The sequence below is a fragment of the Duganella alba genome, from assembly GCF_009674495.1.
Taxonomy (GTDB): Bacteria; Pseudomonadota; Gammaproteobacteria; order Burkholderiales; family Burkholderiaceae_D; genus Rugamonas; species Rugamonas alba.
In genome coordinates this window covers 228,740-283,137 of record NZ_WKJN01000005.1, presented here as the reverse complement: position 1 = coordinate 283,137, position 54,398 = coordinate 228,740, and the positions used below count along the sequence as shown (strand labels likewise).

52 protein-coding genes and 1 tRNA gene (1 of these 53 cut by a window edge) are annotated in these 54,398 nt (G+C 63.6%); 12 read left to right on the top strand and 41 right to left on the bottom strand.

The features are described from left to right. The 3 genes from GJ695_RS07420 to GJ695_RS07410 form a co-directional block, all read left to right on the top strand. Positions 1-1,320 (top strand): S1 family peptidase (locus GJ695_RS07420; RefSeq protein WP_154363380.1); only part of this gene is annotated, 1,320 nt, incomplete at its 5' end. Next, positions 1,317-2,315: an FHA domain-containing protein gene (locus GJ695_RS07415; protein WP_154363379.1), complete on the top strand. Its 999-nt coding sequence runs from the start codon at positions 1,317-1,319 to the stop codon at positions 2,313-2,315. The genes GJ695_RS07420 and GJ695_RS07415, both read left to right, overlap by 4 nt. Continuing rightward, positions 2,315-5,278 carry a sensor histidine kinase gene (locus GJ695_RS07410; RefSeq protein ID WP_154363377.1) on the top strand — a complete coding sequence of 988 codons (2,964 nt, stop codon included), beginning with the start codon at positions 2,315-2,317 and terminating at the stop codon, positions 5,276-5,278. The genes GJ695_RS07415 and GJ695_RS07410 overlap by 1 nt, the downstream gene beginning before the upstream one ends. Before the next feature lie 17 nt (positions 5,279-5,295). Here GJ695_RS07410 and GJ695_RS07405 read toward each other — a convergent pair whose 3' ends face one another. Beyond that, the gene (locus GJ695_RS07405) at positions 5,296-5,901 is read right to left on the bottom strand and encodes a TetR/AcrR family transcriptional regulator (protein ID WP_154363375.1); all 606 of its coding nucleotides are present in this window, start codon (positions 5,899-5,901) and stop codon (positions 5,296-5,298) included. Positions 5,902-5,990: 89 nt separating this feature from the next. Here GJ695_RS07405 and GJ695_RS07400 point away from each other — a divergent pair, with 89 nt between their 5' ends. Continuing rightward, the gene (locus GJ695_RS07400; protein ID WP_154363373.1) at positions 5,991-7,223 is read left to right on the top strand and encodes an MFS transporter; all 1,233 of its coding nucleotides are present in this window, start codon (positions 5,991-5,993) and stop codon (positions 7,221-7,223) included. A gap of 10 nt (positions 7,224-7,233) precedes the next feature. Here the strand turns inward: GJ695_RS07400 and GJ695_RS07395 are convergent, their stop codons facing one another. Next, positions 7,234-8,136: a LysR family transcriptional regulator gene (locus GJ695_RS07395; protein ID WP_154363371.1), complete on the bottom strand. Its 903-nt coding sequence runs from the start codon at positions 8,134-8,136 to the stop codon at positions 7,234-7,236. A 145-nt stretch (positions 8,137-8,281) separates the two neighbouring features. On the opposite strand from GJ695_RS07395, the gene GJ695_RS07390 reads away from it, so the two are divergent. Continuing rightward, positions 8,282-9,115, top strand: coding sequence for an N-acyl homoserine lactonase family protein (locus GJ695_RS07390; RefSeq protein WP_154363367.1), 834 nt, complete (start codon positions 8,282-8,284; stop codon positions 9,113-9,115). Here the strand turns inward: GJ695_RS07390 and GJ695_RS07385 are convergent, their stop codons facing one another. After that, entirely contained in the window at positions 9,116-9,415 is a 300-nt protein-coding gene (locus GJ695_RS07385) for a hypothetical protein (RefSeq protein ID WP_154363365.1), read from the bottom strand. A gap of 19 nt (positions 9,416-9,434) precedes the next feature. Continuing rightward, positions 9,435-10,340: a LysR family transcriptional regulator gene (locus tag GJ695_RS07380; RefSeq protein WP_154363363.1), complete on the bottom strand. Its 906-nt coding sequence runs from the start codon at positions 10,338-10,340 to the stop codon at positions 9,435-9,437. 98 nt (positions 10,341-10,438) lie between these two features. On the opposite strand from GJ695_RS07380, the gene GJ695_RS07375 reads away from it, so the two are divergent. The 7 genes from GJ695_RS07375 to GJ695_RS29805 all read left to right on the top strand — a co-directional run bounded on the left by GJ695_RS07375 (position 10,439) and on the right by GJ695_RS29805 (position 16,144). Further along, positions 10,439-11,305: an NAD(P)H-binding protein gene (locus tag GJ695_RS07375; protein WP_154363361.1), complete on the top strand. Its 867-nt coding sequence runs from the start codon at positions 10,439-10,441 to the stop codon at positions 11,303-11,305. Further along, positions 11,302-12,027 (top strand): SDR family oxidoreductase, encoded by a 726-nt coding sequence (locus GJ695_RS07370; protein ID WP_154363359.1) that lies wholly within the window; start codon positions 11,302-11,304, stop codon positions 12,025-12,027. The genes GJ695_RS07375 and GJ695_RS07370 overlap by 4 nt, the downstream gene beginning before the upstream one ends. A gap of 98 nt (positions 12,028-12,125) precedes the next feature. Further along, complete coding sequence (locus GJ695_RS07365) at positions 12,126-14,039, top strand: M61 family metallopeptidase (RefSeq protein WP_154363357.1); 1,914 nt, start codon at positions 12,126-12,128, stop codon at positions 14,037-14,039. Between the two features lie 3 nt (positions 14,040-14,042). Then, on the top strand, positions 14,043-14,333 hold the full coding sequence (locus tag GJ695_RS07360) for a carboxypeptidase-like regulatory domain-containing protein (protein WP_154363355.1): 291 nt from the start codon (positions 14,043-14,045) through the stop codon (positions 14,331-14,333). A 98-nt stretch (positions 14,334-14,431) separates the two neighbouring features. After that, positions 14,432-15,331, top strand: coding sequence for an MBL fold metallo-hydrolase (locus tag GJ695_RS07355; protein WP_154363353.1), 900 nt, complete (start codon positions 14,432-14,434; stop codon positions 15,329-15,331). A gap of 125 nt (positions 15,332-15,456) precedes the next feature. Continuing rightward, entirely contained in the window at positions 15,457-15,735 is a 279-nt protein-coding gene (locus tag GJ695_RS07350; RefSeq protein ID WP_154360367.1) for a BrnT family toxin, read from the top strand. Next, positions 15,662-16,144, top strand: coding sequence for a DUF433 domain-containing protein (locus tag GJ695_RS29805; protein ID WP_229260144.1), 483 nt, complete (start codon positions 15,662-15,664; stop codon positions 16,142-16,144). The genes GJ695_RS07350 and GJ695_RS29805 overlap by 74 nt, the downstream gene beginning before the upstream one ends. Here GJ695_RS29805 and GJ695_RS07340 read toward each other — a convergent pair. The 37 genes from GJ695_RS07340 to GJ695_RS07160 form a co-directional block, all read right to left on the bottom strand. Further along, a complete protein-coding gene (locus tag GJ695_RS07340) occupies positions 16,130-16,996 on the bottom strand; it encodes an oxygenase MpaB family protein (protein WP_154363351.1) in 867 nt (288 codons plus the stop codon). The two genes, GJ695_RS29805 and GJ695_RS07340, sit on opposite strands and share 15 nt — an antisense overlap. A 2-nt stretch (positions 16,997-16,998) precedes the next feature. After that, complete coding sequence (gene ispF / locus GJ695_RS07335) at positions 16,999-17,493, bottom strand: 2-C-methyl-D-erythritol 2,4-cyclodiphosphate synthase (RefSeq protein ID WP_154363349.1); 495 nt, start codon at positions 17,491-17,493, stop codon at positions 16,999-17,001. A 1-nt stretch (position 17,494) separates the two neighbouring features. Beyond that, complete coding sequence (gene ispD, locus GJ695_RS07330; protein WP_154363347.1) at positions 17,495-18,220, bottom strand: 2-C-methyl-D-erythritol 4-phosphate cytidylyltransferase; 726 nt, start codon at positions 18,218-18,220, stop codon at positions 17,495-17,497. 8 nt (positions 18,221-18,228) lie between these two features. Beyond that, positions 18,229-18,915, bottom strand: a complete 687-nt coding sequence (locus GJ695_RS07325; RefSeq protein ID WP_154363345.1) for a hypothetical protein — start codon at positions 18,913-18,915, stop codon at positions 18,229-18,231. Further along, positions 18,912-19,463 carry an NUDIX domain-containing protein gene (locus GJ695_RS07320; protein WP_154363343.1) on the bottom strand — a complete coding sequence of 184 codons (552 nt, stop codon included), beginning with the start codon at positions 19,461-19,463 and terminating at the stop codon, positions 18,912-18,914. Before GJ695_RS07320 ends, GJ695_RS07325 begins: the two co-directional genes overlap by 4 nt. 34 nt (positions 19,464-19,497) lie before the next feature. Next, positions 19,498-19,803 (bottom strand): DUF2818 family protein, encoded by a 306-nt coding sequence (locus GJ695_RS07315; RefSeq protein WP_154363341.1) that lies wholly within the window; start codon positions 19,801-19,803, stop codon positions 19,498-19,500. Beyond that, the gene (gene nuoN / locus GJ695_RS07310) at positions 19,803-21,308 is read right to left on the bottom strand and encodes an NADH-quinone oxidoreductase subunit NuoN (protein ID WP_154363339.1); all 1,506 of its coding nucleotides are present in this window, start codon (positions 21,306-21,308) and stop codon (positions 19,803-19,805) included. Before nuoN ends, GJ695_RS07315 begins: the two co-directional genes overlap by 1 nt. Before the next feature lie 21 nt (positions 21,309-21,329). After that, the gene (locus GJ695_RS07305; protein ID WP_154363337.1) at positions 21,330-22,829 is read right to left on the bottom strand and encodes an NADH-quinone oxidoreductase subunit M; all 1,500 of its coding nucleotides are present in this window, start codon (positions 22,827-22,829) and stop codon (positions 21,330-21,332) included. 31 nt (positions 22,830-22,860) lie between these two features. Further along, entirely contained in the window at positions 22,861-24,960 is a 2,100-nt protein-coding gene (gene nuoL / locus GJ695_RS07300; RefSeq protein WP_154363335.1) for an NADH-quinone oxidoreductase subunit L, read from the bottom strand. Between the two features lie 36 nt (positions 24,961-24,996). Beyond that, positions 24,997-25,305 carry an NADH-quinone oxidoreductase subunit NuoK gene (gene nuoK / locus GJ695_RS07295; RefSeq protein WP_110848930.1) on the bottom strand — a complete coding sequence of 103 codons (309 nt, stop codon included), beginning with the start codon at positions 25,303-25,305 and terminating at the stop codon, positions 24,997-24,999. Then, positions 25,302-25,931, bottom strand: coding sequence for an NADH-quinone oxidoreductase subunit J (locus tag GJ695_RS07290; protein ID WP_154363333.1), 630 nt, complete (start codon positions 25,929-25,931; stop codon positions 25,302-25,304). Before GJ695_RS07290 ends, nuoK begins: the two co-directional genes overlap by 4 nt. A 74-nt stretch (positions 25,932-26,005) precedes the next feature. Then, on the bottom strand, positions 26,006-26,494 hold the full coding sequence (gene nuoI / locus GJ695_RS07285) for an NADH-quinone oxidoreductase subunit NuoI (RefSeq protein WP_154360378.1): 489 nt from the start codon (positions 26,492-26,494) through the stop codon (positions 26,006-26,008). A 23-nt stretch (positions 26,495-26,517) separates the two neighbouring features. Further along, positions 26,518-27,603 carry an NADH-quinone oxidoreductase subunit NuoH gene (nuoH, locus tag GJ695_RS07280; RefSeq protein WP_154363331.1) on the bottom strand — a complete coding sequence of 362 codons (1,086 nt, stop codon included), beginning with the start codon at positions 27,601-27,603 and terminating at the stop codon, positions 26,518-26,520. Continuing rightward, complete coding sequence (nuoG, locus tag GJ695_RS07275; RefSeq protein ID WP_154363329.1) at positions 27,603-29,921, bottom strand: NADH-quinone oxidoreductase subunit NuoG; 2,319 nt, start codon at positions 29,919-29,921, stop codon at positions 27,603-27,605. Before nuoG ends, nuoH begins: the two co-directional genes overlap by 1 nt. Positions 29,922-29,943: 22 nt before the next feature. Beyond that, positions 29,944-31,239, bottom strand: coding sequence for an NADH-quinone oxidoreductase subunit NuoF (gene nuoF, locus GJ695_RS07270; protein ID WP_154363327.1), 1,296 nt, complete (start codon positions 31,237-31,239; stop codon positions 29,944-29,946). Next, the gene (gene nuoE, locus GJ695_RS07265; RefSeq protein ID WP_154363325.1) at positions 31,236-31,715 is read right to left on the bottom strand and encodes an NADH-quinone oxidoreductase subunit NuoE; all 480 of its coding nucleotides are present in this window, start codon (positions 31,713-31,715) and stop codon (positions 31,236-31,238) included. The genes nuoF and nuoE overlap by 4 nt, the downstream gene beginning before the upstream one ends. Positions 31,716-31,732: 17 nt before the next feature. Then, on the bottom strand, positions 31,733-32,986 hold the full coding sequence (locus GJ695_RS07260) for an NADH-quinone oxidoreductase subunit D (protein WP_154360382.1): 1,254 nt from the start codon (positions 32,984-32,986) through the stop codon (positions 31,733-31,735). Then, positions 32,986-33,579: an NADH-quinone oxidoreductase subunit C gene (locus GJ695_RS07255; RefSeq protein ID WP_154363323.1), complete on the bottom strand. Its 594-nt coding sequence runs from the start codon at positions 33,577-33,579 to the stop codon at positions 32,986-32,988. Before GJ695_RS07255 ends, GJ695_RS07260 begins: the two co-directional genes overlap by 1 nt. A gap of 17 nt (positions 33,580-33,596) precedes the next feature. Beyond that, positions 33,597-34,073 (bottom strand): NuoB/complex I 20 kDa subunit family protein, encoded by a 477-nt coding sequence (locus tag GJ695_RS07250; protein ID WP_008450353.1) that lies wholly within the window; start codon positions 34,071-34,073, stop codon positions 33,597-33,599. 3 nt (positions 34,074-34,076) lie between these two features. Beyond that, positions 34,077-34,436, bottom strand: a complete 360-nt coding sequence (locus tag GJ695_RS07245) for an NADH-quinone oxidoreductase subunit A (protein ID WP_160991434.1) — start codon at positions 34,434-34,436, stop codon at positions 34,077-34,079. Between the two features lie 162 nt (positions 34,437-34,598). Continuing rightward, positions 34,599-34,683 (bottom strand) — tRNA-Leu (locus GJ695_RS07240). A 183-nt stretch (positions 34,684-34,866) separates the two neighbouring features. Then, positions 34,867-35,259, bottom strand: a complete 393-nt coding sequence (secG, locus tag GJ695_RS07235) for a preprotein translocase subunit SecG (RefSeq protein ID WP_154363321.1) — start codon at positions 35,257-35,259, stop codon at positions 34,867-34,869. A gap of 71 nt (positions 35,260-35,330) precedes the next feature. Further along, positions 35,331-36,077, bottom strand: coding sequence for a triose-phosphate isomerase (tpiA, locus tag GJ695_RS07230; RefSeq protein ID WP_154363319.1), 747 nt, complete (start codon positions 36,075-36,077; stop codon positions 35,331-35,333). A 125-nt stretch (positions 36,078-36,202) separates the two neighbouring features. Further along, positions 36,203-37,183: an NAD(P)H-quinone oxidoreductase gene (locus GJ695_RS07225; RefSeq protein WP_154363317.1), complete on the bottom strand. Its 981-nt coding sequence runs from the start codon at positions 37,181-37,183 to the stop codon at positions 36,203-36,205. A 185-nt stretch (positions 37,184-37,368) separates the two neighbouring features. Continuing rightward, positions 37,369-37,977: a tetratricopeptide repeat protein gene (locus GJ695_RS07220; protein ID WP_154363315.1), complete on the bottom strand. Its 609-nt coding sequence runs from the start codon at positions 37,975-37,977 to the stop codon at positions 37,369-37,371. Positions 37,978-38,011: 34 nt separating this feature from the next. Next, positions 38,012-38,779: a GIN domain-containing protein gene (locus GJ695_RS07215; protein ID WP_154363313.1), complete on the bottom strand. Its 768-nt coding sequence runs from the start codon at positions 38,777-38,779 to the stop codon at positions 38,012-38,014. Between the two features lie 385 nt (positions 38,780-39,164). Next, positions 39,165-40,274: an acyltransferase family protein gene (locus GJ695_RS07210; RefSeq protein WP_154363311.1), complete on the bottom strand. Its 1,110-nt coding sequence runs from the start codon at positions 40,272-40,274 to the stop codon at positions 39,165-39,167. Between the two features lie 205 nt (positions 40,275-40,479). Next, positions 40,480-41,949 (bottom strand): ATP-binding protein, encoded by a 1,470-nt coding sequence (locus GJ695_RS07205; RefSeq protein ID WP_208023373.1) that lies wholly within the window; start codon positions 41,947-41,949, stop codon positions 40,480-40,482. Then, positions 41,942-42,649 carry a response regulator gene (locus GJ695_RS07200; RefSeq protein ID WP_166455065.1) on the bottom strand — a complete coding sequence of 236 codons (708 nt, stop codon included), beginning with the start codon at positions 42,647-42,649 and terminating at the stop codon, positions 41,942-41,944. The genes GJ695_RS07205 and GJ695_RS07200 overlap by 8 nt, the downstream gene beginning before the upstream one ends. Beyond that, positions 42,621-44,045 carry an ABC transporter substrate-binding protein gene (locus GJ695_RS07195; protein WP_166455064.1) on the bottom strand — a complete coding sequence of 475 codons (1,425 nt, stop codon included), beginning with the start codon at positions 44,043-44,045 and terminating at the stop codon, positions 42,621-42,623. The genes GJ695_RS07200 and GJ695_RS07195 overlap by 29 nt, the downstream gene beginning before the upstream one ends. Before the next feature lie 54 nt (positions 44,046-44,099). Beyond that, entirely contained in the window at positions 44,100-46,679 is a 2,580-nt protein-coding gene (locus GJ695_RS07190) for a family 20 glycosylhydrolase (protein ID WP_154363305.1), read from the bottom strand. Between the two features lie 17 nt (positions 46,680-46,696). Next, complete coding sequence (locus GJ695_RS07185; RefSeq protein ID WP_229260363.1) at positions 46,697-49,336, bottom strand: TonB-dependent receptor; 2,640 nt, start codon at positions 49,334-49,336, stop codon at positions 46,697-46,699. A gap of 72 nt (positions 49,337-49,408) precedes the next feature. Next, positions 49,409-50,548 (bottom strand): ABC transporter ATP-binding protein, encoded by a 1,140-nt coding sequence (locus GJ695_RS07180; RefSeq protein ID WP_154363303.1) that lies wholly within the window; start codon positions 50,546-50,548, stop codon positions 49,409-49,411. A 13-nt stretch (positions 50,549-50,561) separates the two neighbouring features. Beyond that, on the bottom strand, positions 50,562-51,380 hold the full coding sequence (locus tag GJ695_RS07175) for a carbohydrate ABC transporter permease (RefSeq protein WP_154363301.1): 819 nt from the start codon (positions 51,378-51,380) through the stop codon (positions 50,562-50,564). Next, the gene (locus GJ695_RS07170) at positions 51,377-52,216 is read right to left on the bottom strand and encodes a carbohydrate ABC transporter permease (RefSeq protein WP_371866507.1); all 840 of its coding nucleotides are present in this window, start codon (positions 52,214-52,216) and stop codon (positions 51,377-51,379) included. Before GJ695_RS07170 ends, GJ695_RS07175 begins: the two co-directional genes overlap by 4 nt. Before the next feature lie 177 nt (positions 52,217-52,393). Beyond that, positions 52,394-53,635 carry an ABC transporter substrate-binding protein gene (locus GJ695_RS07165; RefSeq protein WP_154363297.1) on the bottom strand — a complete coding sequence of 414 codons (1,242 nt, stop codon included), beginning with the start codon at positions 53,633-53,635 and terminating at the stop codon, positions 52,394-52,396. 261 nt (positions 53,636-53,896) lie between these two features. Continuing rightward, on the bottom strand, positions 53,897-54,398 hold the 3' portion of the coding sequence (locus GJ695_RS07160; protein ID WP_154363295.1) for a LysR substrate-binding domain-containing protein. The gene runs 386 nt beyond the window's last position; 502 of the gene's 888 nt are visible here — the last part of the coding sequence; the start codon falls outside the window, past its right edge; it ends in the stop codon at positions 53,897-53,899.

The window sequence follows — 54,398 nt, the reverse complement described above, 5'->3', positions numbered from 1 at the left end:
GCCGCCGCACAGCCGGCCGCGACCGAACCGGACGCCGCCGGCGCCGATGCGGCGCCGCTGCCGCCGCCCTCCAGCGCCGCCCAACACCTGTACGCCGCCGCCAAGAACGACATCCTGCAAGTGCGCTCGCTGCTGAAAAGCGGCCGCACGCAATCCTCGGTCGGCTCCGGCTTTTTGATCGGCACCAGCAACCTGGTGGTGACCAACTACCACGTGGTGTCGCAGTTCGCGCTCGATCCCGACACCTACGTCGGCGAATGGGTCGACACCGGCGGCCAGCGCGGCAATGTGGAGCTGCTGGCGGTCGACGTGCTGCACGACCTGGCCGTGCTGCGCGTGAGCCGCAACGGCACCGGCTTCTTCAAGATGCCGGACCAGCTGGCGCGCCTGACCCAGGGCCAGTACCTGTACTCGATGGGCAATCCGCTCGACCTCGGCTTTGCGATTTCCGAAGGCGCCTACAACGGCGTCATCGCGCGCAGCTTCTACGACCAGCTGATGTTCACCGGCCCGATCAACTCCGGCATGAGCGGCGGCCCCAGCGTGACGGTGGACGGCTCGGTGGCCGGCGTCAACGTCTCCAAGCGTCTCGATGGCGAGCTGGTCAGTTTCCTGGTGCCGGCGCGCTACGCCCAGGACTTGCTCAAAAAAGTCGCGGCGCAGGCCAAGGCGCCGACCGACTTCACCGCCGTGGTGGCCGGCCAGCTGCTGGCGCACCAGAGCGCGATGGTCAACCAGTTGCTGTCCAGCCCGTTGAGCCTGAAGCCGATGGGCCCGTACCAGGTGCCGGTGCGCGAATCCGAGCAGATGCGCTGCTGGGGCCGCTCCAACGTCAAGGCCGACAAGCCGTTCACGGTGGACGACGCCAGCTGCGCGATGGAATCGGCGATCTTCGTCAGCGGCTCGCTGCAGACGGGACAGATCGCGATCCGCCACCAGTTCCTGCGCAGCGCCGGTCTCGACAAGCTGCGCTTCGCCCAGCTGGCCAGCGCCTCGTTCAAGAACGAGCACTTCGGCAGCAACAAGGATGCGCGCCTGACCGGCCCCAACTGCACCGAAGACTTCGTCAAGAACCAGGACCTGCCGCTGCGCGCCGTGCTGTGCGTGCGCGCCTACCGCAAGTTCGCCGGCCTGTACGACTTCGCGCTGCTGACCGCCAGCACCGACCAGGGCTTGATGAGCCTGCAAAGCCGCATCGACGCGCGCGGCGTGTCGTATGAAAACGGCCTGCGCCTGACGCGCGTGTTCCTCGATTCGCTGTCGCACGCACCGGCGCCGGCCGCCGCACCCGCCGTGGCGAAGAAAGGCGGTGCCAAATGAAGGCGCCCTACTTCGTCGAAATCCTCGCCCGCAACGGCGATGTACTGCACCGGCACAAGGTCAGCGAACTGCCGATCCGCATCGGCCGCAGCTACGACAACGAGATCATCCTCGACGACGCCCACAGCGCCGCCAGCCACGCCATCGTCGAGACCGACCAGCACAACCAGGTCGTGTTGCGCGACCTCGGCAGCAAGAACGGCACCGTGTTCAAGGGCCGGCGCCAGAGCAGCATCACGCTCGACGGCAACACCATCGTGCGCCTCGGCCATACGCGGCTGCGGGTGCGGCCGTCCGACTTCCCGGTGGCGCCGGAAATCGCCGACACCACCATGCACAGCTGGGAAGGCGCGACGCCGGCCACCATCGGCCTGGTGCTGATCGCCGTCTTCAGCCTGCTGGAAACCTGGCTGTCCGATGTCGAGCCGTTCGCGCTGATCCGCTACCTGCTGGTGCTGGCGTCCAGCCTGGCCGCCGGCCTGCTGTGGGCCGGCGTGTGGGCGTTGGCCAACCGCCTGTTCGGCAGCCATGCGCGCATGGGACGCCACCTGTTCATCCTTGGCGGCGCGCTGGCGGTGGTGGGCGTGTGGCGCGCCGGCAGCGCGGTGCTGGCCTATGCCTGGTCGGCCGAATCGCTGACGCGCTACGGCAACCTGGTGACGCTGGGCATCGCCTGCGCGATGATTTTCTTCCACCTGATTACCATCAAGCCGCACCACCCGCGCCGCTTCCTGATCGCCGCGACGGTGATGCTGCTGGCCGGCTCCGGCCTGGTGGTGTTGAGCAACCTGCAAGGCACGGGCCGCGCGGCCGACGAGCTGTACATGTCGGTGCTGCTGCCGCCGGACGTGCGCTACAGCGACAACCGCAGCGTCGACCAGTTCATGGCCAATGCCGCCAAGCTGAAAGCCGGCGCCGACGCCGCCCGCGCACACGCCGTCAAGGATGGCGCCGATGGCGATGACGGCGAGGAAGACGACAGCAGCGGAGACTGATGCGCACACGACTGCTTCTTCCGGCGCTGCTGTGGTGCGCGCTGGCCGCCCAGCGGCCGGCCTCCGCGCTGGACGCGCGCATCCCGTTCAAGGACTTGAACCATGTCTCCTGGACCGACAAGGACGGCGTGCCGCAGAACAGCCGCAGCATGGCGCAAACGCGCGACGGCTGGCTGTGGGTCGGCAGCAAGGACGGCCTGTACCGCTTTGACGGCGTGCGCTTCGAACGCTATCCGCTGGCCCGCAACCAGATCAATTTCCTGCGCGCGCTGCCCAACGGCGACCTGCTGATCGGCTATTACTTCGACGGCGTCAGCCTGCTCCATCCGAATGGCAAGGTCGAGGACCTGGGCCGACCCGACATGCACCGCGTCGGCTCGCCGTATGCGATGGACATCGACAGCGAAGGCGCGATCTGGGCCGTCAGCGATACCGGCCTGCACCGCTACCGCCGCGGGCGCTGGGAAACCATCCCGTCGGAGGCCGACTGGAGCACCGATGACCTCAGCATGCTGATCGACCAGTACGACCGCGTGTGGGTCAGCAATGCGCAACAGATCTATCTGCTCGACCGCGCGGCGGGCCGGCTCCATCGCCTGCCCGGCGGCGCGCTGCCCGGCAACCTGGTGCAGGCGCCGGACGGCCAGCTGTGGGCGCTGTCGCCGCGCGGCGCGCGCGCCGTGCCGATGCCGCCCACCGGCCAGCAGATGCCGCGCCGGCCCGAGTTCAACCAGGTGGAAGGCAGCCGCGCCGGCCAGTTCGACCGCGACGGCAACCTGTGGACGCTGCAATGCCCGATCGGCATCTGCCGCGTACCGAAGGAACAACTGCAGGGCGGCCAGCCGGTGCAGCTGCCGCGCGACGCGGCGGAGCGGCTGGACCAGTACTGGCAACTGAGCTCGGTGGCGGTCAACGCCATCCTGGAAGACCGCGAGGGCAATATCTGGGTCGCCACCCACGCCGGCATCGACCGCTTCCGCATGAACAAGCTGGCGCCGGCCAACATTCCCAGCCGCTCCGGCGTGTTCAGCATTGCCGCCGACACCGAGGGCCAGCTGTGGGCCGCCGAATATTCCGACGGCACGCTGTGGAAAGTCACGCCCGGCCTGCCGCCGCAGCCGCAGCCGGGGCGCTACGCCCAGGTGCTGGGCAAGGACCGCGACGGCGCCCTGCTGCTGGCCGGCAAGCGCGAGATCACCCGCATCTACCGCGGCGCCAGCAGCACCATCGCGCTGCCGATGCCCAAGGGCGAAGCCACCGACCTCAGCGTGCTCGGCGTGCTCGACGACGGCAAGGCGCTGTGGATGATGTCGATGCAGACCGGCCTGATGGCGCTGGTCGACGGCAAGTGGCTGCCGCGCAGCGCCTTCAACCTGCCGCCGGTGATTACCATGTCGGCGCCGGGCGATACCGGCCAGCTGTGGCTGAGCCACAATGACGGCGCCCTCAGCCTGTTCGACAACGGCAAGCTGTCGGCATTCGACATCCGCCTGGTGGGCGCCGAGTCGGGCATCTTCCCCGGACCGCAGCTGGTGGTCGCCGGCGAGCACGGCATCGCCGTGCGGCGCGGCCGCCAGTTCGAGCTGCTCGGGCCGCCCGACGTGGAAGCGCTGCGCAATGTCACCGGCATCACGCTGCTGCCCGACGGCGACCGCTGGCTCAACGGCGCCAAGGGCCTGGTCCACATCCGCCGCGAGGACTGGGATGCGGCGCTGCGCCAGCCGCAGCTGCCGCTCAAGTACGCGCTGATCGACGCCCAGGAAGGCTATCCGGGCCGGGCCGCCTTCGACAACCGGCTGGCCACCATGGTCAACGTCGGCAACGAGCGGCTGTGGGTGCGCGCGTCCGGCGGCCTGGTGCGGCTGGACCTGAACAATCTGCAGACCAACACGGTGCGCCCGACCGTCCAGCTGCTGCGGGTGGCCACGCCGGCCGGCAGCTACCCGGCCGACGCCGCCCTGCGCCTGCCGCCCGATTCGCGCAACATCACGTTCGAATACACCGCGCCGGGCCTGCGCAAGCCGGAAGGCATGCGCTTCCAGTACCAGCTCGACGGCGTCGACAAGGAGTGGCAGGACGCCGGCACGCGCCGCGCCGCCTACTACACCAACGTCGGGCCGGGCAGCTATACCTTCCGCGTGCGCGCCGTCAACGAAGACGGCATGGTCAGCGAATCGACCGCCAGCCTGGCGCTCGACATCGCGCCGTCGGTCACGCAGACCTGGTGGTTCCGCCTGCTGTGCGCGGCGGCGCTGGCCGGCCTGGTGTTCGCGCTGCACAAATACCGGCTGCGGATCGCCACCCGCCGCATCACGCGCCAGGTGCAGACGCGCATGCAGGCCGGACTGGCCGAACGCGAGCGCATCGCCCGCACGCTGCACGACACCTTCCTGCAAAGCGTGCAGGGCCTGGCGCTGCAGATCCACGCGGTGATCCTCGGCCTGCCCGAAGGCGGCGAGGCGCGCACCCTGCTGCAGAAGGTGCTGGGCAGCGCCAACCAGGCCATGAACGAAGGCCGCGACCAGGTGCAGCAACTGCGCCGCGGCAGCGACCCGGAACGCAAGATCAAGCATCTGGGCGAGTACCTGGCCGTGCTGCATCCGGCCACCGGCTTTGCCTTCAGCATCGATGGACAGCGCCGCGACCTCAGCGTCGTGGTGCAGGAAGAACTCAGCGAAATCGGCCAGGAAGCGCTGCGCAACGCCTTCCAGCACGCCGACGCCGCGCAGGTGTCGGCGGAGATCTGCTACGCCGCCGATGTGGTGACCTTGCGCATCGTCGACGACGGCAAGGGCTACGATGAGCAGCAGTTGCAAACAAGCGTGCAGCTGGGACGCTGGGGCGTGCTGGGCATGCGCGAGCGGGCCAGCAACCTGGGCGCGCGCCTGATCGTGGTGAGCAAACCCGGCCAGGGCACCTGGGTCGAGCTGAACGTGCCGGGACAGCTGGCCTATCCGGCCTGACACGGCGTGCGGCCGGGTCAGGCGCCCGGCCAGCCGCGCAGCACCTGGTCGACCACCTCCTGCAACTGCTGGCGGGTGGCGCCGGCGGCGGCCTGCACCGCCATGCCGTTCGACATGGTCATCACATAGCGCGCCATCTGGCTGGCGCAGAAGGTCGCCGGCAGGTCGCCGTCGTCCTTGGCGCGCAGGAAGCGGTCGCGCAACCGCGTTTCCGAGGCGGCCCGGCGCTCGATCAGCGAATTACGGATCGGCAGCGCATCGTCGCTGCAGGCCAGCGCGCCGTTGATGACCAGGCAGCCGTGCGGATTCTCGTCCTCGGTCTGGGCGTCGGCGTTGCCGCGCAAGAAATGTTCCACCACGCCGCGCGCGGTCGGCTCCTGCAGCGCGGCGTCGAACAGCGGATCGTGGGTGGCGCCGTAGCGCTCCAGCGCCAGCTTGAACAGGTTTTCCTTGTTGCCGAACACCGCGTACAGGCTGGGGCGGTTCATGCCCATGGCCTCGGTCAGTTCCGGCAGCGAGCTGCCTTCGTAGCCCTTCTCCCAGAACACCTTCATGGCCTTGTCCAGGGCCGTGTCTGCATCAAAGGTGCGCGGCCGGCCCGTCTTGCGTGCAGGTTGTTTCATACCGATCGGTTAAAAATTCATTGACAAAGTGCGTTGCTGCGCACATTATGAACCGACCAGTAAAAAACTCAAGCACTTTCAGGACTCCCATGCAAAATCAAACCAATACCCAGGCCGCCGTGCCAGACGCACCGCCCTCGCCGGCGCCCCACCACTCGCCGTGGCCGGGCGTGCTGTCGATCGCCATCGGCGCCTTTGCGCTGGTGACCACCGAATTCCTGCCGGTCGGCCTGCTGCCGGCGATTGCCGCCGAGCTGCGCGTGACCGAAGGCGTGGCCGGCATGATGGTCACCGTGCCCGGCCTGGTGGCGGCGTTTGCCGCCGTGCTGGTCACCATCGGCATCGGCAAGGCCGACCGCCGCTACGTGATCTGGGGCCTGACCGCCACCCTGCTGCTATCCAACCTGATCGTCGCCTTCTCGCATTCCTTCCCGCTGGTGCTGGCCGGCCGCGCGCTGCTGGGCGTGGGCGTCGGCGGCTTCTGGGCGCTGGGCCCTGCGCTGAGCGCACGGATGGCGCCGGGTTCGGAAGCGCGCGCGCTGTCGATGATCTTCGCCGGCGTCTCGATCGGCACCGTGGCCGGCGTGCCGGCCGGTGCGTTGATCGGCGACCTGTTCGGCTGGCGCACCGCCTTCCACGCCGGCAGCGCCGTCGCCGTACTGGTGCTGCTGACACAGATGCGCCTCCTGCCATCGCTGCCGGCCAGGCAAAGCATCACCTTCAGCCACCTGCCGGAACTGCTGCGCGTGCCGAAGGCGCGCCTGGGCATCTTCATCACGCTGCTGATCTTCATCGCCCAGTTCGCCGCCTACACCTACATCACGCCGTTCCTGGTGCAGGTGACGCAGCTCAACGCCAAGACCGTCAGCACCCTGCTGCTGGTATATGGCGCGGCCGGCCTGGCGGGTAACGTCATCGGCGGCAAAATCCTGGCGCGCAGCGTGCGTGCCGGCTTGATCACCACCGGCGTGGTGCTGGGCCTGTCGACGCTGGCGCTGCCGCTGCTGGGCCATGGCCTGATCGGCGCGGCGCTGCTGGTGGTGGTGTGGGGCATTGCGTTCGGCATGATGCCGATGTCGGTGCAGACCTGGATCTTCCAGGCGGCGCCGCATGCGATGGAAAGCGGCGGCGCGGTGTTCGTGGCCACCGCGCAGATCGCGCTGGCCAGCGGCGCGCTGGTCGGCGGCGTGGCGGTCGATCATCTCGGCGTGTCGAGCGCCATGGTGGTGGGCGGCGTGCTGGCGCTGGCCATGGCGGCGGTCACGCTGCGCTGGGCCCGCGACGGCGAGCAGCCGGCCACCAAGCTGCACGCGGTTCACTAAGCCGCGGACGCTAGCGCATCAGCGCCGAGTTTTCAAACAGCGCGGCGATCCAGTCGACGAAGGTCCGCACCGCCGGCGACAGATGCCGGTTGGGCGGATACAGCACGGAAACCGGACTCAGTGCCGGTTTCCACTGCGGCAGCACTTCGACCAGCGCGCCCGACGCCAGGTGCGGCCGCGCCAGGAACAGCGGCGCCTGCACGATACCGAGGCCGCGCAGCGCGCTGTCGACAAAGGTTTCAACATCATTGACGGCAAAGCGGCCGCGCATCCTGACCGGCACCGTCTGCCCGTCCACCACGAAGGTGTAATCCATCGGCCGCCCGGTGCGCCAGAAATAATGGATGGTGACATGCTGGTCCAGATCGGCCAGCGTATGCGGCGTGCCGTGGCGCGCCAGGTAGTCCGGACTGGCGACGGTGGCCGTGTGATGGTCGCCCAGCCGCCGCGCCACCAGCGTTGAATCGGCCAGCGCGCCGATGCGAATCACCACATCGACGCTGTCCTGGATCAGGTCGACCGGGCGGTCGCCCATGCCCACCATCAGGTCGATGTCCGGATAGCGCGCATGGAAGTCATACAGGGCCGGCATCACCACGCTGCGGCCCAGCGCCAGCGGCATATCGATCCGCAACCTGCCGCGCGGCCCCTGGTCGCCGACCACAAACGCCCCTTCCGCTTCCTCGATCTCGGCCAGGATGCGCGCGCAGCGCTCGTAGTAGGCGGCGCCGTCCGGCGTCAGGCTCAGGCGCCGGGTGGTCCGGTGCAGCAGCCGCACCTTCAGGTAGGCCTCCAGCTGCTGGATGATGATGGTGGCCGAGGCGCGCGGCATCGCCAGGCTATCGGCCGCGCGCGAGAAGCTGCCGCTCTCGGCAACGCGGGTGAACACTTTCATGGCTTGCAGGCGGTCCATTTCGGCTTTCCGGATTATTCTGGCACGCTCGATTATACCCAAGTCGATTGTTTAGAAATTCCAAATTATCATGTGGCCGCCGCGGCATTTATCTGGCGCCTGCGTTCTTCTAGACTGGCTTCATTACTTTCTGGAAGGAATCCACATGAAAACGCTCTACGCTCTGATCATCGCCGGCATGCTGGCCCTGTCCGGCGTCGCGCACGCCGCGCCTGCCCCGGCCGACGTGCGCCTGTACCGGCTCGACTGCGGCACCATGCATTTCGGCGACCTGTCGATGATGTCCGACAGCGGCGAATACCAAGGCCAGACCTACGACATCGTCATTTCCTGCTACGTGATCAAGCACGGCGACGACTGGATGCTGTGGGACACCGGCTTCGCCAAGAACTTCCAGCAAGGCGTCAAGAACGGCACGCTGGACATGAAGCTGTCCACCACCATCGTCGACCAGCTGCGCACCATTGGCCTGACCAGCGACGACATCCGCTACGTCGCCATCTCGCATTCGCACTTCGACCATACCGGCCAGACCAGAGACTTCCCGCATGCCACGCTGATCATGCAGCAGCGCGAGTACGCGGTCTTGTCGGACAAGCAGGCGGCGGAATCGCACTTCATCGATCCCGAACTGCTCGGCATCCGCCCCGACCATCTGAAACTGATCGACGGCGACTATGACTTCTTCGGCGACGGTACGGTGAAGGCGATCCTGCTGCCAGGCCACACGCCGGGCCATATGGCGCTGCAATTGACGCTGCCGCACGCCGGCCCGGTGATCCTGTCCGGCGACCAGTGGCACTTCACGGAGAACCGCGCCCGCAACCAGGTGCCGACCTTTAACTTCGATCACGACACCACGCTGAAATCGTCGGCACGGCTGGAACAAATCCTGCGCACCACCGGCGCGCGCCTGATCATCCAGCATGAGCCGGCCGACAACGCCAAACTGCCGAAACTGCCGGCCTGGCTGGATTGATCAGAGCCTGACGCGGCGATAGGCGCCGAGGAACACCTCCGCCTCGGCGTCCGACATGACCTTGACCTCGTCGCCGTGCCAGACGTACAGGTACTGCATGCCGTCGCGGTCGGTCAGCTTGGCGTTGACCAGGAAGCAGGTGCCGAGCGGGTAGACGCTGGTATCGCTCAGGCGGCGCGAGCATTGCACCGGCAGGTCGGTGGCATAGGCCTGGCCGGACGCGGGATGAATCTCCACCCTGCCGTTCCAGTCCACCGACTCGACGACCATCTGCCGGTATGCGTAGGTGTCACGCGCCATTGTCATTCCCCAAAAGGCGTCATGGTAGCAGAGACTGGAAGAATTCCAGGAAGGCCCGCGTCTTGGCCGGCGGGTGCTGGCGCGACGGGTACAGCGCATACAGCGGGAAGCGTTCGTCCGGCCACGCGCCAAGCACCGGCAGCAGCGCGCCGGAACGCAGCAGCGGTTCGACCGCGATATCGATCACCTGCGCCAGTCCGTAACCCGACAGCAGCACGCTTTCCATGGCGCCGGCGTCGTTCAGCGTAATCTGGCTGCGCGGATGGACGATGGTGACCTTGCCGCCGTGATGGAATTCCCAGTCGAACGGCCGCCCCGTGGCCGGATTGCGGAAGTGGATGCAGGTGTGTTCCGCGCTTTCCAGGTCAATCGGCTTCTTCGGCGTGCCGTGCTTGCGCAGGTAGGCCGGCGTGGCGACGGTCAGCACGCGCGTGTCCAGCAGCTTGCGGGCGATCAGCGACGAGTTTTGCGGCTGGCCGAGGCGGATCGCCAGGTCGATGCCGTCACCCACCATGTCGCCCAAGTGATCGCGCGCGAACAGGTCCAGCTCCAGTTCCGGATGATGCTTGAGGAAGGCGCCCAGCCTGGGGCCGAGCAGCAGCCTTGCCAGCAGCGGATCGATATTCACGCGCAGCTTGCCGCGCACGGCCACCGCGCCCTCGCCCGCCGACGCCACGGCGTCTTCCAGCCCCGCCAGCAGCGGATGTATCTGCGCATAGAAGCGGCGCCCTTCGTCGGTCAGCGAGACCTTGCGCGTGGTGCGGTCGAACAGCCGGATGTTGAGCCGCGCCTCCAGCCGGGCGACGGCGCGGCTGACGCCGGACTGCGACATCTCCAGCGCTTCGCCGGCGCGCACGAAACTGCCACTGTCCACGATGGCGGCCAGCACGCGCATGCCGTTCACGGTTTTTTCGTCGAATGCCATATATGCCAAACAGTCATGAATGATATGCATCCCATGCTATCGGAGTATGAGCCGATTTGCATCAAAATTCTCCCATCAACTCACCCAAGGAGAAAACCATGTACGCAATTACCGGTATTACAGGACAAGTCGGCTCGGAGCTGGGCAATCAATTACTGGCGTCTGCCCGGCCAGTGCGCGCCGTGGTGCGCGATGCAGCCAAGGGCCAGGCCTGGGCCGCGCGCGGCGCCGAAGTCGCGCTGGCGGACATGAACGACGCCGATGCGCTGGCCGCAGCCTTTGGCGGCGCCGAAGCGGTGTTCGTGCTGCTGCCGCCAACCTTCGATCCGACCGAAGGCTTCCCGGAAGCACGCCGCACCATCGCGGCATTGCGCGAGGCGCTGGCGGCGGCGCGGCCGTCACGCGTGGTCGTGCTGTCGACCATCGGCGCGCAGGCCACGCAGCCGAACCTGCTGAACCAGCTGGGCATCATGGAACGCGAACTGGGCACGCTTGGCCTGCCGGTGGCGTTCCTGCGCGCCGCATGGTTTATCGAGAACAGCCTGTGGGACGTGGCGTCGGCGCGCGCCGGCGGCATCGCCAGCTTCCTGCAGCCGCTGGGCCGTCCGGTGCCGATGGTGGCCTGCGCCGACATTTCCGTCGTTGCGGCGGAGCTGCTGCAACAGGCCTGGCAAGGCACGCGTATCGTCGAACTGGAAGGTCCGCAGCGCATCAGCCCTGCCGACATCGCGGCCAGCTTCAGCCGCCTGCTGGGCCGCGATGTCACCGCCCGCGCCGTGCCGCGCGACACCTGGGCCGAGCTGTTTGCCGCCCAGGGCATGAACAATCCAGCGCCGCGCATGCAGATGCTCGATGGCTTCAACGAAGGCTGGATCGAATTCGAGAGCGGCGCAAGCGGTTCGCGCAAGGGTGTCGTCACGCTGGACCAGGCTATCGCCGGACTGCTGGCGCGGGTGCCGCAATGAGCGGCCGCCTGCACGGCCAGCGCGTGATCGTGCTGGGCGCGTCGTCCGGCATCGGCCTGGCCGTGGCGCGCGAAGCCTTGCGCGAGGAGGCGGATGTCATGATCGTCTCCAGCCAGATGGCGCGCGTCGAAAAAGCACTGGCGGTGCTCGGCCCCAGGGCGCAAGGCTGCGCGCTGGACTTGCGCGACGAACAGGCGGTTGAGCACTTCTTCAACACCTGCGGCGCGTTCGATCATCTGGTGTACACGGCTGGCGATACCTTGCAGCTTGCGCCGCTGGCCGACGCCAGCCTGCCGAACGCGCGCTCCGCATTCGACCTGCGCTACTGGGGCGCGCTAACGGTGGCGAAGTACGGTGCGCGCTGCCTGCGGCCTGGCGGTTCGGTCACCTTCACCACCGGCATTGCGGCCCAACGTCCGCGCGCCGGCTGGACCTTGGTCGCCAGCGTCTGCGGCGCGGTGGAGGCGCTGACCCGGGCGCTGGCGGTGGAACTGGCGCCGCTGCGCGTCAACGCCGTGTCGCCGGGATTGGTGGCGACAAATCTGTGGGCCGGCATGACGGAAGCAGCGTGCCAGCGCATGTATGCCGACGCCGCCGACTCGCTGCCAGTGGGCCGCGTCGGCTCGGCGGAGGACATCGCTGCCGCCTATGTGTTCCTGATGACCAGCGGCTTCGCCACCGGTCAGGTGCACACGGTCGACGGCGGCGCGCTGCTGGTGTGAACGGACGTCCGCGCGGACAGCTTTACACCGCGCGGACGCCCATATACCCTTGCCATCCTGTGGATTTTATTTGGCATGCATATTGCAAGGTATATGGTATGAAAAAGCTTCTTGCCCCTCTTCTTATCCTGGCCTGCATCACCCCATCGCATGCCAGCGTCGGCCCGCAGCCGGCGCCGGCCGCTCCCGCCATCGCCGCACCGCGCGATGTGCCATTCAAAGGCCAGATCACGCTCAAGGTGGATGCCTCCGACAGCGTGCATAAAATCTTCCGCGTGCGCGAGACCATTCCAGTGCAGAAGGCCGGCGCCATGGTGCTGCTATATCCGCAGTGGGAAACCGGCAGCCACTCGGCCACGCAGGAAGCGGCGCCGTTGGCCGGCCTGATGATCAGGTCCGGCGCGCGCAGGCTGGAATGGCGGCGCGATGCCGTCAATCCGTTTGCGTTCCACGTCGATGTGCCGGCCGGCGTGCGCGAACTGGAGTTGGAGTTCCAATACCTGCCCGCCGCGAACGGCCCCAAACTTATCTCGCGCGATATGCTGATGCTGCCGTGGTCCAAGGTGGCGCTCTACCCTGCCGGCTGGTTCATTCGCAATATCGGCGTGCAGGCGGAGTTGACGATGCCCGCTGGCTTCCAGTTCGCCACCTCGCTGGAGACGGTGGAAGCAAACGCCAACCATGCGCGCTTCAAGGCCACCAGCTTCGAAGACCTGGCCGATGCGCCGGTCTACGCGGGCCGCTACGCCAGGCGCGTGGAGCTGACCTCCGCGCCGGCCATCCCGGTGCGTCTGAATATATTCGGCGACAACGAAGCCGCGCTGGACCTGCCACCAGCGCTGGTGGAGAAATTCCGCGCGATGGCAAAGGCTGTGCCGCAGCTATTCCGCTCGCAGCACTACCGGCACTTCGATTTGCTAATGTCCCTGTCCGACGTGATGTTGTCCGGCGGTGGCGTGGAGCACCAGGAATCGACCGAGATCAACGTCTCGGCCAACTATGCGCGCGATGCGGGCGAACAGGTGCTGATGGCCAACCTGGTCGCCCATGAATTCATCCACTCCTGGAACGGCCGCACGCGGCAGCCGGCCGATTTGTGGACGCCCAATCTGAACCTGCCGATGCGCGGCAGCCTGCTGTGGGTGTACGAAGGCCAGACCGAATTCTGGGCGCACGTGATGTCGCGCAAGCTAGGCCTGCGCACCAATCAGCAAAGCCTGGACGCGCTGGCGGTCGACGCCTCGCTGATGGCGAATCGTCCGGGCCGCGCGTGGAAGTCGCTACAGGACAGCAACCTCGATGCGCTGTACATGCCGGCCAGGCCGGTCAACTGGCGCGACTGGCAGCGGCGCGAGGACTACTATCCGGAAGGCGTGATGCTGTGGCTGGACGTGGACATGCTGCTGCGCGAACTGACCGGCGACCGGAGCAGCATGGTCGATTTCGCCGCCACCTTCTTTGGCGCCGGCCAGAATTCGCGCACCATCTCGACCTACTCCTTCGACGACGTGTGCAAGGCCTTGAACAAGATCGCGCCCTACGACTGGTCAAGCTACTTCACCACGCGCCTGAACGCGCATGACGACACGCATCTGCTGGATGGCCTGAAGCGCGGCGGCTATCAACTGGTGTATACCGATCAGCCGACCGATTACTTCATTTTGCACGAGGCGGATCTGGGCGGCATGGACCTGTCCACGTCGCTGGGCCTGGTCATCGGCAAAAAAGGCGCGGTGAAAAGCGTGGCGTGGGAAGGCCCGGCGTTCAAGGCCGGCATCAGTCTCGGCGCGCGCCTGACCTCTGTCGGCGGCCGGCCTTACACGGACGATCTGCTCAAGCAGGCCATCCGCGATGCGGCAGTCAGCAAACAACCGATCGCGCTGACGTTCGATGCCGATGGCGGCGCACACACGGTGAGCATCGCCTACTTTGATGCGCTGCGCTATCCACGGCTTGAACGGATTCCCGGCACGCCGGATCGCCTGCACCGTCTTTTAACTCCTGCTCTTTAAATCATGCGAAAACTCCTTACTGCCGTGCTGCTGGCACTGACCACTCCTTTGATGGCTGCCGAGGCCACCGGCGGCATTGCCGGCGCCGCCGATGCGGGGGCACAAATCGTCGTCACCAATCTGGGCAGCGGCGAGATTATCGGCATCATGGCCAAGGACGACGGCACCTATCGTGCGGAAGGCTTGAAGCCTGGCCGCTATCGTATCGTCGAAACCGGCCCGCATCATGCGCCGCGTGAAGTCGGTGTCAATGCCGGAAAGGAATCGCAGGTTGATTTGGCGGCCCGTAAGTGAGCATGCGGTCCACGGAAAACCGATAAGGATATGCGTAAATAGACTTGGCGTAAATATTTTCAGCGCGTGACAATCGGTTGTTCTTTGAAAGGATCAACATGAAGTTGCTGCGCTTGATGATTTTTCTGGCGGGCCTGTCCTGCCTTCTCCCTGCCCAGGCTGAAGAGCGTCCCGCGCGCGTCACGGTGATCTTTGATGCATTCGGCAAGCCGTCGGATCTGGAGCGCGGCTGGGGCTATTCGGCGCTGGTGGAGTACGGCGGCAAGCGGATTCTGTTTGACGCCGGCGGCCAGTATCAGGCGTTTGCCGATAATGTGCGCAAGCTGAAGATCGATCTGAAGACGCTCGATTTCGTCGTCATCTCGCACCGGCATGGCGATCACACGGGCGGTCTCGCCTACGTGCTGGAACAGAATCCGCACGTGAAGATTTATGCGCCGCTGGAGACCGGCTCGTTTGGCACGCCGCCCTCGCCGCCGGCGGCCAAGGCGCTGCTGCGCAACGCTGCCGGCATCACGCCGGATCTGCGCTACTTCAACGGCCAGCCGCCCGCCAACCTGACCATCGATTCGCCCTGGCCGGGCACGAAATTCACGCTGATCGACAAGTCGGTCGAAATCGCGCCGGGACTGTTTCTGGTGAAGACCGTCTCGGACAGCAAAGGCACGCTGGAACTGAACGAGTTGTCGCTGGCGATCAGGACGCCGCAAGGGCTGGCGGTGATCGTCGGCTGCTCGCATCCGGGCATCGAGCGGATTCTGGAGGCGGCGTCGCAGTACGACAGGCAGCTCTACACCGTTGTCGGCGGCCTGCATCTGGTCGACAAGAGCGACCAGCAGGTCAGTGAAGTGGTCAGCAACTTCAAGACACGCTGGCACATCGAGCGCATCGCGGCCGGGCACTGCACCGGCGAATTCGCGCAGGTCGAGCTGGAGCGCGTCTACGGCGACCACCACGACCATTCGGGCATCGGAGAAGTCATCGCCCTGCCCCGCTAACTCAGCAGGCACTATTGACGTGGCTTAAAGTCACGCCACAAAACAGGCTCAGGATATCGCCATGATGTCCTGAGCCTTTGTCTTTTCAGTCCGCTTGAAGGATATCTTTAAGCCACTACACTGAAATGACTATCTATACATGGGACGAGGCCAAGCGCAAAAGCAACCTGCGCAACCATGGCCTGGATTTCGCAGACGCCGCTGCGGTGATCGAAGACTTCAATTCGGTTACCGTGGAGGACAAACGTTATCACTACGATGAACGACGTTTTCTAACGCTAGGATTTTCGCTTGGTCAAGAAGTTGCTGTGATTTACACGGAGAGGAATAATGGAACACGAATCATCTCATTTAGAAAAGCCAGTCGACGAGAGCGACTTGCCATACTTAGGGCCAACAAGTGAATGGATGAATGTAATGCCCATACCAGAAGACGACATCCTGTTCGACGAGGATTGTCCGCCGCTGGAGTCGGGCGTCTACGCCAATCCTGTGCGCCGTTTTAACGGGCGCATTATTCCACCACGCGAATCGCCACTGGATCCGCTTGATCCGGAACTGCTGGCATTCATGAAGTCGCTCACGCCGCAAGTGCAGATGGAACCGGATATTCTGGGCGGCATGCCGGTATTTCGTAACACGCTCGTGCCCATCAAGCGGATGTTTGATTGCCTGTTGGCCGGCAATTCCCTTGATGACTTCCTTCGCGAGTTTCCGGCCGTGTCACGCGACAGCGCCCACGCGGTGTTGGAAAACGAGGCGACGGTATTTTACGAGGATATCAGCGTGGCGCTGGACTCACTGCGGGCTTGATAATGGTGGTGCGGCCACGCGCCGCGCCGCTTGGGCAGGCGGCGTATCGTTGAGGGGCAGTAGTCCGGCGAGGCGCGCCAGCATGCGTACCAGCGCTGCTTCGCCGACGCGCAGGCCACGGCTGCGCAGTTGCGGCAGTGAGCGGACTGGCTCCGGCGTGATTTGCACGGCGGCGCGCACCAGCAGGCGTTGCAGCCAGCGCATCGGTGCGGGCAGGATGGGAGCTTCGCCCATGACGCGCATGAAGTCAGCCAGGATGTCCGATTCCTCCAGCGTCGGCGCGGTGCGCGTGAGCAGCGACTCCCATTCGGCCCATGAACGCGGCGCGCCGGTGGCGCCGTACAACTTTGAAGACGCCTGCCCTTCGGCGAAGGCGGCGTCCTTTGCTGCGCCCGACAGCCGTTGCGCGTATTGGTGATAGGCCTCGACAAAGCCGAAGGTCGCGGTGGCGTGCACCCAGTCGAGCAGGCGCGGATCGTTGGCCTGGTAGGCGACGCCGCCGGGCGTGACGCCTTCCACATGGCCGTGCATCTTCACCACGCGCGCGATCAGCTTTTCCGCCGCGGAGCGCGGGCCGTAGACGGTCATCATGGCGGCAAAGCCGGTACGGCGCAGGCGCGTTGACGGGTCGCGCTGGAAGCTGCTGTGGTCCCACACGCCGGTGCGCACCGAAGGCTCGGCCAGTTCCAGCAGCACCGCCGTCACGCCGCCAATAAACAATGTCACCGGATTGGCAAACACGCGCCAAGAGACGCCATCCGCCGGCGCCAGCGCAGCCTCTCCGGCCGGCTGACTGAAATCGAATTCCATGCCGGCGGGAGGCCGCATCAGGTCTTCGATTAATTTGAACATCGTCAGCTGGCGGCGGCGATCAGCAGGGCGACGGATTCGGCGGCGATGCCCTCTTCGCGGCCAAGGTAGCCCAGCTTCTCGTTGGTCTTGGCCTTGACGTTGACCTGGCTGATGTCCACGCCCAGGTCTTCCGCGATATTGGCGCGCATCGACTGAATATGCGGCGCCATCTTCGGACGCTGGGCGATGATGGTGCAGTCGATATTGCCGATGCCGTAGCCGGTGGCCACCACGCGCCTGGCCGCTTCCTTCAGCAGCTTGCGCGAATCGGCGCCTTTGAATTCAGGGTCGGTGTCCGGGAAGTGCTTGCCGATGTCGCCCAGCGCGGCGGCGCCGAGGATGGAATCGGTGATCGCGTGCAGCAGCACGTCGGCATCCGAGTGGCCCAGCAGGCCGACGTGGTGCGGGATATCGACGCCGCCGATGATCAGCTTGCGGCCTTCCACCAGTGCGTGGCAATCGTAGCCCTGGCCGATGCGGAATGGGAGTTTGGTCATGTCAGTTTTCCTCGTTGGCCAGGTACATCTCGGCGATGCGGATGTCGGCTGGCAGCGTTACTTTCAAATTGCGTGGATGGCCTTCGACCAGGCGTGGCGACAGGCCGAGCATCTCGACCGCGCTGGCGTCGTCGGTGATGGCGTTGGCGTCCGGCGCGCTGCCCAGCGCGCGCAGCAGCAGCGCGTAGCTGAACATCTGCGGCGTCTGCGCCGACCACAGGCCGTTGCGCGGCACCGTCGCCGCGCTGACGCTGACGCCATCGGCGCCCGGCGCGGCGCGCTTCATGGTGTCCACCACCGGCAGCGCCAGCAGGCCGCCGGCCGGGTCGTCGCCGACGCCGTCGATCAGTTTCGCGATCAAGCTTGGCGTCAGGCCCGGACGCGCGGCATCGTGCACCATCACCAGATCGTGTTCCGCCAGTTGACCGGCCAGCGCGCGCAGGCCGTTCAGCACCGAGTCCATGCGGGTGGCGCCGCCGACGCGCAGCACGGTCACGCCATCAAGCTCAGGCGGCAGCACCGAGTCGATCACGCCGTCATCGGGACTGACGACGACATAGGTATGCGCCACCAGATCGCTGGCGCGGAAGGCGTCCACCGCGTGGCGCAGCATCGGCTTGCCGCCGACGGCCAGGTATTGTTTCGGTCCATTCGCCGCCATGCGCGCGCCGACGCCGGCGGCGGGCAGCAGCGCAAAGTAGCGAGCTTGTTGGTTCGTTGCTGTCATAAGTCTTTTCATTTACGGCGGCGATTCACGATCGCCGCAATCTCGCCATTGCACGCCTTGCCCAGGCGCGCGTATTCTTCCGGCGAATCGATCTTCGCCTGCTCTATCTTGCCCTTGTCGAATTCCGCCTGGATGAACGGGAACCAGGTGCCGTTCACTTCATGCTCCAGCGCCGACATGGCGGTGCCGGATGGCGCATACATCGGCTGCCCGGCAAAGCGTTTGTTCAGCGCCGCAGCCACCACCTTTTCCACGCGCGCCAGATTGTCCATATAGGCCTTCAGGTGGCGCTGTTCGTGCGTCAGGATCTCCTTGTAGCCACAGCTGCCCGGCACGAATTCGTTGCCGACGTAGATCAGCACCGGCGAATAATTCAGCTTGATCTCCAGCTTGGGCGCGACGCATTCGTAGCCGCTGGCGGCATCCTGCAGAATCGGCCCGCCCAGCGTGGCGCGATAGACGCCCTGGGTGACGGTCAGCCCCAGCGTCTGCATGTGGTTGTTCATGCTGCCGGTGCGCGCGGTCAGCGCGCGGTACGGCAGCTGATTATTGATCGTGAAGCCGTTCTGCTGCGACGACAGCACCGACACCGTTTTGCTGATCGTATCCTCACAGCGGATCTGGAATGGCGTGCGCTGCGCCGCCTGCGCGCCGGTGGCGGCAAGCAGCAGCGCGAACGCCATCCAGGGTTTCATAGCTTCCAGTCGCCCGCGCGCAGCTTGTCCAGCCAGAACACGCCGATGATGGTCTTGACGTCGGTGATCTTGCCTTCGCGGACCCACTGCAGCAGTTCGTCGATGGTGGCGGTGAAGGTTTCGAGGAATTCGCCTTCATCCAGTTTGGCCTTGCCGGCCTTCAGGCCGCGCGCCAGGTACAGGTCCAGGTGTTCGTCCGAATAGGCGATGGCGTTGTGGATTCTGGTGACGAACTGCCACTCGCCGCCGTTGTAGCCGGTTTCCTCTTCCAGCTCGCGCCGGGCGGCCAGCAGCGGATCTTCGCCCTTGTCGATTTTCCCGGCCGGGAATTCAATGAACACGTCGTGCAGCGGATAACGGTATTGGCGCTCCATCAGCACCGTGCCGTCGTCCAGCAGCGGCAGAATCACCACGGCACCGGGGTGCAGGATGTATTCGCGCCTGGTGCGCTTGCCGTCGGGGAGTTCGATGATGTCGCGCTGGACTTTGAGGAAGTGGCCTTCGTAGACCAGCTCTCCGTCGATGCGGGTTTCTTTGAGGTTGTCCATCCCTGCTCCACTAACGTTGAAGAACGATAGTGTATCAGCCGTGAGGCTTGCGCAGGTAACGGACGATGAATCCCGGGAATCCGAGAACGACAAACAGGCAGGCGGAGATCGCGTAGAACTCCCAGGTCTGCGGGAAGCGGGTGCCGATGTTGGCTTCGAGGGCGAAGCCCAGCGCGCCAACGACAAGGTACAGCGCGGTCATTTCCAGCAGCCGGATGAACAGCGGCTTGCGCTGCCATCTGGCGCCGACCACGGCGAACAGCTTGTCGTTGAAGAACGGCAGGTTGGCGGCCGCGAGTGCAACCGCGATCACCAACCAGCCGGCGATGGAGGTATCCATCAGGTCGCCAGGGTCGCTTTGATGGCGGCCAGGCAGATCGCCAGCAGCGAACCAGGCATCACGCCCAGCAGCACGATGGCGACGCCGTTCAGGCTCAGGACCGCCTTGGTGTCGAAGTTGGCGACGATCGGTGCGGTGTCCACCGGCTCATCGAACCACATGGTCTTGATGACGCGCAGGTAGTAGAACGCGCCGATCAGCGAGAACATGACAGCGAAGATGGTCAGCCACAGCTGGCCGGTCGCCAGCACCGAGTTCAGCACGGCGAACTTGGCGGCAAAGCCCATCATCGGCGGCACGCCGGCCAGCGAGAACAGCAGGATGGTCATCACCAGCGCGAACCAGCCGTTACGCTTGCTCAGGCCCTTGAAGTCGGCCAGGTTGTCGGCGTCGAAACCGGCGCGCGACAGCAGCATCAGCGTGCCGAAGGTGCCGACGGTGGTCAGCACGTAGGTGATCACGTAGTACATCGCCGAGCTGTAGGCGGCGTCGCGGCCCGTCACGTCGGTGGTGCCGGCCACGCCAGCCAGCAGGCCCAGCAGCACGAAGCCGATTTGCGCGATGGTCGAGTACGCCAGCATACGTTTCAGGTTGGTCTGCGCGATCGCGGTCAGGTTACCCACGGCCAGCGACAGCACGGCCAGCACCATCAGCATCTGCTGCCAGTCGAACGCCATCGGCATCAGGCCTTCCACCAGCAGGCGGATGCAGATGGCGAAGGTGGCGATCTTCGGCGCGCCGCCCAGCAGCAGGGTCACTGCCGTTGGCGAACCGTCGTAGACGTCCGGCACCCACATGTGGAACGGCACGGCGCCCAGTTTGAAGGCCAGGCCGGCAACCAGGAACACCAGGCCGAAGATCAGGATGGTCTTGTTGATGGTGCCGCTGCCCGCTGCCGCCGAGATGCCGGCGATGTCCAGCGTGCCGGTGGCGCCATACAGCATCGACATGCCGTACAGCAGGAAGCCCGACGCCAGCGCGCCCAGGATGAAGTACTTCATGGCCGCTTCGGTGGCGCGCACGTTGTCGCGGCGGATCGCCACCAGTGCGTACAGCGACAGCGACATCAGCTCGACGCCCAGGTAGATCGACAGCAGGTTGGAACCCGAGATCATCACCATCTGGCCCAGCAGCGCGAACAGCGCCAGGACGTAGAACTCGCCGCCCAGGTTACCGCTCAACATCTCGCGGTCGGCCGCGTACTGGCGCGAATACACCAGCGTCATGCCGACGGTCAGGTAGGTGAACAGCTTGAGCAGGTTGGACATCGGATCGGAGACGAACATACCGTGGAAGGTATAGGCCGTCGCGCCCGAGGAGAAGTCGCAGTAGCTGATGCCGGCCAGCACCACCAGCATCAGCAGGGACAGCACATAGGTGAACGAACGCTGCGCCTTGGACAGGAACATGTCGATCAGCAGGATGGCCGAAGCGCCGATCAGCAACGCGATCTCGGCATACGCCGGGACCAGGTTCACGGCCTCTTGTGGAATAGGTGTAGTCATTTATGCGTTTCCGTTATCTTCTTAAGGCAGCTTGCTGTGTGCGACGTGGGCCAGCAGGTCAGCGACCGAGGTTTGCATCGTGTCGGTGAATGGGGCTGGGTACAGGCCCATGTACAGCGTGGCGACCGCCAGAATGCCCAGCATCAGGAACTCACGGCCGTTCAGGTCAACCAGCTCGGCCACGTGGTGGTTGGTCACTTTGCCGAAGATGACGCGCTTGGCCATCCACAGCGAGTAGGCTGCGCCGAAGATCAGCGCGGTGGCTGCCAGCAGGCCGATCCAGAAGTTGAACTGGGTGGCGCCCAGGATCACCATGAACTCGCCGACGAAACCGGAGGTCGCTGGCAGGCCGCAGTTGGCCATCGAGAACAGGATGAAGAAGGCGGCGAAACGCGGCATCTTGTTGACCACACCACCGTAGTCGGCGATCTGGCGCGAGTGGGCCTGGTCGTACAGCACGCCGATGCACAGGAACATCGCGCCCGACACGAAGCCGTGCGAGATCATCTGCATGATGGCGCCCTGGGTGGCCATTTCATTGAAGACGAAGAAGCCCAGGGTGACGAAGCCCATGTGCGCGATCGACGAGTAGGCGACCAGCTTTTTCATGTCCTTCTGCACCAGCGCGACCAGGCCGATGTAGATCACGGCGATCAGCGACAGCGTGATCACGAAGCCCGACAGGTAGTGCGAGGCGTCCGGGGTGATCGGCAGCGAGAAACGGATGAAGCCGTATGCGCCGAGTTTCAGCATGATCGCGGCCAGCACGGCGGAACCGCCGGTCGGCGCTTCCACGTGGACGTCCGGCAGCCAGGTGTGGACTGGGAACATCGGCACTTTGACGGCAAACGCCATGAAGAAGGCCAGGAAGATGCAGACCTGTTCGGTCATCGTCAGCGGCGCCTTGTGCCACATCAGGATGTCCCAGCTACCGGTCACTTTGTACAGGTAGATGATGGCAACCAGCGTCAGCAGCGAGCCGAAGAAGGTGTACAGGAAGAACTTGAACGAGGCGTAGACGCGGTTGTCGCCGCCCCAGATACCGATGATGATGTACATCGGGATCAGGGTCGCTTCGAAGAAGAAGTAGAACAGCAGGCCGTCCATCGCGCAGAACACGCCGATCATCAGGCCGGACAGGATCAGGAACGCGCCCATGTACTGGGCCACGCGCTTCTGGATCACCTGCCAGGCCGAGATCACGACGATCACGGTGATGAAGGCGGTCAGCGGCACGAACCACAGCGACAGGCCGTCGATGCCCAGCGAGTAGTAGATGTTGAAGCGTTCGATCCACGCCGATTTCTCGACGAACTGCATGCCGTGGGCGGCATTGTTGAAGTTGGTGATCAGCGGGATGGTCGCGACAAAGCTGACCAGGGCGCCGAGCAGCGACAGCACACGCGTAAAGCCCGCGTTGCTGTCACGCCCTACTGCCAGGACGATCATGCCGAAAATAATCGGGAGCCAGATCGCCAGGCTCAGGTACGGAGGTAGTGTAGATATGGTTGACTGCATCATGGTTATCGTTATCTCTTTGCGTATCAGCTAATTAAGCGTGCCAAAACGGCAGGAAGTAGACCAGGAACCCCAGAATGCCGAGGATCATGACGAACGCATAGTGGTAGATGTAACCAGTCTGCGCCAGGCGGGTCAGCGAGGAGAACCAGCCGACTACTTTGGCGCTGCCGTTGACCAGCAGGCCGTCGATCAGGGTCTTGTCGCCAATATTCCACAAGCCATTGCCCAGCAGACGGGCGCCGCCTGCGAACACCACTTCGTTGAACTTGTCCATGTAGTACTTGTTGTCCAGCAGCGTGTGCACTGCCTTGAACTTGGCGAAGAACCATGCCGGTACGCGCGGATTGATCATGTAGCAGTAGTACGAGAACGCCACGCCGGCAATCGCCAGCCACAGCGGCAGCGAGGTCAGCGAGTGGATCGCCATGGCGACCGGGCCGTGGTATTCCTCGCCCAGCACTTCCATCGCCTTGTGGTTCTCGCCGATGAAGATCACGCCTTTGAAGAAGTCGCCGAACAGCATCGGGCCGATGGTCAGCGCGCCGATGATGACCGACGGGATGGCCAGCATGACCAGCGGGAACCAGACCACGAATGGCGATTCGTGCGGTTTCTGGCCCGGGGCCAGACCGTGGTGCGCGTGGTCGTCTTCCTCTTCTTCGTGATGCGCGTCGGAGTCGTGCGCGTGGTGATCGTCATGCGCAGCGGCAGCCGGAGCATGATGGTCGTCATGGCCGTGGGCATGCGCCTGGCCGAAACGCTCTTTACCGTGGAACACCAGGAAGTACATGCGGAACGAGTAGAACGCGGTCACGAACACGCCAGCCAGCACGGCGAACTGGGCGAAGCCCGCGCCGGCGATGTGGGTCTCGGCGACGGCTTCGATGATCGAATCCTTCGAGTAGAAGCCCGAGAAGAACGGCGTACCGATCAGGGCCAGCGAACCCAGCAGCGAGGTGATCCAGGTGATCGGCATGTATTTGCGCAGGCCGCCCATGTTGCGGATGTCCTGGTCGTGGTGCATGCCGATGATGACCGAACCGGCGCCCAGGAACAGCAGTGCCTTGAAGAACGCGTGGGTCATCAGGTGGAACACGGCGACCGAGTAGGCCGACGAACCCAGCGCCACGGTCATGTAACCCAGCTGCGACAGCGTCGAGTAAGCCACCACGCGCTTGATGTCGTTCTGAATGATGCCCAGGAAGCCCATGAACAGCGCGGTGATCGAACCGATGACCAGGATGAAGGACAGCGCGGTGTCCGACAGCTCGAACAGCGGCGACATGCGCGACACCATGAAGATGCCGGCGGTAACCATGGTGGCCGCGTGAATCAGTGCGGAAATCGGGGTCGGGCCTTCCATCGAGTCAGGCAGCCAGACGTGCAGCGGGAACTGCGCCGATTTGCCCATCGCGCCGATGAACAGGCAGATGCAGGCCACGGTCAGCAGCATCCAGTCGGTGCCCGGCAGGTGCAGCAGCGCCAGCGCTTCGCGCTTGGCGAACACTTCCTGGTAGTTCATCGAACCGGCGTAAGCCAGCAGCAGGCCGATGCCCAGGATGAAGCCGAAGTCGCCCACGCGGTTGACCAGGAAGGCCTTCATGTTGGCGAAGATCGCGGTCGGACGGGTGTACCAGAAGCCGATCAGCAGGTAGGACACCAGGCCCACGGCTTCCCAGCCGAAGAACAGTTGCAGGAAGTTGTTCGACATCACCAGCATCAGCATGGAGAAGGTGAACAGCGAGATGTAGGAGAAGAAGCGGTTGTAGCCTTCGTCTTCCGCCATGTAGCCGATGGTGTAGATGTGCACCATCAGCGACACGAAGGTCACCACGCACATCATCATCGCCGACAGCGAATCGATCTGGAAGCCGACTTCCATCTTCATGCCGGCCACGGTCATCCAGTTGTAGATGGTGCCATTGAAGCTGGCGCCATTGACCACATCATTGAGCGTCAGCGCCGAAATGATGAATGCCACCAGCACGCCCAGGATGGTCGCCGCGGTCGCGGTCTTGCGACCGACCACGTTGCCGAAGAATTTAGTTCCCAACAAGCCCGCCACCGCCGCGCCCGCGAGGGGCGCCAGTGGTACGACCAGCAGGAGATTAGGGTTAAGAGTAACCGCCATGATGAACCTTAATCGTTATTTTTCGTGAGGTTAAAATTAGCCCTTGAGGCTGTCCAGGTCTTCTACATTGATGGTGTCCAGATTACGGAACAGCACCACCAGGATCGCGAGGCCGATGGCCGATTCGGCAGCGGCGACGGTCAGGATAAAGAAGACAAAGATCTGCCCTGCCGCATCACCGAGGTAATGCGAGAACGCGATGAAGTTCATATTCACTGCCAGCAGCATCAGTTCGATGGCCATCAGGATGATGATGATGTTCTTGCGATTCAGGAAAATACCGACGATCGAGATCGCGAACAGGATCGCGCCCAGAACGAGGTAGTGAGCCAGGGATAAAGTCATGGTGCCTCCTTAACTTCGGTTTCGGCCTGGCCACGGGTAGTAACCGGCGCGATCTTGACGATCTTCAGGCGGTCGTTACGCTTGACGCGGACGGCGTCGGCTGGGTCGAAGTGTTTGGTGTCTTTGCGCTTGCGCAGGGTCAGCGCCACGGCCGCGATAATCGCGACCAGCAGAATCACCGCGGCGATTTCAAAGCCATAGATGTATTTGGTGTAGATCAGCATGCCCAGTTCCTTGGTGCCGCCGATGTTGCCGGCCGCGACGGCCTGCTGGTCGAACGACAGGAACGAGCGCCACAGCACGGCGGCCATTTCCAGCACGATGATCACGCCGACGAAGGAAGCGACCGGGAGGTAGCCCCAGAAGTTTTCGCGCAGCTTTTCGGTGTCGATGTCGAGCATCATGACCACGAACAGGAACAGCACCATGACGGCGCCGACGTAGACCAGCACCAGCACGATCGCCAGGAACTCGGCTTCGAGCAGCATCCAGATGCCGGCGGCGTTGAAGAACGCCAGCACCAGGAACAGTGCCGCGTGCACCGGATTGCGGGCCGTGATAACGCGCGTCGCAGCCAATATCATGATGGCGGCGAAGACGTAGAACAAAGCAGTTTTAAATTCCATAACTAACCCAAGAGACGTACAGTTTATTGATCACATCGCTGATGCGGGCCGCGCCGGAGCTTGGCCCGCCTGGGTCAGCGATAAGGAGCGTCCGCTGCGCGGGCTGCGGCGATATCGTTTTCGTAACGGTCGCCTACGGCCAGCAGCATCTCTTTCGTGTAGTACAGATCGCCGCGTTTCTCGCCGTGGTATTCCAGCACGTGCGTCTCGACGATCGAATCAACCGGGCACGACTCTTCGCAGAAGCCGCAGAAGATGCACTTGGTCAGGTCGATGTCGTAACGGGTGGTACGGCGCGAGCCGTCCGCACGCTGCTCGGATTCGATGGTGATCGCCATCGCCGGGCACACTGCTTCGCACAGTTTGCAGGCGATGCAGCGCTCTTCCCCGTTCGGGTAGCGGCGCAGCGCGTGCAGGCCACGGAAGCGCGGCGACATCGGCGTCTTCTCTTCCGGGTACTGCACGGTGATCTTGCGCGAGAACATGTACTTGCCCGTCAGCGCCATCCCTTTGATCAGTTCGGTCAGCATGAAGCTGCCGATGAAGTCTTTTAATCGTTCCATGATTTTCTTGTCCTTACTTCCAGTTACTTCCAGATATTCCAGGAGGTCTGCATCCAGCCAGCCACGAACACCAGATACACCAGCGTCAGCGGGATGAACACTTTCCAGCCCAGGCGCATGATCTGGTCATAACGGTAGCGCGGGAAAGTACCACGCACCCAGATGAAGACCGACACCAGGAAGAATGCCTTGACGAACAGCCAGAAGAAGCCACCGAAACCGCCCCAGAATTCGAGGAAGGCAAACGGCGCCGACCAGCCGCCCAGGAACATGATGGAACCCAGCGTCGCGATCAGGATCATGTTGGCGTATTCGGCCAGCATGAACATGGCGTAGGCCATGCCCGAGTATTCAACCATGTGACCGGCAACGATCTCCGACTCGCCCTCGACCACGTCGAACGGGTGGCGGTTGCACTCGGCCAGGCCGGACGTCAGGTAGACCACGAACAGCGGCAGCAGCGGCAGCCAGTTCCACGACAGGAAGTTCAGGCCGTGCTCGACCATCATGCCCTTCTGTTGACCCAGCACGATGTCGCCGAAGTTCAGCGAACCGGACACCATCAGCACGACCACCAGCACGAAGCCCATCGGGATTTCATAGGAGATCATCTGCGCCGAGGCGCGCATCGCGCCCATGAACGAGTACTTCGAGTTCGACGCCCAGCCGGCGATGATGATGCCGTAGACTTCCATCGAGGTGATCGCCATCAGCAGCAGCAGGCCGGCGTTGACGTTGGCCAGCACCGCTTCGGGACCGAAGGGCACCACCGCCCAGCACGCCAGTGCCGGCATGATGGTCATGATCGGACCAATGACGAACAGGCCCGGGTTGGCCTTGGCCGGGGTGATGATTTCCTTGAACAGCAGTTTCAGCGCATCGGCGATCGGCTGCAGCAGACCCATCGGACCGACGCGGTTCGGGCCGACGCGGATCTGGATCCAGCCGATGAACTTGCGTTCCCACAGGGTCAGGTAAGCAACCAGACCCATCAGTGGCAACAGCACGACGATGATGCGGATCAGCGCCCAGATCAGCGGCCAGGCCGGAGCCAGCACGCTGTTCGCGCCGAGCGAATTGATGGTAGTGACGAATTCAGGCAGAGCCATTATTTACCCTCTCCTGCTTTTTCTACGGTGATGGAACCGAACATGCTGCCCAGGGCGGCGGTCGACGCGTGCGCGGCGGCCACGCGCACGGCGTTGGCAGGCAGTTTGGCGTCGACAGTGGCGACCAGGATCGCGCTGCCGGAACCCTGGCTGACCTTGACGCGGTCGCCTTCGGCCACGCCCAGCTGCTGCGCCAGCGCGGTGGACAGGTGCGCTTTCGGCGCGGCGCTGTCGCCCATCTTCTGCAGCGACTCGGCACGGCGCACGATGGCGTCGGCAAAGTAGATCGGCACATCGGCGATACGTTCGGTACCGGTGGCGGTGGCGGTCGAAGCGGCCAGCGCCACTTTCGATACGTTGTTCAGCTTGGCCGAGACGTCGAACACGCCGGCGCCCAGCACTTCGTCGCGCACCGCTTCCGAGGTGTCGTAGTCGAAGCCGGTCAGGCCCAGGATGTTGCCCAGAACGCGCAGCACTTTCCATGCAGGGCGGGTTTCCAGCAGCGGCTTGACGGTGGCGTTGAAGCTTTGCGCGCGGCCTTCGGCGTTGACGAAGGTGCCCGAGGTTTCGCTGAATGGCGAGACCGGCAGCAGCACGTCGGCGTAGTCCATGCCATGCTTGAACGGCGACAGCACCACCACCATTTCGGCCTTGTTCAGGGCGGCGATGGCGGCTTGCGGGTTGTGCGCGTCCAGTTCCGGTTCGGCGTTCAGCAGCACGTAGGCCGATTTGGCTTCGGTGAACACTGGCGCCTTGCCGCTGTTGGCGTTGGCGATGTAGGCGCCGACGGTGTTGGCGGCTTCGGTCAGGTAGCCCAGCTTGGCGCCGGTCTGTTCGGCGATCCACTGCGCGGCGGCGTGCAGCGCGGCAGCTTGCGGGTGCTGGGTTGCAGCGTTACCCAGGAACACGCCCTTGTTCTCGCCCGAGATCAGCGAAGCGGCGATCGCGGCGGCGGCGTCCGACGCCTGTACGCCTTCGAAGCCGGCCGGAGCCGCGACTTCCTTGGCCTTGGCGACAGCCACCACCACTTGCGACAGCGCCGACAGCCACTCCGATGGAGCAACGATCAGTTTGTTGGCGACGTTCATCAGCAGGTCGTCGTCGGTTGCGCTCAGCAGGGACAGCTTGGCGCCGCCCTTCACTGCCGTGCGCAGACGGGTGGCCAGCAGCGGATGGTCCTTGCGCAGGAACGAGCCGATCACGAAGGCGCGGTTCAGCGCGCCGAATTCGGTGATCGACATGCCCAGCCATGGGGTCACGTCCGACGAGAAGTCGGTGTGGCGCAGGCGGGTGTCCACGCTGTCCGAACCCATGCCGCGCACCAGTTTCTGCAGCAGGTGCAGTTCTTCCAGCGTCGAGTGCGGGGTCGCGACCGCGGCCAGCGCGTTGGCGCCGTGTTCGTGACGGATGTTTTTCAGGCCGTGCGCCACGTATTCCAGCGCGGTCTGCCAATCGACCTCTTTCCACTCGCCGCCCTGCTTCAGCATTGGCTGGGTCAGGCGGTCGGTGGTGTCCAGGCCTTCATACGAGAAGCGGTCCTTGTCGGAAATCCAGCACTCGTTGACGGCGTCGTTTTCCAGCGGCAGCACGCGCTTGACCTTGCCGCCCTTGACCTGAACGATCAGGTTGGCGCCCAGGCCGTCGTGCGGCGAGACCGATTTGCGGCGCGACAGTTCCCAGGTACGGGCGCTGTAGCGGAACGGCTTCGACGTCAGCGCGCCCACCGGGCACAGGTCGATCATATTGCCGGACATTTCCGAGTTGACGGTCTGGCCGACAAACGCGGTGATTTCCGAGTGTTCGCCGCGGCCGATCATGCCCAGCTCCATCACGCCGGCCACTTCCTGGCCGAAACGCACGCAGCGGGTGCACTGGATGCAACGGGCCATTTCCTGCATCGACACCAGCGGGCCGGCATCTTTCGGAGCAACGACGCGCTTGTCTTCTTCGTAGCGCGATTCGCCCTTGCCGTAGCCGACGGCCAAGTCTTGCAGCTGGCACTCGCCGCCCTGATCGCAGATCGGGCAGTCCAGCGGGTGGTTAATCAGCAGGAACTCCATCACCGACTTCTGTGCCTGTACGGCCTTGTCGGAGTGCGAGTGCACAATCATGCCCGCCGAGACCGGCGTTGCGCATGCTGGCAAAGGCTTGGGCGCCTTTTCCACTTCGACGAGGCACATACGGCAGTTTGCTGCGATCGACAATTTCTTGTGATAGCAGAAGTGCGGAATGTAGGTTCCCAATTTGTTGGCGGCGTCCATCACCATGCTACCAGCAGGGACTTCGACTTTTTTGCCGTCTATTTCGATTTCAACCATGGTGATCGTTACCTGACGCAGCTTAGATATAAGCGGGCACGCAGCATTGCTTGTGCTCGATATGGTGTTCAAATTCTTCGCGGAATTGCTTGATGAACGCACGCATCGGCATGGCCGCCGCGTCGCCCAGCGCGCAAATCGTGCGGCCCTGGATGTTGTCGCAGATCGAGTTCAATACGTCCAGATCCGACTTGCGGCCCTGACCGTTTTCGATACGGTGGATCATGCGATACATCCAGCCCGTACCTTCGCGGCATGGAGTGCACTGGCCGCACGATTCTTCAAAGTAGAAGTACGCCAGACGTTCCATCGCCTTGACCATGCAGCGCGTCTCGTCCATGACGATGACCGCGCCCGAACCCAGCATCGAACCGGCTTTCGCGATCGAATCGTAGTCCAGGTCGGTCTGCATCATGATCTCGCCGCGCACCACTGGCGCGGACGAGCCGCCAGGGATCACAGCCTTGATTTTTTTGCCGCCGCGCATGCCGCCTGCCAGTTCCAGCAGTTTGGCGAACGGCGTGCCCAGTGGCACCTCGTAGTTGCCCGGACGCTCGACGTCGCCCGAGATCGAGAAGATCTTCGAGCCGCCGTTGTTCGGACGGCCGATCGCCAGGTACTTCTCCGGACCCATGTTCAGGATGAACGGCACGGCGGCGAAGGTTTCGGTGTTGTTGATGGTGGTCGGCTTGCCGTACAGGCCGAACGACGCCGGGAACGGCGGCTTGAAGCGCGGCTGGCCTTTTTTGCCTTCCAGCGATTCCAGCAGCGCGGTCTCTTCGCCGCAGATGTAGGCGCCGTAGCCGTGGTGCGCGTGCAGCTGGAAGCTGAACTCGCTGCCGAGGATCTTGTCGCCCAACATGCCGGCGGCGCGCGCCTCTTCCAGCGCTTCTTCAAAGCGGGTGTAGACGTCGAAGATCTCGCCGTGGATGTAGTTGTAGCCGACGGTGATGCCCATCGCGTAGGCGCCGATGGCCATGCCTTCGATCAGCGCGTGCGGGTTGTAGCGCAGGATGTCGCGGTCCTTGAAAGTGCCTGGTTCGCCCTCATCTGAGTTACATACCAGGTACTTCTGGCCAGGGAACTGGCGCGGCATGAAGCTCCATTTCAGCCCGGTAGGGAAACCGGCGCCGCCGCGGCCGCGCAGCGACGACGCTTTGAGGTCGGCGATGATCTGTTCCGGGGTGATCTTCTCTTCGATGATACGGCGCAGGGCGCTGTAGCCGCCGCGCTTGACGTAGTCTTCCAGATGCCAGTTATCGCCGTTCAGGCCGGCCAGGATGACTGGATCGATGTGTCGGTCGTGGAGTGACGTCATTTCTTCAATTCCTCCACCAGGGAGTCGATTTTGTCGTTGGACATGAAGCTGCACATGCGGTGATTGTTCACCAGCAGCACCGGGGCGTCGCCGCAGGCGCCCATGCACTCGCCTTCCATCAGCGTGAACTCGCCGTCCGCCGTGGTGTCACGGTAGTCGATGCCCAGTTTCTGCTTCAGGTGGTGCGCCGCGCGCTCGCCGCCCGACAGGGCGCAAGGCAGGTTGGTGCACACGGTGATCTTGTGCTTGCCGACCGGCTTCAGGTTGTACATATTGTAGAAAGTCGCGACTTCCTGCACGGCGATGGCCGGCATGCGGATGTAGTCGGCCAGTTCCTGCATGGTTTCAGGCGAGATCCAGCCCAGTTCGACCTGGGCGTGCGCCAGCGCGGCCATCACGGCCGACTGACGCTGATCGTCTGGGTACTTGGCCAGCTCGCGATCGATTTTTTTGTAGCACTGCTCAGATAACAACATACTTATGCCTCTCGCACTTAGCGGTCAATACTGCCGAACACGATGTCCTGCGTACCAATGATGGTGACGGCATCGGCAATCATGTGGCCACGCGCCATTTCATCCAGCGACTGCAAGTGTGCGTAGTCTGGAGCGCGCAGTTTCACGCGGTATGGTTTGTTGGCGCCATCCGACACCAGGTAGACGCCGAACTCGCCTTTCGGATGTTCCACTGCGGAGTAAGCCTCGCCCGGCGGGACGTGGAAGCCTTCAGTGAACAGCTTGAAGTGGTGAATCAGCGATTCCATGTTGGTCTTCATGTCCACGCGGCCCGGAGGCGCGACCTTGCGGTTGCTGGTCATGACAGGACCCGGGTTGTTGCGCAGCCATTCGACGCACTGCTTGATGATGCGGTTCGACTGGCGCAGCTCTTCCACGCGCACCAGGTAGCGGTCGTAGCAGTCGCCGTTGGTGCCGATCGGGATGTCGAAGTCCATCAGGTCGTACACTTCGTACGGCTGGTGCTTGCGCAGATCCCACTGGATGCCCGAACCGCGCAGCATGGCGCCGGTGAAGCCCATCGCTTTCGCATCTTCCGGCGACACCACGCCGATGCCGACGGTACGCTGTTTCCAGATACGGTTGTCGGTCAGCAGGGTTTCGTATTCGTCGACATAGGTCGGGAAACGCGCGGTGAACGCTTCGATGAAGTCCAGCATCGAGCCCTGACGATCCTTGTTCAGGTTGTCGATGGCCTTGGCCGAACGGATGATCGACGGCTTGTGCTGCGGCATCGCGTCCGGCAGGTCGCGGTAGACGCCGCCCGGACGGTAGTAGGCCGCGTGCATGCGCGCGCCCGACACCGCTTCGTAGCAGTCGAACAGGTCTTCGCGGTCGCGGAAGCAGTACAGGAACGGGCCCATGGCGCCGACGTCGAGCGCGTGCGCGCCCAGCCACATCAGGTGGTTCAGGATGCGGGTGATCTCGTCGAACATGACGCGGATGTATTGCGCGCGCAGCGGCACTTCGATGCCCATCAGTTTTTCGATGGCCATGACGTAGGCGTGCTCGTTGCACATCATCGACACGTAATCCAGGCGGTCCATGTACGGCACCGACTGCAGGTAGGTCTTCTGCTCGGCCAGCTTCTCGGTGCCGCGGTGCAGCAGGCCGATGTGCGGATCGGCGCGCTGGATCACTTCGCCGTCCAGCTCCAGCACCAGGCGCAACACGCCGTGCGCGGCCGGGTGTTGCGGGCCAAAGTTCAGGGTGTAGTTCTTAATCTCAGCCATTATTTAATCCCGTAGTTTTCTTCGCGGATCACACGCGGCACGTTTTCACGCGGCTCGATGGTGACCGGCTGGTAGACCACGCGCTTCTGCTCAGGGTCGTAGCGCATCTCGACATAGCCCGACACCGGGAAGTCCTTGCGGAACGGGTGGCCGATGAAGCCGTAGTCGGTCAGGATGCGGCGCAGGTCGTTGTGGTTCTCGAACAGGATGCCGTACATGTCGAACGCTTCGCGCTCGTACCAGTTGACCGAACGCCACAGCGGCGTCACGGACGGCAGCAGCGGCATGTCGTCGTCGGCGCAGAACGCGCGCACGCGCACGCGCCAGTTGTGCTGCACCGACAGCAGGTGCACGACAACCGCGAAACGCTGGCCGTCCCAGGCGCCGTCGCCGTAGTTCAGATAGTCCACGCCGCACAGGTCGATCGCCTGATCGAAGCCCAGCGAGGCGTCGTCGCGCAGCGTCTGCATCACGCCGTAGTAGTCGGCGGCCTTCACGGTCAGGGTGATTTCACCCAGTGCGACGACGGTAGTAACGCGTTCGCCCAGGGCAGTGCCGAGGGCGGTTTGGAGTTGTTCCAGATGAGTAGTCATGTGTTTGTAGCGCCCCGTTAGCGTGCGATCGTGTTGGTGCGCTTGATCTTGTTCTGCAACTGCATGATGCCGTACAGCAGGGCTTCAGCGGTTGGCGGACAGCCTGGCACATACACGTCGACCGGCACGATGCGGTCGCAGCCGCGCACCACGGAGTACGAGTAGTGGTAGTAGCCGCCGCCGTTGGCGCAGGAACCCATCGAGATGACCCAGCGCGGCTCCGGCATCTGGTCGTAGACCTTGCGCAGTGCCGGGGCCATCTTGTTGCACAGCGTGCCGGCCACGATCATCACGTCGGATTGACGTGGCGATGGACGGAACACCACGCCGAAGCGGTCCATGTCGTAACGGGCAGCGCCCACGTGCATCATTTCGACCGCGCAGCAGGCCAGACCGAACGTCATCGGGAACATCGAACCCGTGCGCGCCCAGTTGATCAGCTTGTCGGCCGAGGTGGTGATGAAACCTTCGTTTAATACGCCTTCAATAGCCATGGCTTATTCCCAATCAAGGGCACCTTTCTTCCAGATATACCAAAAACCGACCACGAATTCGGCGATGAACACCATCATCGTAACGAAGCCCTGCCAGCCCAGTTCGCGCATGGATACGCCCCACGGGAAGAAGAATGCCGTTTCCAGATCGAACAAAATAAAGAGGATTGCGACGAGGTAGTAACGCACGTCGAATTTCATGCGCGCGTCTTCGAACGCTTCGAAGCCGCATTCATACGGGGACAGCTTGGCTGCGTCGGGCTTTTTCGGGCCCAGGAGATGGCCCAGCACTTGGGGAGCGATACCTACGCCGAGACCGACGAGGATGAACAACAGGACGGGGAGATAATTTTCGAGGTTCACGATTGAAGAGCTTATATTGAACGATCAGGTTAAAGGACACATCGCGCTGTTCTGCGGTGCGCTTAACGTTCGCCCCAATCGTAAAACTGCTCTGACCAGGATCGAACGACACATCCTCGTAAAAAAGCCAGCTTGGTACCACCCTTGCTGGCCTATATTTTCTGGTGCCGACGACGAGACTCGAACTCGTACAGCTTGCGCCACTACCCCCTCAAGATAGCGTGTCTACCAATTTCACCACGTCGGCATAAGGCCGTTATTTTACTTCCTTTTCACGCGGTTGTTAATCCGTATTGCGTCAAAACAAGAAGAAAAACGATAATTCTTTAACTAAATTGATGTACTAAAGTTTTTCGCTACGATACTGCTAAAACAATGTGCAAACAACTTAAAAAATTATCAACTGCGCCTAATTAACTACACAATTATATTACTTTGGGATGGAGTTTGCAGGAGCCGGTGCAGGCGCCGCGGCCGGCGCCGAGGCGGCCGGGGCTGCTGGCGTTGCAGGAATGGCATTGGCCGGGGCTGGCGCGGCAGCGGCCGGCACCTTGTCCATCACGCCGCCGCTGACATTATTGGTCTGGTGGGTGGTGATGTACGACAGGGCCAGCGTGGCGCTGAAGAAGATGGCGGCGGCCACGCCGGTCGACTTCGACATGAAGTTCGACGAGCCGGTGGCGCCGAACAGGCTGCCCGACGCGCCCGAGCCGAAGGCGGCGCCCATGTCGGCGCCCTTACCGTGCTGAAGCAATACCAGACCGATAATCGCGATTGCCGACAAGACCTGCACGATGATAACCAGATTGAACAAGGAGCTCATGTTATTCCATTCCAAATTAAAAGTTTTGTATCGTTTTGTTTCTACTGCGCTTTTACACTTACGCGTAACGCTTAAACCGCCTGAATAATCCCGAGAAAATCAGTCGCCTTTAATGCCGCTCCGCCGATCAGGCCACCATCGATATCCGGTTGCGCCATCAATTCTTTTGCATTCTCCGGCTTCATGCTGCCGCCGTAGAGTATCTGCACGGCCGCCGCAGCGGCCGCATTCTTGTTCGCCAGACAGTTGCGCAGGAAGCGGTGGGCATCCTGCGCGATCTGCGGCGTGGCGGTCTTGCCGGTGCCGATGGCCCAGACCGGCTCATACGCCAGCACGATGCGCGCCACCTGCTCCGCCTGCAGCGCATCAAGCACCGCCTGCAACTGGGCGCAGATCACGTCCTCGGTCTGCCCCGCCTCGCGCTGCGCCAGCGATTCGCCCACGCACACCACCGGCGTCAGCCCGGCGGCCAGCGCCACTACGGCCTTCTGCGCCACCAGCGCATTGCTTTCCTGGTGGTAGGCGCGGCGCTCGGAGTGGCCGCACAGCACATAGGTGGCGCCGAAATCGCGCAGCATCGCGGCCGCCACCTCGCCGGTGTAAGCGCCGCTGGCGTGCACCGACAGGTCCTGCCCGCCCCACGCCAGCGCCGTGCCTTCCAGCTCGGCCTGGCACTGCGCCAGGTACGGCGCCGGCACGCAGACGGCGCTATCGGCGCCGAAGTCGTTCAGGCCGGCGACGATGCCGGACAACAGTGCCGTATTGGCGGCGCGGTTGCCGTTCATTTTCCAGTTCCCGATTACGAGTTTGCGACGCATGGCTAGCCTAAAGGTTAATAACCCGCCATTTTAACGCGCGCAAAGAAGCACGGTCAAACAGGCAAAGCGTAGCCCCGGCTCAACAAAACCGTAAATTTACTACGCATTTTACAACGAATTGGCCTTTAGATCACCTGCAACATGATTTTGCCGACGTGCGAGCTGCTCTCCATCAGCGCGTGGGCGGCGGCGGCCTGCTCCAGCGGGAAGACGGTATGGATCACCGGCTTGAGCTTGCGCTCGGCCATCATCGGCCACACGCGCTCCTTGAGCTTTTTGGCGATCGCGCCCTTGAATTCCACCGAGCGCGGGCGCAAGGTGGAGCCGGTGACGGTCAGCCGGCGGCGCAGCACCTGGGCCATGTCGAGCGTGGCCTTGCCGCCGCCCAGCGTGGCGATGATGGCGATGCGGCCATCGTCCGCCAGGCAGGAAACCTCGCGTGGCAGGTAGTCTCCGGCCACCATGTCGAGAATCACGTCGACGCCGCGGTCGTTGGTCAGCGACTTGACGACGGCGCCGAAGTCCTCGGTTTTGTAGTTGATGCCGCGCTCGGCGCCGAGCTTCATGCAGGCCGCGACCTTGTCGTCCGAACCGGCGGTGGCGAACACCCGGTGGCCCATGGCGCTGGCCAGCTGGATGGCGGTGACGCCGATGCCGGAGCTGCCGCCCTGCACCAATAAGGTCTCGCCGGCGCTCAGGTGGGCGCGGTCGAAAACGTTGCTCCAGACTGTGAAGTAATTTTCCGGAATTGAGGCGGCTTCGAGCATCGACCACCCTTTCGGCACCGGTAAAACCTGCTGTATTGGTGCAACAACGTACTCGGCATAGCCGCCGCCCTGCACCAAAGCGCAGACATGGTCGCCGATATCGAGGGTGGTGTAGTCCAGGTCGCCGTCAACGATTTCGCCGGCCACTTCCAGGCCGGGGATGTCGGAGGCGCCCGGCGGCGGCGCGTAATTGCCCTGGCGCTGGAACACGTCGGGGCGGTTGACGCCGGCCGCGTGGACCTTGATCAGCACCTCGCCGGCCTTGACCACCGGCATCGGGCGTTCGCAGAGTTTCAGGACATCGGCCGGGCCGGGCTGGGTGATTTCAATCGCGCGCATGGGGTGCCTTTCAGGGAAAGCACGATTTTACCCCGCACGGCGATCCGTCACAGGACAGCGCCCTCTTGAAAAATTCTCCCGCACGGCGAGCCGCCGCGGGGTCTGACCCCGCACGGGGTCAGACCCCTCTGTCGCTGGTGGGTGGCGAGCGCCGCGAGTCCGCAGCGTCTACTGCGCGAGGGGGATCAGCCGCCGCCGGTCCGCGACTTCTGCGGCAGGGGTGTATTCGGCTTCCACGCCGCCGACAGCGCCTGCCCCTCCTCGATCTGCTCCTGCGTCATGCTCCGCGCCACCTGCCCGCGCTGCTCGGCCGCGTTGGCCGAGCCATTGGCCGCCGCCAGGTTCCACAACATATAAGCAATCACATTATCCTGCGGCACGCCGCCCATGTGATAGCGGTACATCAGCCCCAGCACCTGCTGCGCCTGCGGATGGCCCTGCTCGGCGGCCTTGCGGAACCAGCCCACCGCCTGCTTGTGGTCCTGGATCACCGCGTTGCCGGTGTAATACATGGCGCCCACCACGTACTGGGCGTCGGCCTTGCCCTTGAGCGCGGCCTTGCGGTGCCACTCCAGCGCGATCTTGTAATCCTGCGGCACGCCGCGGCCCATGTAATACATCAGGCCCAGCAAATGCTCGGCATCGGCGTTGCCGGCTTGCGCCAGCGGCCTGATTTCTTTCAACGCCACCGCGTAGTTCTTGTTGTTGTACGCGGTCGCCCCTTCGGCGAATCCTGCCATCGCGGCTTGTTGCCAGCCTAGTGCGACGACCATCGCTAGTATGAATTTTTTCATATCGCGTTATATAAGGTGTGCTTATTCGGTGAGCTTATTTCCAGCTGACTTTGCCCAGGCCGTCAACGCTGACGTTGCGGTTCAAAGGCTTGCCATAAACAATGACCGATCCCAGGCCGCTCAAGTTCAACGTCGCGTTGGCCTTGGCGTTGACGGTGGCGTTGCCCAGGCCGCTCAGGTCGACATCGACCGACTCGGCCTGGAACTGCTGCGCGTTCAGGCTGCCGACGCCGCCAAGGTTGGCTTTCAGCAACTTGCTGCGGCCGCCCAGCGTGATGTAGCCGGCGCCGCGCAGGTCGAGGTCGGCCTCGTCGTTCTCGCTGATCCACAGGTTCATGCTGCCGACGCCGCCCAGGTTGGCCTTCAGCACGCGGTAGTCGCCCACCACCTTCATGCTGCCGGCGCCGTCCATGGTCAATTCCAGCAGCTCGCCGCTGAAACCGCTGATCTCGGTCGAACCGACACCTTCCGACACCACCTGGCGCAGGTTCGGCAGGATCAGCTCGGCACGGGAGGTGGAGCGCCCGACCTTGATGCCGCGCGCCTCGCTTTCCAGGTGCAGCGTGTCGCCGCTCTGCGAGGCGGTCAGCTTGTCCATGTAGCGCTTTTCGCCGGTAATCTTCAGCGACGGCATGTCCCCCTGGCGCAACTTGACATCGATTACGCCCTCGATCATGACCCGCACGACGCGGGCATCGACGGTAATCACGCGCGTTTCAGTGACCTCGTCGGCGGCGCTGGCACGGCTAAACAGGGCACAGAACGCGGCAAACAGCAGGCCGAACTGGAAAAGCTTCTTCATTGTGGAATTCCTCAGATGTTGTTGCAGCTATCATAATCATAATCGGCGCACGTGCGCCACCGGCGCGGATTGCGACGAACTGCACAAATCGGGGACTGGACGACAAATGCGGAGGATGGAGAGCGCGACAGCCGCCGCGCCCGGGGCCCAGTCCGGGATCGCCTCGTCGCAGGTCATGACTGCAGGTAGTCGGCCGACTTGCCCGGCGCCGCCAGGTCGAACGGCAGGTTGTACGGCAGGTTGTACGGATCGCTTTCATCCACCGTGGACAACGCCGGCGAAGCCGTTGGTCTTGGCTAAGGCCACCAGCTTGCCTTTCTGCCTGAGGAAGGTGATAGCGTCGGCCGACGTCGGGTCGCCGTTGCTGGTCACCGCATCCCGCCTTTCATAGTTTGATGTAGATTTTTTTCCGGTCCAGCACATAGCCGACCAGCCAGCAGCCCAGCATGTAAACCACCGCCCACAACAACGTGCCGTTATAGGCGCCGGCCCATGGCCGGAAGACGTGTTGATAGATCCAGTCGAACACCGACAGGCCATCAATCTGATTGATGAAGAACAAGGTCGCCAGCAACTCGCTGAACAGGTAGATAAACAGCGTGTTGCGGCCGAAGACTTCAAAGAAATAGGTCCAGCCGCGCCGGCCGCGCAGGTCGATCACGTACAGCAGCAGCGACAGCACACCGAGGTCAATCGCGATGGCGATCAGCGTGTAGGAACTGGTCCACAGCTTTTTATTCAGCGGGAACACGCTGCTCCAGCACAGCGCCACCGCCGCCAGCACCGCGCCGGCCAGCATCAGCTTGGCGATGGTTTCGTAGCTGGCGCCCAGACGGCGCACCAGCCGTCCGGCGAAGTACCCGGCCAGTACGTTGACGATGGACGGCAGCGTGCTGAGTATCCCTTCCGGATCGAAGGCAATGCCCTCGCCGTGGTACATATGCGCCTCGCCCAGCACCAGCAAATCCAGCTTGCGCTGCGCATTGCCTTCCAGCGTGTAGTCGCCAAAGCCGGCCATCAACGCCCAGTAGCCGAACAGCGCCAGCACCGCAAACACCCACGCCCCCTTCTCGCCGCTGTAATGCAGGATCAGCGACGCGGCGCAATAGCCCAGCGCGATGCGTTGCAGGACGCCGAAGATGCGCGTGCCGGAGAACGGAATCATCGACACGCCGTGATCAAAACTGATGAACGGGAACCAGTACATCAAAAATCCGCACAGGAAAATCAGCGCGGTGCGGGTGAAGATTTTCTTCAACACCGCCGCCTCGCCCATGCCTTCATACTTTTCCAGCGTGAAGGCCAGCGCGGTGCCGACCACGAACATAAAGGTCGGGAATACCAGGTCGGTCAGCGTCAGCCCATGCCACACGGCGTGCAGGAATGGCGCGTAGGTGGTTTCCGGCGTGCCCGGCATGTTCACCATGATCATCAGCGCAACCGTCAGGCCGCGCAGCACGTCGATAGCTTGCGAACGTTGATGCTGTATCTTCATTGAGTCGACTTTCCGTTGGAGTGAGCTTGCAGCAAACATTACCAGCGCCGCAGGTAATGGGCGAATTTCGATAAGTATTTGTTTTATATGGTTTATAGCGTTTTACGCTTACACTTCCTTACGCCGGACCGGCATGGCGCCGGCGAGGCTGCAACAAAACTTCACAGAGCCTTACAAAACGTCGCGCTGCACTGTTGTTTTTCGCTCAAGCCGGCAGGCGGATAATGGCGTTCAAGCCGCCCTCCGGATGGTTTTCCAGTATCAGCTGGCCGTCATGCGCCTCGATGATGCCGCGCGCGATACCCAGTCCCAGCCCCATGCCGCCATCGTTCCGCTCACGGCCGTGCGCCAGCCGTACGTAGGGATCGAACAGGCTGGCGAAGGCGTCTTCCGGCACGCCGGGACCATGGTCGCGCACCGCGATGGTGACCGTGCCCGGCGCGGAATAGGTGCGGATCTCGGCGCGCTGGCCGTAGAACAAGGCGTTGTCCAGCAGGTTGCCGACCGCGCGCTTGAGCGCCAGCGGCTTGGCGCGCACCGTCATGCCGGCGGCCTGCCACGCCACCGTGTGCCCGGCCAGCTGCGCGCTGCGCACCAGGCGGCCCAACAGCGCATCGAGTTTGATCTCGGCCGGGTTCTCGTGGATGTCGCTGTCCTTCACGCATTGCAGCGCGCCCTTGACCATCATGTCCAGTTCATCGAGATCCTCTTCGAACTCGTTGCGCAGCGATTCGTCGTCCAGCAATTCGGAGCGCAGCTTGAGGCGCGTGATCGGCGTGCGCAAATCGTGCGAAATGGAGATGAACAGCCGCTCGCGGTCTTCGATATAACGCTGGATGCGCTCCCGCATGGCGCTGAAGGCGCGCGCGGTGTTGATGAATTCCCGGCTACCGGTTTCAGGCAGCGGCGGCGCGCGCTCGTCCTGGCCGAAAGCGGCGGCGGCGTCGGACAACGCAGCCAGCGGCCGCGTAATCGAACGCACCACCAGCAGGCAAAGCAGCAGCACCACCGCCAGCGACAGGCCTTGCAGCGCCAGCCGGTCCCACGCCAGTGGATCGTTGCCGCTCAAGAAATAAGGATTGGGCATCAGCGCCGCCATATACAGCCAGTTACCAGGCTCGATCTCGGTCTGGATCACCAATATCGGCGCGGGGTCCGGCTTGAGCAGCAGGATGTGCTGCACCCAGGCGTCCGGCAGGTCGGCCAGGCGCACGTCATCGCCTGACACCACCAGCTGGTCCGGCCAAGCAAACGCCAGGTGGAAGCTGGGCGAATGCGGCAAGTCGGTCTTCAACGCGGCGCCGATGGTGTCGATCACGCTGCGCGCCAGCGGGTGCGGCGCAATCTCCCGCACCGGCACATACGATGAATTCAGATTGACGAAGAAGCGCGTGCCGCCCATTTCGCGCAGCTGCTGGATTTGCAGCAGGCGGTAATTGGCCGGCAGGCTGCGGAAGTAGCGGATCGCGCCGGCCGCGCCATTCGCCATGTACAGCGAAGCCGACTGCGCTTCCACCTGCGCCTTGGCGCGCAGCTGACTGGCCCAGATGGCGCTCGCCGTCAGCTGCGTCACCAGCAGGCCGGCCACCATCACCAGCGACAAGCGCCCCAGCAGCGACTGCGGCCACGCCCTGCGCAACCACACCGGCAGGCGTTCGCGCGGCGGCTTATGCATGCGCCATGCTGACGTCGGCCGAGAACACATAACCGGCGCCGCGCACCGTCTTGATCAGGGCCGGCTGTTTGCCGTCGTCGTTGAGCCGCAGCCGCAGGCGGCTGATCTGCACATCCAGGGAACGGTCCAGCGGGCCGGCGTCGCGGCCGCGCGTCTCTTCGCACAAGACACTGCGGTCGAGGATCACGCCCGGATGCTCGACGAAGTACTTCAACAGCTGGAAATCCAGCCCGGTCAGCGCCACCACATTGCCCTCCCCGTCCAGCACCTTGCGCTCCATCAGGTCCAGCGTGAATCCGACAAAACGGTAGAAGCGCGCGGACGGCGTCTCCAGCGCGGTGCGGCGCAGGATGGCCTTGATGCGCGCCAGCAGTTCGCGCGGGCTGTAGGGCTTGGCGATGTAATCGTCGGCACCCAGCTCCAGGCCGACGATGCGGTCGGTCTCGTCGGAACTGGCGGTCAGCATGATGATCGGCACATTGGAGCGCTGGCGCACCTGTTTGCACAGCGCGAAGCCATCGGTATCGGGCAGCATCACGTCCAGGATCACCATCGACAGGTGCTCGGCGTGCGCCTGCAACTCCGCCAGGAAGCTCTCGCCATTGTGCGACAGGATCACCTCGTACTGGTTCTTCTCCAGATAGGTCTTGAGCAGCACGCGGGTTTTTTGGTCATCGTCTACGATCAGTATCTTGCGCACCGGGTACTCCTTGATTACGAAGGTTAAACAGCCGGAACAAGGTGCCAAGGCGGCGTTGCGCCTCGGCCGGCGTGGTCCGGTCGTCCAGAAAATAACGATGTATCTCGGCGATGATGGCGTCGCGGCTTGCTTCATCGGTGGCCATGCGGTGCACCAGGCTTGGTGCCTGCACCGCCGCGCCTTGGGCGAAGGTAGTCCACGACGCGCGCGCGCAACTGTCCATGCGCGACGGATCGGCGTCGCGCCGCACCGGCACGCCGCCCTTGAGCGTATTGAACTCCGCCTGCACCGGCGGCGACACCAGCAGCCGCGCCATTTTCTCCTGCGCCGGCATGTGGCGGTAGTCGCCGGCGAACATGGTCAGCGTGTCGACGCTGTAGAGGTGATACCTGGCGGTGCCCGGCGCGGCGCCGCAGGCGTAGTCTTCGTCCAGCACCATGCCGCGTTCTGCCAGTTCCGGCTTGGCCCAGTCGCCCATGATCATCATGCCGGCCTCGCGCCGCGCGAACTGGCGCACCACGTCCGGCCACACGCGTTCTTCCAGCTGACCGCCGGCCCAGCCCTTGACGATGCGCAGCCGCTCCAGCGCCTCGGCGGTGCGGCGGTCGGCTGCGGCGGCCGGACTGCGGCGCACGAACAGCTCGCGATAGAATTCCGGCCCGCTTTCGGCCAGCACCAGGTTTTCAAACAGCGCGGCCACCTGCCACGCTTCGCTGCTTTGCGCCAGCGGCTGCACGCCGACCGCGCGCAGCCGCTGCGCCGCGTTCTGGAAATCGTCCCACGTCTGCGGCACCGCCAGCCGCAGCTGGGCAAACAGCGCACGGTTGTAATAAAGTGTGTTGATGCGATGGATGCCGAGCGGCGCCGCCACCACATGCTTGCGGTGGGTGATCAGCACCTGGATGGTCGGGAACAGGAAACCGTTCCAGTTGCCGGCGCTGGCGACGTTGTCGATTTCCAGCAGCAGGCCCAGTTCCGCCCATTCCGCCACCGAGACACCGATCATCTGCGTCACTTCCGGCGCATCGCCGGCCAGCACGCGGCTCTTCAGGACTTTGCCGGCGCCGAGGCCCGCGCCGCCGGGGATGGCCGCATCCTTCCACTCCAGGCCTTCATCGGCCATGCGCGCGGCCAGCGCGTTGGCGGCTTTGCGTTCGCTGCTTGAGGTCCACCAGTGCAGCACCTGCAAGGTGGCCTGCGATGCTTGCGGTGCTTGCGGTGCTTGCGCTGATGGCGGCTGAGGCGCCGCCGCCAGCGCGCCGTAATTGAAGGCGCAGGCGGCAGCGGCCATGCCGAAGGACCACGCGCGCCAGAATGACGCGCGCCGTGTGATCGGGCGACAGGGTAGCCAGTCCGGCGACGGCGGCAAGGCTACAGTTTCTGTCGAAGCGATCACTCATTATCCTAATGAAAACAGTGAAATGATTATAACGATGGCTTGCCCTGCTCCTCAAGGATTTTCAATGCGCGCCACCAGGCCCGCGCGGCCGTTGCGGTCGAATGCGGCCACCTGAATCACGCCTTTGTCAGCAATGGCGCCGGTCACCACCTTGCTGCCGGCGGAGGGCAAACTGCCGTCGCTGGTATAGCGCAGCGTGATCCCGGGCAGCACGTGGTTGGCGAGCACGCGGCCGTTTTCCAGCATCAGGCCCGGAGGTGCGATGCGGTACGCAACGCCTGTCTGCTCAAGGTCCAGTCGTGGCAGCACGCGCTGACCGAGGACGTTGACGAAGCCCGACCACGCAGTGCGATGCAGCGCTGCGGCCTTGGCGGCATCGGCCTCCTTGGCCCACGCCGGATCGGGCGCCCAGGCCCGCTCGGCCACCGCCAGCAGGCGAGGCATGACGAGGTAATCGATGCGCAAAGGATCGCGTATGGTTTCGGTGAACAGCGTCGCTTCCAAACCACGGACGTGGCGTTTGCCATAGTCGGTCAGGCTATCCTTGCCGATCAGCGGTGGATTGGCGGTCTTCATGTAGTCCAGCGGGATGAAATCGTAGACCGTGTCCAGTTCCACGTAATCCCCCCAGTTGACGCCCGGTTCTTCTGGATTGGGGTTATACGACATATCCATGTACATCTTGGTCACCGGCGCCAGCACGATGTCGTAGCCGGCGTTGGCCAGGCGGTAGGCCAGGTCTTCCGCGCCCTCGGTATTGTTCCAGACGTAGGCGCTGAAGCGACGCTGCGTGAACAGAGGATTCGGAATCAGCTTGCTCTCGCCGCGCAACGAGGTGACCCGGGCCGCCATCTCTTCCCAGCCGGAGGCATACAGGCCGTGCTTCTTCAGCATGCCGTCGACGCGGTCGTAGAAGTAGTCCCACAGGTCGGCGGTGGTTTCCAGGTTCTGCTTGCGCATCAAGGCGCGGCTGGCCGGCGACTTCTCCCATGCGCCGCGCGGCAGTTCGTCGCCGCCGACGTGGATGGTGTGCAGTGGCGCGCCGGCCTCGCGGTGCATGGCGACGATCTGCGTGATCACGTGGTCGATGAAGGTATAGCTGGATTCCAGGCCGGGGTTGATGACGTGGTCGTTGTACAGCTGCGGCGATTTGTATTCGGACTTGTCGTCGAAATCGTTCAGCAGGTATTTGGCGGCGTCGCGGTTGCCGGCGGCCTTCAGGCGATGGTAGCGCGCTTCCATGGCCTGGACGGCGGCGCGGGCGTGACCGGGCATTTCCACTTCGGGGATCACCTCGATGTGGCGCGCGGTGGCGTAGCGCAGGATGTCGATGTAGTCGGCGCGGGTGTAGTAGCCGGAACCGCTGGCGTCTTTCGGATCGGGGCCGGAGCCGTAGGCTGGCTGCAGGCGCACGCCGGGCTTGGCGCTGTGACCGCGCACCGCGCCGATGCTGGTCAGTTCCGGCAGACCGGCGATTTCCAGACGCCAGCCTTCGTCTTCGGTCAGGTGGAAGTGGAATTTATTCAGTTTGTAGCGCGCCATCAGATCCAGCCACTTGAACACCGTTTGCTTGGTGTGGAAGTTGCGGCCGACGTCGAGCTGGAAACCGCGATAGCCAAAGCGCGGCGCATCGGTGATCTGCAATTGTGGCAGGTCGATGCCGTTCTTCGAAGCGCCCGGCAGCGGCAGCAGGTCGCGCAGCGATTGCAGGCCATAGCCCACGCCAGCCGCGCTATTGCCGACGATGGCGACGCCCTGGCCGTCGATCGCCAACGTATAAGCCTCCGGCGAAGACTGGCCGGGCACGGTGCCAATGTTCAACCGCAGCTGCGGTCCACCCGCCTGCGCGCCAGCGTCCGGCAGGCTGGCCGCGAACAGTTGGCGGGCCAGTGCGGCCTCGTTGCCGAGCACCTTCGGTGCGACGATGGCTGGCGGCGCGGCCAGATGCAGCTTGCCGCTGCCCGCTTGCAGCGACAGCGGCGTCGGGAACACCGGCGGCAGCGCGGCGGCGGGCAACAGGTCGGCGCTGGTGTTGCGGCGATACGTATCCTGCGCCGTCACCACCGGCTTGGCGCCGCTGTTCCCCTTGTCCAGCTGTTCCGGCCGCGTGACCGGCAGCAGCTGATAATCCGCGATCGCCTGCCCCACATCCGGCGCCGCATCGTAGACCAGGTATGGCCCTGCCGGGGCCTTGGCCAGCTTGATCACCAGATCCGGATGCACATAGTCGATATTCAGCGTCTGTCCCGCCGCCACGCCGGCGAATCCCGCCGTCGGCCGGATGCGGAACAGATTCCCCGCCACCTGCTCCAGCACCAGATTGCCCGGCAGCGGCCCGGTGGACACGCCATCCATCCAGTTCGCATACAACGACCAGCCCTGCGCCGGCAACGGCTGCGTATCCAGATTCTCCAGAATCAAACGTGCCTGCGTGCTGCCTCCAGGCGCGCTATCGCTGAACACATTGCGCACCAACTCCCAGCGCAACTTAATGCGCGCGCCGGCCGCCACACCAACCAGCGCTCCCTGCCCGGCCGGCGCAGACGGCGCCGCTGCCTGCGACCACGCCACACCGCCCGACATCAACATCAACGCCAGCACGGCGCTCCTGTACTGAATCTGCATACGCATCGCTCTCATTATGTTGATTACCAGGTCGCGCCGAACCGCACGCCATAAATACGCGGATCGTTATACGACGCCGTCACGTAACCAGGGTCCACCACGCTGGCGTAGTTCTTGGATACGGTCTGCCCCCAATTGCGCACATAAGCCTCAATATGCCACTTCCCGCCCGGCGACACCAGCTTGAGCGCCGCGTCCACCGTGGTGTAGGCTTTCTGCGCATCCGAGATATGCGCATTGTCCAGATTCCGCAGCGTGAAGTACATCTTGTCCTGCCAGCGCGCCGAGATCCATGGCGTCAGCGTGTACTCGCCAAACTCGAAGTCCTGCGACGCGCTCAGGTTCAGCGTGTTGTTCGGCGCATACGGCAGACGGTTACCCGAAATATTCAGCGGGAATTTACCGGCATACAGCGGATCGGTGCCTTCATACGGCGTGCAAGCCGGCGCGCCATACTGCTCGCGGATATTACAGCTGATCGAACTATCCTCGCTATAGGTAGGATACGACTTGATCACCGCCTTCAGGTGCGAATACGCATAGTGGATGTTCGCGCCAGCCCACGGCCGATATTCGCCCTCCAGCTCCAGCCCCGAGATATTCGCCTGCGCCGCATTCTGCGTACCGTAGATCACCACACTGTCGCAGTATGGATTGGTCGCCGTGCACGGCACCTTGGGAATGATCTTGCCGACCGTGACACCGCCAGTCAGCTGCATGTCCTTGTAGCGGCTATAGAACGCCGTCGCCGAGAAGGTCAGCTTGTTGTTCAGCAGCCGGCCCTTGTAACCCAGCTCGAAGTTGGTCAGCGTCTCCGGATTCCACGGCATATTGGTGTAGTGCGGTCCCGGCGACAGGCCGGCGCAATTGCCATTCAGGCCGGTGCGGCAGATATCTTCCTTGTCACTGAATCCGCCAGCCTTGTAGCCGGTGGATAGCGAGGTGTAGACCATATCGCGCGGCGTCAGCTGACGGCTCAGGCCCAGGCGCCACGTGAACTTCTTCCACGAATCCGAATCGCTGCTGATCACCGGCTGGATCGACGGATCGAAACCGGCCGCGCCGTAGTAGCCGCCCATGCCCGGCTTCAGGTCCGAGCTGTTAAACGGTACAAAGCCCGGCGTGCCCGGGATACCCGGATTGTGCAAGCCCTTGAAGTAGATCGCCGGATCGTCGGAGAACGCGGTGTCCCAATACTCGCCGCCGACGTCCTTGCGCGTATCGCGCGTCAGGCGACCGCCAACGGTCAGGTTCCAGGTCGGCGCAAACTCCCAGTCGGCCTGCGCGAAGATCGCCTTGGAATCGGACTGGCGGTCGGCCTGGTGATAGAAGTAGGACTCGGCCGGCAGACCATAAGTGCCCCACGACGCGCCGAGATAATCCTGCGCATAGTCGATCATGTTCTTCTCGTGCATCCAGAACAGGCCGGCCACGTAGCGCAGGCTGTTGTAGCGGCCGCGCAGTTGCAGCTCATGGACCGTGGACACGTACTTGGAAGCCGTGGTGTAAGTAGCGTAATCGTTGAACGGCGACGTTCCCGGACGCGTCGCCAGCTCGCTCTCGATCGGCTGGTAGCCGCTGTCGCTGTCCTGGATCTCGCGCCGCTTCTGGCTGGACCAGGCGGCGTTGTACTCAATCGTGGTGTTCGGACTCACGTCCCATACCAGGCCACTGCGCACCGTATCGATGGTCATGTCCATCACGCCCGGCACGTTGACCTTTACATCCCACTGGCCGCCGGTGCAGGCATACGGCGTGCCGGCCGCCTGTTCGCAATCCTTGATCGGCAAGTCGCCGGCGCCGTTGTTCTGGTACTTCTCGTAGGTCAGGCGCCAGTCCAGGTCCGGACGGATCTTCCAGCGCGCCTGCAGGCGCGCCGCGTATTCGTCCTTATTGGTGTAGAACTTGTCCGCTCCCACCTTTTTGTTGAAACGTTGATCGACGTCCGGAATGATATTGCCGCTGGCGTCGCGTGACGGCACGATGCCCAGCGCCGGAAAGTTCGCCGCGTAGAAGTCCTGCTGCTGGTTGATGTAGCCGTTACGCTGGATCTTCATCGCCGTCACGCGCATGGCGAAGTTGTCGCTGATCGGGATATTCTGCACCGCCGAGATCTGGCGCCCCTTGTAGTTGCTAAGGTCCCCTTCCACCGTGCCGTAGCTGCTGCCGAATTCCGGCTTGGCCGGGATGATGTTGATACTGCCGCCGGTCGAGTTACGGCCGAACAGCGTGCCTTGCGGGCCGCGCAGCACCTCCACCTGATCGAGGTCGAACATCAGCGCCAGCGCCGCCTGCGGACGTGGCTGGTACAGGCCCGCCACGTGCAGGCCCACGGCCGGATTGCCGATCTCGGTGAAGTCCGAGCTGCTGACGCCACGGATGGCGATCTGCACGCCGCCGCTGCCGTCATTGGCCGTGCCCAGTTGCAGATTGGGGATCTGGCCACTGAGGCCGCGCACGTCGGTGATGCCGTCGCGGGTCAGCGTCTCCTGCGTGACGGCGGTAACCGCCACCGGCGTCTTGAGCAAAGAGGTGGAGTGACGGGTGGCCGTCACCTGCACTTCCGGCACCTCGTCCTTGCTGGCCGCCGCGGGGACGCTGTCCTGCTGCGCCCACGCCGTCCCGCCGCCGCAAGCGCACGCGCTGCTGATGGCAAGACTCATCAAGGTCTTTCTCGTCATTGGATACGACATCATCAACTCTCCCGTTTCGTCATTATTGAATTATTTTGCCGCTCACGCGCTGCGCATCACGCCGCGCGTTGCCGCCACCATATTCCCGGGCCGCAGGCGCCGCCGCGCCTCGCCCTGTTCGTCAAACAAATGAAAAGCCGTGCTCTCGGCCGAAAAAACCAGATGCTGCCCAATCTCCACATGGCGTTCGCCATCGCCGCGTATCACCACGTCCTCGCCGCCTTCGCGGGTAACGTAGATGTAGTTGGCTTCCCCCAGGTGCTCCACCACGCTCACATGGCCGCTCAATACTTCCGAGCCGCCGCGCGATTCGTTGATATGTTCCGCGCGCAGGCCCAGCGTGACGCGCGCGCCGGCCGCTAGCCCGCTGCCATCCACCGCCGCGTGTATCAACTCGCCGCTGTCCAGCCGCGCGGTAACGCCGCCGGCATGCGCCTCGGTCACGCTGGCGGCCATGAGATTCATCTTCGGCGAGCCGATAAAGCCCGCCACGAACAGATTGCGCGGTTGCTGGTACAGGTCCAGCGGCGTGCCGGCCTGCTGGATATGCCCTTCGTGCATGACGACGATCTTGTCGCCCAGCGTCATCGCCTCCACCTGGTCGTGGGTGACGTAGACGATGGTGGCGTCCAGCTGGCGATGCAGCTTGGCGATCTCCAGGCGGGTCTGCACGCGCAGCGCGGCATCCAGGTTGGACAGCGGCTCGTCGAACAGGAACAGCTGCGGTTCGCGCACGATGGCGCGGCCGATCGCCACCCGCTGCCGCTGGCCGCCGGACAGTTCGCGCGGCAGGCGCTCCAGCAGATGATCGATCTTCAGCGTACCCGCCGCCTGCGTAATGCGCGCCTTGATGGCCGCCTTGTCCTTGCCGGCCACCTTCAGGCCGAACGCCATGTTCTGGTACACCGTCATGTGCGGATACAGCGCATAACTCTGGAACACCATGGCGATGCCACGTTCCGCCGGTGGCAGATGATTCACCGTCTTGCCGCCGATCTGCATAGTGCCGCCGGTGATGCTTTCGAGGCCGCACAGCATGCGCAGCAGCGTCGACTTGCCGCAGCCCGATGGCCCTACCAGCACCACGAATTCTCCATGCGCGATATCCAGGTCGATGCCGGCCAGGATGTCGCTCCTGCCGTCGTACGATTTGCGCAGCGCTTTTAAACTTACACTTGCCATTACAGGCCTCTCCTTATTTCACAGCGCCGGCCGTGAGGCCGCGTATCAGTTGGCGCGAGAACAGCGCGTACAGAATCAGCATCGGGATCACCGCCAGCGACAGCGCGGCCAACACCGAATTCCAGTCCGTGACGTACTGCCCGATAAACTGCTGCACGCCCAGCGTGACGGTCTTGGTGCGGTCCGATGGCGCCAGAATCAGCGGGAACCACAAGTCGTTCCACGCCGGGATCATGGTGAACACCGCCACCGTGGCCATGGCCGGGCGGATCAGCGGCAGGACCACCTTGAAGAAGATGCTCACTTCGCCGATGCCATCGCAGCGCGCCGCATCCTTCAGTTCCCCCGGCACCTGCCGCATGAATTCGGACAGGATCATCACCGCCAGCGGCAAGCCCTGCGCCGTGTAGACCAGCACCAGCGCCGTCAGCGTGTTGACCAGGTCCAGCTTGACCATCAGCTCCAGGATCGACACCGTGCCAAGCCGGATCGGGATCATGATTCCCAGCGCCAGGAACAGCGTCAGCACACGGCTGCCCATGAAGCGGTATTCCGACAACGCCCACGCCGCCATGGCGCCGAATAGCAGGATGCAGAACAGCGCCGCCAGCGTCACCACCAGGCTGTTGCCGAAATAGAGCAGGAAGTTGGTGCTGGCCAGGACCTTCTGGAAGCCGACGAAGGTCAGCGACTCCATGGTCGGCAAAGCCAGCGGATCGTCGAAGATCGCCTCGCGCGTCTTGACCGAATTAATCAGGATCAGCGCAATCGGGAACAGCGCCAGCACGGTGTACGCCATCAGGGCGCCATGCACCATCAGTCGGTTCTTCATAATGCAAACCTCGTCAGTCGGCGCTGCACGGCGATGAAATACAAGCCAACGCCGGCCAGGATCACCAGGAACATCAACGTGGCGACGGCGGACCCCAGATAGGCATTGCCGACTTGCGCCTGGTAGCCGAAGAAGGTCCGGTAGAACAAGGTGCCAAGGATGTCGGTCGAATAGTTCGGCCCCGCCAGCGCGCCCTTGATCGAGTAGATCAGGTCAAACGCATTGAAGTTGGCGACGAAGGTCAGGATGGTGACCAGGCCAAGGGTCGGATAAATCAGCGGCAGCTTGATCTGCCAGAAGATGCGCATGGCGCTGGCGCCTTCCACGTGCGCCGCTTCCACTATCTCTTCCGGCACCGCCAGCAGCGCCGCGTAGATCAGCATCATCGGCATGCCGATGTACTGCCACACCGAGATCATGGAAATCGCCGCCAGCGCGCTCTCTTCCTCGCCCAGCCACGGCGCGAACCAGTCGGCCAGGCCGGCAAGGCCCATCAGCTTCTCGCCCACGCCCCACAGCGGCGACAGGATCAGCTGCCAGATAAAGCCGATGATCACCACCGACAGCAGCGTCGGCAAGAAAATCAGCGTGCGGTAGGTGCGCGCACCGCGCAGGCCCTTGATGCTGAACAGCGTCGCCAGCAACAGGCCGATGGGATTTTGCAGCAGCATGTGCAGGCAAAAGAACTTGGCGTTGTTGGCCATCGCATTCCAGAAGCCGGCCGACCAGTCTGGGTCCAGCAGCACCGTACGGAAGTTATCCAGGCCGACAAACGACGCGTTGCCGCTGTCGCCGGCGCTGAAGAGGCCTTGTCCCAGCGTCTGCACCAGCGGCATTGCGCTGAAGACGCCGTACACGATCAACGCCGGCGCCAGAAACAGCAACAGCTGCCAGGGCTTCACCGTATTCACCACATGCTTCAACTGTGCCTCCAAGTCCTTGAAAAAAAACCGGCGCCGCGCCCGGCGCCGGTCAAAAAGATCACACCATCATTGGGAGGGATAAGTGTGACGCTACTTTTGCTGTGGCTTGTACCACTTGGCAAAACCGTTTTGCAGGCGGACGGCGGCATCTTTCGGCGCCAGCTTGCCGTTCAGGACCTGCGAATTGACGTTCCAAAGTTCGCTTTCCATGCTGGGCTGGCCGCGGTTCAGCACCTGTGCATTGAAGCGGATGGTGGAAGCGCAGCTGTTGCGCCACTCCGCCATCTGCTTGGCCACCGGGTCGCGCACCGCAATCAGGTGGTGCGATAGCGAGAAGAAGCCGGTCACGCGGTTGGTGTACAGGTCGGCGAATTCCTGCGAGCCCACCCAGGCCAGGAATTTGTAGGCGTCGTCCTTGTTTCGGGATTTCTTGTTGACCCCAAGGCCGATATCCATGTGGTCCGAAATGAAGCATGGGTCGCCCGCCTTGCGCACCGGCGGCGGAAAGGCGCCCAGCTCCAGCCCCGGCGTCTGGCCGAAGTACGAGATGTCCCACGAGCCGGTCGGGTAGATGCCGGCGCGGCCCAGCGCAAACAGGTTCTGGCTGTCGCCGTAGGTCTGGGCGCTGGCGCCGCGCACCAGGTAACTGCCCATGCGATGTTCGAATTGCAGCGCCTCGACAAACGGCGCGTCGGTCAGCTTGGCCTTGCCGGCAATGAGCGCCTTGCGGCCTTCCTCTCCGCGCCAGAAATTGGGACCGATATTGGTATAAACGATTTGGCTCGACTCCCACTGGTCCGCCGTGCCCAGCGCCAGCGGCGTCACGCCGCCCTTCTTCAGCCCATCCAGCACGGCGAAGAATTCGTCCACCGTCTTGGGCGGCTGCAGGTTCAGCTTCTTGAAGATCTTCTTGTTGTACAAAAATCCGTGGATCACCGAGGCCACCGGCATGCAGAAGGTGTCCTTGCTGTCGTCGGTCTGCCACGCCACCATGGACGTCGGCGCAAAGTTCTGCATGCCCGGTTTGCCGTCCAGCTTTTCCAGATGGCCCTTCTTGTACAGCGACAGCGAGACGTCGAACGGACGGCAGGCGATCAAGTCGCCGGCGGTGCCGCCGGTGAGGCGCGCGGCCAGGCTGGAGTCGTACTCGGTCGGCGCGGTCGGCGAAAACTTCACCTCGATACCCGGATAGTTTTTTTCAAACGCGGGGATCAGCACTTTTTCCCACAACGTTTTGTCGTCGACGCGCCAGCTTTCAATCACCAGCGTGCCGGCATGGGCGGCGCTGGTGGAGCACAGGGCAAGCAACAGGGCAAGGCGGCGAATTTGCATGAAGAGGGTTCCTTGTTTTACAACGTTGAACCCATCTTAGCTTGCCTTTTGCGTAACAGCACCTGGCGGCCGGCGAACGCCAAGTCCTTGATTTCATTGGATTGACCTGGCACGCGCATTACATTTCCTAACGCCGCCCGGTGCTTTCCGGCCGCCGCCTGCAACGCTATGCAAGAAATGCTTACAAAACTTAACAAAAAGGTCTGGCGACTGTTGTACAGACGCCTGCCCGGTGGCCGGCTTCCGCGTGGGAGCCGGCTTCTAGGCTTTGCTGCGCACCAGATCGAGCCAGGCGCGCGCGGCGAACGACAGGTGGCCGCCGCGCCGCCAGGCCAGCATCAGCTTCCAGTCCAGCGCCGGCTCCTCCAGCTTCACCACGGTGAACTGGCCCTTCTCCAGGGTGTCGCAAAACACCTTGGGCAGCAGCGTGATGCCGACGCCCAGCCGCACCAGCGAGGCGACGAAGTCCCACTGGCCGCTGCGGCCGCTGATGCGCGGCGTGAAGCCGGCGCGCAGGCAGGCGTCGGCGATGATATCGTTCAGCGCGAAGCCTTCACCATAAAAGATGAAGGCGCTGTCGGCCAGTTCGCGCAGCCGCACGCCGCGCTTGCCGCGCCAGGCCGAATCGCCCGGCGCCAGCAGGCACATGGGCGACGTCAGCAGCGGGAAGGAATCGAACTCCTGCCACGCCGCCTGGTTGGACGGGTGGTCCAGCATGGTGCCCATTTCCAGCACGCCGCTGCGCAGGTCCGCCTCGATGCCC

Bases quoted from the DNA above. Each gene is read 5' to 3' on its own strand.
- GJ695_RS07395 (WP_154363371.1), bottom strand. From the start codon at position 8,136: ATGGACCGCCTGCAAGCCATGAAAGTGTTCACCCGCGTTGCCGAGAGC.
- GJ695_RS07255 (WP_154363323.1), bottom strand. From the start codon at position 33,579: ATGACTACTCATCTGGAACAACTCCAAACCGCCCTCGGCACTGCCCTG.
- GJ695_RS07380 (WP_154363363.1), bottom strand. From the start codon at position 10,340: ATGGCATTCGACGAAAAAACCGTGAACGGCATGCGCGTGCTGGCCGCC.
- GJ695_RS07315 (WP_154363341.1), bottom strand. From the start codon at position 19,803: ATGGATACCTCCATCGCCGGCTGGTTGGTGATCGCGGTTGCACTCGCG.
- GJ695_RS07170 (WP_371866507.1), bottom strand. From the start codon at position 52,216: ATGCCGCTGGTGCAGACGCTGGGACAAGGCCTCTTCAGCGCCGGCGAC.
- nuoI (WP_154360378.1), bottom strand. From the start codon at position 26,494: ATGGAACGATTAAAAGACTTCATCGGCAGCTTCATGCTGACCGAACTG.
- GJ695_RS07385 (WP_154363365.1), bottom strand. From the start codon at position 9,415: ATGGCGCGTGACACCTACGCATACCGGCAGATGGTCGTCGAGTCGGTG.
- GJ695_RS07375 (WP_154363361.1), top strand. From the start codon at position 10,439: ATGTACGCAATTACCGGTATTACAGGACAAGTCGGCTCGGAGCTGGGC.
- GJ695_RS07350 (WP_154360367.1), top strand. From the start codon at position 15,457: ATGACTATCTATACATGGGACGAGGCCAAGCGCAAAAGCAACCTGCGC.
- GJ695_RS07390 (WP_154363367.1), top strand. From the start codon at position 8,282: ATGAAAACGCTCTACGCTCTGATCATCGCCGGCATGCTGGCCCTGTCC.
- GJ695_RS07325 (WP_154363345.1), bottom strand. From the start codon at position 18,915: ATGAAACCCTGGATGGCGTTCGCGCTGCTGCTTGCCGCCACCGGCGCG.
- GJ695_RS29805 (WP_229260144.1), top strand. From the start codon at position 15,662: ATGGAACACGAATCATCTCATTTAGAAAAGCCAGTCGACGAGAGCGAC.
- ispD (WP_154363347.1), bottom strand. From the start codon at position 18,220: ATGACAGCAACGAACCAACAAGCTCGCTACTTTGCGCTGCTGCCCGCC.
- GJ695_RS07360 (WP_154363355.1), top strand. From the start codon at position 14,043: ATGCGAAAACTCCTTACTGCCGTGCTGCTGGCACTGACCACTCCTTTG.
- GJ695_RS07250 (WP_008450353.1), bottom strand. From the start codon at position 34,073: ATGGCTATTGAAGGCGTATTAAACGAAGGTTTCATCACCACCTCGGCC.
- GJ695_RS07410 (WP_154363377.1), top strand. From the start codon at position 2,315: ATGCGCACACGACTGCTTCTTCCGGCGCTGCTGTGGTGCGCGCTGGCC.
- GJ695_RS07355 (WP_154363353.1), top strand. From the start codon at position 14,432: ATGAAGTTGCTGCGCTTGATGATTTTTCTGGCGGGCCTGTCCTGCCTT.
- GJ695_RS07405 (WP_154363375.1), bottom strand. From the start codon at position 5,901: ATGAAACAACCTGCACGCAAGACGGGCCGGCCGCGCACCTTTGATGCA.
- GJ695_RS07165 (WP_154363297.1), bottom strand. From the start codon at position 53,635: ATGCAAATTCGCCGCCTTGCCCTGTTGCTTGCCCTGTGCTCCACCAGC.
- nuoF (WP_154363327.1), bottom strand. From the start codon at position 31,239: ATGACGTCACTCCACGACCGACACATCGATCCAGTCATCCTGGCCGGC.
- GJ695_RS07340 (WP_154363351.1), bottom strand. From the start codon at position 16,996: ATGTTCAAATTAATCGAAGACCTGATGCGGCCTCCCGCCGGCATGGAA.
- secG (WP_154363321.1), bottom strand. From the start codon at position 35,259: ATGAGCTCCTTGTTCAATCTGGTTATCATCGTGCAGGTCTTGTCGGCA.
- GJ695_RS07190 (WP_154363305.1), bottom strand. From the start codon at position 46,679: ATGCGTATGCAGATTCAGTACAGGAGCGCCGTGCTGGCGTTGATGTTG.
- GJ695_RS07225 (WP_154363317.1), bottom strand. From the start codon at position 37,183: ATGCGCGCGATTGAAATCACCCAGCCCGGCCCGGCCGATGTCCTGAAA.
- tpiA (WP_154363319.1), bottom strand. From the start codon at position 36,077: ATGCGTCGCAAACTCGTAATCGGGAACTGGAAAATGAACGGCAACCGC.
- nuoK (WP_110848930.1), bottom strand. From the start codon at position 25,305: ATGACTTTATCCCTGGCTCACTACCTCGTTCTGGGCGCGATCCTGTTC.
- GJ695_RS07400 (WP_154363373.1), top strand. From the start codon at position 5,991: ATGCAAAATCAAACCAATACCCAGGCCGCCGTGCCAGACGCACCGCCC.
- GJ695_RS07180 (WP_154363303.1), bottom strand. From the start codon at position 50,548: ATGGCAAGTGTAAGTTTAAAAGCGCTGCGCAAATCGTACGACGGCAGG.
- GJ695_RS07210 (WP_154363311.1), bottom strand. From the start codon at position 40,274: ATGAAGATACAGCATCAACGTTCGCAAGCTATCGACGTGCTGCGCGGC.
- GJ695_RS07320 (WP_154363343.1), bottom strand. From the start codon at position 19,463: ATGGACAACCTCAAAGAAACCCGCATCGACGGAGAGCTGGTCTACGAA.
- nuoN (WP_154363339.1), bottom strand. From the start codon at position 21,308: ATGACTACACCTATTCCACAAGAGGCCGTGAACCTGGTCCCGGCGTAT.
- GJ695_RS07415 (WP_154363379.1), top strand. From the start codon at position 1,317: ATGAAGGCGCCCTACTTCGTCGAAATCCTCGCCCGCAACGGCGATGTA.
- GJ695_RS07370 (WP_154363359.1), top strand. From the start codon at position 11,302: ATGAGCGGCCGCCTGCACGGCCAGCGCGTGATCGTGCTGGGCGCGTCG.
- nuoL (WP_154363335.1), bottom strand. From the start codon at position 24,960: ATGGCGGTTACTCTTAACCCTAATCTCCTGCTGGTCGTACCACTGGCG.
- GJ695_RS07260 (WP_154360382.1), bottom strand. From the start codon at position 32,986: ATGGCTGAGATTAAGAACTACACCCTGAACTTTGGCCCGCAACACCCG.
- GJ695_RS07365 (WP_154363357.1), top strand. From the start codon at position 12,126: ATGAAAAAGCTTCTTGCCCCTCTTCTTATCCTGGCCTGCATCACCCCA.
- GJ695_RS07290 (WP_154363333.1), bottom strand. From the start codon at position 25,931: ATGGAATTTAAAACTGCTTTGTTCTACGTCTTCGCCGCCATCATGATA.
- nuoG (WP_154363329.1), bottom strand. From the start codon at position 29,921: ATGGTTGAAATCGAAATAGACGGCAAAAAAGTCGAAGTCCCTGCTGGT.
- GJ695_RS07215 (WP_154363313.1), bottom strand. From the start codon at position 38,779: ATGAAGAAGCTTTTCCAGTTCGGCCTGCTGTTTGCCGCGTTCTGTGCC.
- ispF (WP_154363349.1), bottom strand. From the start codon at position 17,493: ATGACCAAACTCCCATTCCGCATCGGCCAGGGCTACGATTGCCACGCA.
- nuoE (WP_154363325.1), bottom strand. From the start codon at position 31,715: ATGTTGTTATCTGAGCAGTGCTACAAAAAAATCGATCGCGAGCTGGCC.
- GJ695_RS07220 (WP_154363315.1), bottom strand. From the start codon at position 37,977: ATGAAAAAATTCATACTAGCGATGGTCGTCGCACTAGGCTGGCAACAA.
- GJ695_RS07205 (WP_208023373.1), bottom strand. From the start codon at position 41,949: ATGCATAAGCCGCCGCGCGAACGCCTGCCGGTGTGGTTGCGCAGGGCG.
- nuoH (WP_154363331.1), bottom strand. From the start codon at position 27,603: ATGGCTCTGCCTGAATTCGTCACTACCATCAATTCGCTCGGCGCGAAC.
- GJ695_RS07175 (WP_154363301.1), bottom strand. From the start codon at position 51,380: ATGAAGAACCGACTGATGGTGCATGGCGCCCTGATGGCGTACACCGTG.
- GJ695_RS07185 (WP_229260363.1), bottom strand. From the start codon at position 49,336: ATGAGTCTTGCCATCAGCAGCGCGTGCGCTTGCGGCGGCGGGACGGCG.
- GJ695_RS07305 (WP_154363337.1), bottom strand. From the start codon at position 22,829: ATGATGCAGTCAACCATATCTACACTACCTCCGTACCTGAGCCTGGCG.